This is a genomic window from Streptomyces sp. NPDC051320, from assembly GCF_040682175.1.
Classification (GTDB): domain Bacteria; phylum Actinomycetota; class Actinomycetes; order Streptomycetales; family Streptomycetaceae; genus Streptomyces.
In genome coordinates this window covers 162,570-220,240 of record NZ_JBFBAL010000002.1, presented here as the reverse complement: position 1 = coordinate 220,240, position 57,671 = coordinate 162,570, and the positions used below count along the sequence as shown (strand labels likewise).

47 protein-coding genes, 2 tRNA genes and 1 pseudogene (2 of these 50 cut by a window edge) are annotated in these 57,671 nt (G+C 69.0%); 39 read left to right on the top strand and 11 right to left on the bottom strand.

The genetic code is table 11. The annotated features are described in order from the left end of the window. From mrdA to AB0M87_RS05070, 11 genes are all read left to right on the top strand, one after another. Positions 1-1,619, top strand: partial view of a penicillin-binding protein 2 gene (mrdA, locus tag AB0M87_RS05120; protein ID WP_365850949.1) — the 3' portion only. Its footprint begins 553 nt before the window's first position; only the last 1,619 of its 2,172 coding nucleotides appear in the window; the start codon falls outside the window, past its left edge; the stop codon is at positions 1,617-1,619. 3 nt (positions 1,620-1,622) lie between these two features. Then, the gene (gene rodA, locus AB0M87_RS05115) at positions 1,623-2,816 is read left to right on the top strand and encodes a rod shape-determining protein RodA (protein WP_365850253.1); all 1,194 of its coding nucleotides are present in this window, start codon (positions 1,623-1,625) and stop codon (positions 2,814-2,816) included. Between the two features lie 97 nt (positions 2,817-2,913). Beyond that, a complete protein-coding gene (locus AB0M87_RS05110; protein WP_365850252.1) occupies positions 2,914-4,836 on the top strand; it encodes a TIGR03960 family B12-binding radical SAM protein in 1,923 nt (640 codons plus the stop codon). A 57-nt stretch (positions 4,837-4,893) separates the two neighbouring features. Then, positions 4,894-6,129 (top strand): hypothetical protein, encoded by a 1,236-nt coding sequence (locus tag AB0M87_RS05105; protein WP_365850251.1) that lies wholly within the window; start codon positions 4,894-4,896, stop codon positions 6,127-6,129. A gap of 120 nt (positions 6,130-6,249) precedes the next feature. Beyond that, positions 6,250-7,005, top strand: a complete 756-nt coding sequence (locus AB0M87_RS05100) for a TIGR03936 family radical SAM-associated protein (RefSeq protein ID WP_365850250.1) — start codon at positions 6,250-6,252, stop codon at positions 7,003-7,005. Between the two features lie 296 nt (positions 7,006-7,301). Continuing rightward, the gene (locus AB0M87_RS05095; RefSeq protein WP_365850249.1) at positions 7,302-11,606 is read left to right on the top strand and encodes an Rne/Rng family ribonuclease; all 4,305 of its coding nucleotides are present in this window, start codon (positions 7,302-7,304) and stop codon (positions 11,604-11,606) included. A gap of 400 nt (positions 11,607-12,006) precedes the next feature. Then, complete coding sequence (locus tag AB0M87_RS05090) at positions 12,007-13,125, top strand: DegT/DnrJ/EryC1/StrS family aminotransferase (RefSeq protein ID WP_365850247.1); 1,119 nt, start codon at positions 12,007-12,009, stop codon at positions 13,123-13,125. Further along, positions 13,122-14,141 (top strand): Gfo/Idh/MocA family oxidoreductase, encoded by a 1,020-nt coding sequence (locus AB0M87_RS05085; protein WP_365850246.1) that lies wholly within the window; start codon positions 13,122-13,124, stop codon positions 14,139-14,141. The genes AB0M87_RS05090 and AB0M87_RS05085 overlap by 4 nt, the downstream gene beginning before the upstream one ends. Further along, complete coding sequence (locus AB0M87_RS05080) at positions 14,131-15,708, top strand: glycosyltransferase family 4 protein (protein ID WP_365850245.1); 1,578 nt, start codon at positions 14,131-14,133, stop codon at positions 15,706-15,708. Before AB0M87_RS05085 ends, AB0M87_RS05080 begins: the two co-directional genes overlap by 11 nt. Continuing rightward, positions 15,705-17,345: a glycosyltransferase family 2 protein gene (locus AB0M87_RS05075; protein ID WP_365850244.1), complete on the top strand. Its 1,641-nt coding sequence runs from the start codon at positions 15,705-15,707 to the stop codon at positions 17,343-17,345. Before AB0M87_RS05080 ends, AB0M87_RS05075 begins: the two co-directional genes overlap by 4 nt. 4 nt (positions 17,346-17,349) lie before the next feature. Then, complete coding sequence (locus AB0M87_RS05070) at positions 17,350-18,633, top strand: nucleotide sugar dehydrogenase (RefSeq protein ID WP_365850243.1); 1,284 nt, start codon at positions 17,350-17,352, stop codon at positions 18,631-18,633. A 38-nt stretch (positions 18,634-18,671) separates the two neighbouring features. On the opposite strand, the gene AB0M87_RS05065 is transcribed toward AB0M87_RS05070, so the two are convergent. The 6 genes from AB0M87_RS05065 to AB0M87_RS05040 form a co-directional block, all read right to left on the bottom strand. Further along, positions 18,672-19,283 carry an acyltransferase gene (locus tag AB0M87_RS05065; RefSeq protein WP_365850242.1) on the bottom strand — a complete coding sequence of 204 codons (612 nt, stop codon included), beginning with the start codon at positions 19,281-19,283 and terminating at the stop codon, positions 18,672-18,674. A gap of 14 nt (positions 19,284-19,297) precedes the next feature. Beyond that, positions 19,298-19,843, bottom strand: a complete 546-nt coding sequence (locus AB0M87_RS05060) for a hypothetical protein (protein ID WP_365850241.1) — start codon at positions 19,841-19,843, stop codon at positions 19,298-19,300. Between the two features lie 656 nt (positions 19,844-20,499). Next, positions 20,500-21,759 (bottom strand): hypothetical protein, encoded by a 1,260-nt coding sequence (locus AB0M87_RS05055; protein ID WP_365850240.1) that lies wholly within the window; start codon positions 21,757-21,759, stop codon positions 20,500-20,502. A 95-nt stretch (positions 21,760-21,854) separates the two neighbouring features. After that, positions 21,855-22,907 carry an acyltransferase family protein gene (locus AB0M87_RS05050; protein WP_365850239.1) on the bottom strand — a complete coding sequence of 351 codons (1,053 nt, stop codon included), beginning with the start codon at positions 22,905-22,907 and terminating at the stop codon, positions 21,855-21,857. Positions 22,908-23,291: 384 nt separating this feature from the next. Next, a complete protein-coding gene (locus tag AB0M87_RS05045) occupies positions 23,292-23,471 on the bottom strand; it encodes a DUF397 domain-containing protein (RefSeq protein ID WP_365850238.1) in 180 nt (59 codons plus the stop codon). A 12-nt stretch (positions 23,472-23,483) separates the two neighbouring features. Further along, positions 23,484-24,335, bottom strand: coding sequence for a helix-turn-helix transcriptional regulator (locus tag AB0M87_RS05040; protein WP_365850237.1), 852 nt, complete (start codon positions 24,333-24,335; stop codon positions 23,484-23,486). A gap of 594 nt (positions 24,336-24,929) precedes the next feature. Here AB0M87_RS05040 and AB0M87_RS05035 point away from each other — a divergent pair. The 11 genes and pseudogenes from AB0M87_RS05035 to AB0M87_RS04985 form a co-directional block, all read left to right on the top strand. Beyond that, positions 24,930-25,043: pseudogene (locus AB0M87_RS05035) on the top strand (AIM24 family protein); the annotation flags it as partial. A 556-nt stretch (positions 25,044-25,599) separates the two neighbouring features. Beyond that, positions 25,600-25,920 (top strand): 50S ribosomal protein L21, encoded by a 321-nt coding sequence (gene rplU, locus AB0M87_RS05030; protein WP_365850236.1) that lies wholly within the window; start codon positions 25,600-25,602, stop codon positions 25,918-25,920. A gap of 14 nt (positions 25,921-25,934) precedes the next feature. Continuing rightward, positions 25,935-26,189, top strand: a complete 255-nt coding sequence (gene rpmA, locus AB0M87_RS05025) for a 50S ribosomal protein L27 (protein ID WP_328538764.1) — start codon at positions 25,935-25,937, stop codon at positions 26,187-26,189. A 123-nt stretch (positions 26,190-26,312) separates the two neighbouring features. Beyond that, complete coding sequence (obgE, locus tag AB0M87_RS05020) at positions 26,313-27,752, top strand: GTPase ObgE (protein WP_365850234.1); 1,440 nt, start codon at positions 26,313-26,315, stop codon at positions 27,750-27,752. A gap of 252 nt (positions 27,753-28,004) precedes the next feature. Beyond that, complete coding sequence (locus AB0M87_RS05015; RefSeq protein WP_365850233.1) at positions 28,005-30,026, top strand: glycosyltransferase family 4 protein; 2,022 nt, start codon at positions 28,005-28,007, stop codon at positions 30,024-30,026. A gap of 181 nt (positions 30,027-30,207) precedes the next feature. Continuing rightward, positions 30,208-31,713 carry a bifunctional cytidylyltransferase/SDR family oxidoreductase gene (locus tag AB0M87_RS05010; RefSeq protein WP_365850231.1) on the top strand — a complete coding sequence of 502 codons (1,506 nt, stop codon included), beginning with the start codon at positions 30,208-30,210 and terminating at the stop codon, positions 31,711-31,713. A 135-nt stretch (positions 31,714-31,848) separates the two neighbouring features. After that, entirely contained in the window at positions 31,849-33,945 is a 2,097-nt protein-coding gene (locus AB0M87_RS05005; RefSeq protein WP_365850230.1) for a hypothetical protein, read from the top strand. Between the two features lie 173 nt (positions 33,946-34,118). Beyond that, complete coding sequence (locus AB0M87_RS05000) at positions 34,119-35,186, top strand: glucose-1-phosphate thymidylyltransferase (protein ID WP_365850228.1); 1,068 nt, start codon at positions 34,119-34,121, stop codon at positions 35,184-35,186. A gap of 23 nt (positions 35,187-35,209) precedes the next feature. Next, positions 35,210-36,208 carry a dTDP-glucose 4,6-dehydratase gene (gene rfbB, locus AB0M87_RS04995; protein ID WP_365850948.1) on the top strand — a complete coding sequence of 333 codons (999 nt, stop codon included), beginning with the start codon at positions 35,210-35,212 and terminating at the stop codon, positions 36,206-36,208. Between the two features lie 33 nt (positions 36,209-36,241). Then, positions 36,242-37,129, top strand: a complete 888-nt coding sequence (gene rfbD, locus AB0M87_RS04990) for a dTDP-4-dehydrorhamnose reductase (RefSeq protein WP_365850226.1) — start codon at positions 36,242-36,244, stop codon at positions 37,127-37,129. Between the two features lie 135 nt (positions 37,130-37,264). Continuing rightward, complete coding sequence (locus AB0M87_RS04985; protein ID WP_365850225.1) at positions 37,265-38,059, top strand: class I SAM-dependent methyltransferase; 795 nt, start codon at positions 37,265-37,267, stop codon at positions 38,057-38,059. 76 nt (positions 38,060-38,135) lie between these two features. On the opposite strand, the gene rfbC is transcribed toward AB0M87_RS04985, so the two are convergent. Next, a complete protein-coding gene (gene rfbC, locus AB0M87_RS04980) occupies positions 38,136-38,729 on the bottom strand; it encodes a dTDP-4-dehydrorhamnose 3,5-epimerase (RefSeq protein ID WP_365850223.1) in 594 nt (197 codons plus the stop codon). Positions 38,730-38,778: 49 nt separating this feature from the next. After that, positions 38,779-40,797 carry a glycosyltransferase family A protein gene (locus tag AB0M87_RS04975; RefSeq protein WP_365850220.1) on the bottom strand — a complete coding sequence of 673 codons (2,019 nt, stop codon included), beginning with the start codon at positions 40,795-40,797 and terminating at the stop codon, positions 38,779-38,781. 397 nt (positions 40,798-41,194) lie between these two features. On the opposite strand from AB0M87_RS04975, the gene AB0M87_RS04970 reads away from it, so the two are divergent. The 6 genes from AB0M87_RS04970 to AB0M87_RS04945 all read left to right on the top strand — a co-directional run bounded on the left by AB0M87_RS04970 (position 41,195) and on the right by AB0M87_RS04945 (position 49,116). Then, entirely contained in the window at positions 41,195-43,912 is a 2,718-nt protein-coding gene (locus AB0M87_RS04970) for a CDP-glycerol glycerophosphotransferase family protein (RefSeq protein ID WP_365850219.1), read from the top strand. Between the two features lie 145 nt (positions 43,913-44,057). Next, positions 44,058-45,185 carry a glutamate 5-kinase gene (proB, locus tag AB0M87_RS04965; protein ID WP_365850218.1) on the top strand — a complete coding sequence of 376 codons (1,128 nt, stop codon included), beginning with the start codon at positions 44,058-44,060 and terminating at the stop codon, positions 45,183-45,185. 140 nt (positions 45,186-45,325) lie between these two features. Then, positions 45,326-45,844 (top strand): hypothetical protein, encoded by a 519-nt coding sequence (locus tag AB0M87_RS04960; protein WP_365850217.1) that lies wholly within the window; start codon positions 45,326-45,328, stop codon positions 45,842-45,844. 122 nt (positions 45,845-45,966) lie between these two features. Then, positions 45,967-47,250, top strand: coding sequence for a glutamate-5-semialdehyde dehydrogenase (locus tag AB0M87_RS04955; RefSeq protein WP_365850216.1), 1,284 nt, complete (start codon positions 45,967-45,969; stop codon positions 47,248-47,250). A 65-nt stretch (positions 47,251-47,315) separates the two neighbouring features. Continuing rightward, the gene (locus AB0M87_RS04950) at positions 47,316-47,942 is read left to right on the top strand and encodes a hypothetical protein (RefSeq protein ID WP_365850215.1); all 627 of its coding nucleotides are present in this window, start codon (positions 47,316-47,318) and stop codon (positions 47,940-47,942) included. A gap of 124 nt (positions 47,943-48,066) precedes the next feature. Further along, positions 48,067-49,116, top strand: coding sequence for a hypothetical protein (locus tag AB0M87_RS04945; RefSeq protein ID WP_365850214.1), 1,050 nt, complete (start codon positions 48,067-48,069; stop codon positions 49,114-49,116). Here AB0M87_RS04945 and AB0M87_RS04940 read toward each other — a convergent pair. Next, complete coding sequence (locus AB0M87_RS04940) at positions 49,082-50,251, bottom strand: M48 family metallopeptidase (RefSeq protein WP_365850211.1); 1,170 nt, start codon at positions 50,249-50,251, stop codon at positions 49,082-49,084. The genes AB0M87_RS04945 and AB0M87_RS04940 overlap by 35 nt on opposite strands. A 114-nt stretch (positions 50,252-50,365) precedes the next feature. Between AB0M87_RS04940 and AB0M87_RS04935 the strand changes: the two genes are divergently transcribed. The 11 genes from AB0M87_RS04935 (at position 50,366) to AB0M87_RS04885 (ending at position 55,718) form a co-directional block, all read left to right on the top strand. Continuing rightward, positions 50,366-50,509 (top strand): hypothetical protein, encoded by a 144-nt coding sequence (locus tag AB0M87_RS04935; protein WP_365850209.1) that lies wholly within the window; start codon positions 50,366-50,368, stop codon positions 50,507-50,509. Positions 50,510-50,590: 81 nt separating this feature from the next. After that, positions 50,591-50,752, top strand: a complete 162-nt coding sequence (locus AB0M87_RS04930; RefSeq protein ID WP_365850208.1) for a hypothetical protein — start codon at positions 50,591-50,593, stop codon at positions 50,750-50,752. 47 nt (positions 50,753-50,799) lie between these two features. Continuing rightward, positions 50,800-51,396, top strand: a complete 597-nt coding sequence (nadD, locus tag AB0M87_RS04925) for a nicotinate-nucleotide adenylyltransferase (RefSeq protein ID WP_365850206.1) — start codon at positions 50,800-50,802, stop codon at positions 51,394-51,396. Positions 51,397-51,415: 19 nt separating this feature from the next. Next, positions 51,416-53,092: an LCP family protein gene (locus AB0M87_RS04920; protein ID WP_365850204.1), complete on the top strand. Its 1,677-nt coding sequence runs from the start codon at positions 51,416-51,418 to the stop codon at positions 53,090-53,092. Positions 53,093-53,196: 104 nt separating this feature from the next. After that, complete coding sequence (gene rsfS, locus AB0M87_RS04915; protein WP_365850203.1) at positions 53,197-53,643, top strand: ribosome silencing factor; 447 nt, start codon at positions 53,197-53,199, stop codon at positions 53,641-53,643. Next, positions 53,640-54,293, top strand: a complete 654-nt coding sequence (locus AB0M87_RS04910; RefSeq protein WP_365850946.1) for a histidine phosphatase family protein — start codon at positions 53,640-53,642, stop codon at positions 54,291-54,293. Before rsfS ends, AB0M87_RS04910 begins: the two co-directional genes overlap by 4 nt. Before the next feature lie 114 nt (positions 54,294-54,407). Beyond that, a tRNA-Ala gene (locus AB0M87_RS04905) sits at positions 54,408-54,480 on the top strand. 217 nt (positions 54,481-54,697) lie between these two features. Continuing rightward, positions 54,698-54,832 carry a hypothetical protein gene (locus tag AB0M87_RS04900; protein WP_365850202.1) on the top strand — a complete coding sequence of 45 codons (135 nt, stop codon included), beginning with the start codon at positions 54,698-54,700 and terminating at the stop codon, positions 54,830-54,832. A 127-nt stretch (positions 54,833-54,959) separates the two neighbouring features. Further along, positions 54,960-55,139, top strand: a complete 180-nt coding sequence (locus AB0M87_RS04895; RefSeq protein ID WP_365850200.1) for a hypothetical protein — start codon at positions 54,960-54,962, stop codon at positions 55,137-55,139. A 176-nt stretch (positions 55,140-55,315) separates the two neighbouring features. Continuing rightward, positions 55,316-55,549, top strand: a complete 234-nt coding sequence (locus AB0M87_RS04890; protein ID WP_018103228.1) for a hypothetical protein — start codon at positions 55,316-55,318, stop codon at positions 55,547-55,549. A 96-nt stretch (positions 55,550-55,645) separates the two neighbouring features. Next, a tRNA-Ala gene (locus AB0M87_RS04885) sits at positions 55,646-55,718 on the top strand. A 47-nt stretch (positions 55,719-55,765) separates the two neighbouring features. On the opposite strand, the gene AB0M87_RS04880 is transcribed toward AB0M87_RS04885, so the two are convergent. Both AB0M87_RS04880 and AB0M87_RS04875 read right to left on the bottom strand, forming a co-directional pair. Further along, on the bottom strand, positions 55,766-57,346 hold the full coding sequence (locus tag AB0M87_RS04880) for an NADH-ubiquinone oxidoreductase-F iron-sulfur binding region domain-containing protein (protein WP_365850199.1): 1,581 nt from the start codon (positions 57,344-57,346) through the stop codon (positions 55,766-55,768). Beyond that, positions 57,343-57,671 carry the 3' end of a hypothetical protein gene (locus tag AB0M87_RS04875; RefSeq protein WP_365850197.1) on the bottom strand. The gene runs 820 nt beyond the window's last position, so 329 of the gene's 1,149 nt are visible here — the last part of the coding sequence; the start codon falls outside the window, past its right edge; its stop codon occupies positions 57,343-57,345. Before AB0M87_RS04875 ends, AB0M87_RS04880 begins: the two co-directional genes overlap by 4 nt.

The following is a 57,671-nucleotide window of genomic DNA, read 5'->3' as shown; positions in this document are numbered from 1 at the left end:
TGCTCGGTTACCTCGGCCCGGTCACCGACAACGAGGTGGCCAAGTCGGAGAAGACCGACAACCCGCTGCTCCGCTCCGACCAGGTCGGCCGAGCCGGCCTGGAGTCGATGTACGATCAGCAGTTGCGCGGTAAGTCGGGTGTCACCCGGTACGAGGTGGACAACCTCGGCCGGGTCATCGGCAAGGCCGGCGACACCCCCGCGGAGCCCGGAAGCTCCCTCGTCACCAGCATCGACTCGCGGATCCAGGCGATCACCGAGAAGGAACTGGTGACGGCCATGAAGAACCTCCGCAAGACGTACGACTCGGTGACCCACAGCAACTACAAGGCCGACTCCGGTGCGGCCGTGGTGATGGACGTGCACACCGGCCGGATCATCGCGATGGCCAGCGCCCCGACCTACGACCCCAACGTCTGGAGCGGCGGCATCTCCGCCAAGGACTACGCCAAGCTCACCAAGACCTCGTCCAACTATCCGCTGCTGAACCGGGCCATCCAGGGGCAGTCGGCGCCCGGTTCGACCTTCAAGGTCATCTCCACCAGCGCGGCGGTCAACGCCGGATACGCGCCCGACGGCGGCTATCCGTGCACCTCGTCGATGTCCATCGGCAACCGGGTCTTCAAGAACTTCGAGGGCGAGAGCTTCGGCGACATCAGCCTGGGCAAGGCACTCGAGGTCTCCTGCGACACGGTCTTCTACTACCTGGCCTACGACCAGTGGAAGAAGGACGGCGGCAATCACCCCAAGCACGCAAAGGACTGGTTCTTCAAGACGGCCCACCAGTTCGGGCTCGGCAAGAAGACCGGTATCGACCTGCCCGACGAGGTGACCGGCCGCGTCCCGGACCGCGCCTGGAAGCAGGCGTACTGGGAGGCCAACAAGGACCTCTGGTGCAAGCAGGGCAAGAAGCACGGCAGCTACGTCGAGCAGATCGAGTACGAGAACTGCACCGACGGCAACCAGGTGCGTGCCGGTGACTCCGTCAACTACGCGATCGGCCAGGGCGACACGCTCCTCACTCCGATCCAGGAAGCCGTGATGTACTCCGCCATCGCCAATGGCGGCACGATGTACCAGCCGAGCGTCGGCAAGGCGATCATCAGCGCCGACGGCAGGACGGTGCAGCCGATCAAGCCGACGGTCGCGGGCAAGCTGCCCGACACGAAGAAGACCGTCTCGTACATCGACAAGGCGCTGGAAGGCGTGGTCACCAGCGGCACCGCGGCCTGGCAGTTCGGCGGCTGGCCGCAGGACAAGATCGCACTGCACGCCAAGACCGGTACCGCGGAGGTCGCCGGCAAGCAGACCACGTCCTGGCTTTCGACCTACACCAAGGACTACGCGATCGTCATGACGATCTCCCAGGGCGGTACCGGATCCGGTGGTTCGGGTCCCGCGGTCCGCAAGATCTACCAGGCCATGTACGGCCTCGACGGCAAGGGCAAGCAGGACCTCAAGAAGGCGCTGCTGCCGAAGCCGCAGACCGCCCTGCCGAAGATCTCCAAGGACGGCACCATCGAGGCGCCGACGGTCACCGCGTACAAGCCCGACTCGAAGCCGACGCTGCCCGCGAACGGTTCCGAGGCGCTCGCCGCCACCACAGGCCGGAGGGACTGAACCATGGGCGGTTTCTCCGTAGCCCGGTACGCGCCCACCGAGCAGGGCCTGTGGTCCAAGCTGTCCGCCCGCGACTCGCTGGTACGCAGGCTCGACTGGCCGTTGCTGCTGTCGTCGCTGGCGCTGTCGTTCATCGGTGCCCTGCTGGTCTACTCGGCCACCCGCGGACGTGACTCGCTCACCCACGGCGATCAGTACTACTTCCTGCTGCGCCACGCCATGAACACCGGCATCGGCTTCGGCCTGATGGTCGGCACCATCTGGCTCGGCCACCGCACCCTGCGCGGAGCGGTGCCGGTGCTCTTCGGGATCTCCGTGCTGCTGATCCTCGCGGTCCTCTCGCCGCTCGGGCAGACGGTCAACGGTGCCCATGCCTGGATCGTCATCGGCGGTGGGTTCTCCCTGCAGCCCTCCGAGTTCACCAAGATCACCATCATCCTGGGGATGGCGATGATCCTCGCCTCCCGGGTCGACGCCGGGGACCAGGCACACCCCGACCACCGCACGGTGGCCAAGTCGCTGGGCGTGGCCGTCGTTCCGATACTGATCATCATGCTGATGCCGGACCTCGGCTCGGTCATGGTGATCGCGATGATCGTCCTCGGTGTGCTGCTGGCCTCCGGTGCGTCCAAACGCTGGATCCTGGGGCTGCTCGGCGCGGGTGTGGCCGGCGCCATCGGCGTCTGGCAGGCCGGGCTGCTCGACCAGTACCAGATCGCCCGGTTCGCCGCCTTCGCCAACCCCGCCCTGGATCCGGCAGGCGTCGGCTACAACACCAACCAGGCGCGGATCGCGATCGGCTCGGGCGGACTGACCGGCACCGGCCTCTTCCACGGCTCGCAGACCACCGGACAGTTCGTTCCCGAGCAGCAGACCGACTTCGTCTTCACCGTCGCGGGCGAGGAGTTGGGCTTCCTCGGCGCCGGACTGATCCTCGTCCTGCTGGGCATCGTGCTGTGGCGCGCCTGCCGGATCGCCCGGGAGACCACCGAGCTCTACGGGACCGTCGTCGCGGCCGGGATCATCGCCTGGTTCGCCTTCCAGGCCTTCGAGAACATCGGCATGACGCTGGGCATCATGCCGGTCGCCGGTCTGCCGCTGCCGTTCGTTTCGTACGGCGGATCGTCGATGTTCGCGGTCTGGATCGCGATCGGCTTGCTGCAGTCGATCCGGGTGCAGCGGCCGATAACTGCCTGACGCCCGTCCACGGGCTGCCCGGCGGGCGGCGCCGGGCAGCCGGCTGCCGGGGTAGCCTGGATGGTCACCCCTGCCAGCCCAGCGAAAGTCGCCGAACATGTCTGTCGAGTCGGTCTTCCCCCGCCTGGAAGCCCTCCTGCCGCAGGTGCAGAAGCCCATCCAGTACGTGGGCGGAGAGCTCAACTCCACCGTGAAGGACTGGGACTCCTGCGACGTCCGCTGGGCCCTGATGTACCCGGACGCGTACGAGGTCGGGCTCCCGAACCAGGGCGTCATGATCCTCTACGAGGTACTCAACGAGCGCGAGGGCGTCCTCGCCGAGCGCACCTACAGCGTCTGGCCGGACCTCGAAGAGCTGATGCGCGAGCACCAGGTGCCGCAGTTCACCGTGGACGGACACCGCCCGGTCAGGGCGTTCGACGTCTTCGGGCTGAGCTTCTCCACCGAACTCGGCTACACCAACATGCTCACCGCCCTGGACCTGGCGGGCATTCCGCTGAACTCCAAGGACCGCACCATCGACGACCCGATCGTCCTCGCCGGCGGCCACGCGGCCTTCAACCCCGAGCCGATCGCGGACTTCATCGACTGCGCGGTGATCGGTGACGGCGAGCAGGCCGTGCTGGAGATCACCGAGATCATCCGCGCCTGGAAGGCCGAGGGCCGCCCGGGCGGCCGTGACGAGGTGCTCTTCCGGCTGTCGCGGACCGGCGGCGTCTACGTCCCGCGGTTCTACGACGTCGAGTACCTGCCCGACGGCCGGATCGGCCGGGTCGTGCCGAACAGGTCCGGCGTGCCGTGGCGGGTCTCCAAGCACACCGTGATGGACCTCGACGAGTGGCCCTACCCCAAGCAGCCCCTCGTCCCGCTCGCCGAGACCGTCCACGAGCGGATGTCCGTGGAGATCTTCCGTGGCTGCACCCGCGGCTGCCGTTTCTGCCAGGCCGGCATGATCACGCGCCCCGTGCGGGAGCGAAGCATCACCGGCATCGGCGAGATGGTCGAGAAGGGGCTCAAGGCGACCGGCTTCGAAGAGGTCGGGCTGCTCTCCCTCTCCTCGGCGGACCACAGCGAGATCGGCGACATCGCCAAGGGCCTCGCCGACCGCTACACCGACGACAAGGTCGGTCTGTCCCTGCCGTCCACCCGGGTCGACGCGTTCAACGTCGACCTGGCCAACGAGCTGACCCGTAACGGCCGCAGGTCCGGTCTCACCTTCGCCCCCGAGGGGGGTTCCGAGCGGCTGCGCAAGGTCATCAACAAGATGGTCTCGGAGGAGGACCTGATCCGCACGGTCTCCACCGCGTACGGCAACGGCTGGCGCCAGGTGAAGCTGTACTTCATGTGCGGCCTCCCCACCGAGACCGACGAGGACGTGCTGCAGATCGGCGACATGGCGGTCAACGTCATCGCCGAGGGGCGCCGGGTCTCCGGCCAGAACGACATCCGCTGCACCGTCTCCATCGGCGGCTTCGTCCCCAAGCCGCACACGCCGTTCCAGTGGGCCCCGCAGCTGTCCGCCGAGGAGACCGACGCCCGGCTGGCCAAGCTCCGCGACAAGCTCCGCGGCGACAAGAAGTACGGCCGCTCGATCGGCTTCCGCTACCACGACGGCAAGCCCGGCATCGTCGAGGGCCTGCTCTCGCGCGGTGACCGCCGGGTCGGCTCGGTCATCCGCGCGGTGTACGAGGGCGGCGGCCGTTTCGACGGCTGGCGCGAGTACTTCAGCTACGACCGCTGGATGAAGGCCGCCGAGCAGACCCTGCCGGACTTCGGCGTGGACGTCGACTGGTACACCACCCGGGAGCGCACCTACGAAGAGGTGCTGCCCTGGGACCACCTGGACTCCGGCCTCGACAAGGACTGGCTCTGGGAGGACTGGCAGGACTCGCTCGACGAGACCGAGGTCGAGGACTGCCGCTGGACGCCGTGCTTCGATTGCGGGGTGTGCCCGCAGATGGACACTTCCATCCAGATCGGGCCGACCGGCAAGAAGTTGCTGCCGTTGACGGTCAAGTAGCGGACGCCTGCGCCCGGTCACGGAACCACGTGGCCGGGCAGCGTCGTCCGGGGGGACATGGTGCAACTGCAGAAGACGCCGCAGCCCGGCCCGGAACCGGAGCCGACGGGGTGTCTGACCACGGTGATCAGGATCCCGGTGCGGATCGTGGTGCTGGTGGTGGTTCTGCCGCTGCGGCTGGTGTGGGACGCCCTCACCGCCTGCGGCCGGGCCGGCCGGCGCCTCACCGCCGGGGCGGGCCGTTTGCTGTACGCGTACCTCCTCGTACCGCTCGGTTACGTGCTCCGGTTCGTCGCCATGACTCTTTTCGTCTGGCCCTGGGTCGGCCTCTACCGGTATCTGCTGACGCCGGTGGGCCACGGCATCGCCGTGCTGGCCCGGTATCTGGTCGCCGTACCAGCGGCCTGGCTGTACCGATGGGTGCTGACGCCGTTGGGTCACGGGGTCACGGCGCTGATGCGGTGGCTCGGGGCGGCTCTGGGATGGCTGGTGCGGTACGGACTCGTGGTGCCGGTGGGGGCGCTGTACCGGTGGGTGCTGACGCCGTTGGGCCACGGCGTGGGCGCACTGGGCCGCTGGTGCGGGGTCGCCCTGGGATGGCTGGGCCGGGCGCTGTTCGTGTGGCCATGGGTGGGGCTGTGGCGGTACGTGCTGGTGCCGTTGGTCCAGTACGGCGTGGTGGTGCCCGTGGTGTGGGTGTACCGGCAGCTCCTCACCCCGGCCGGCCACGGACTGGCCTGGTTCACGCGCTGGACCGCACGCGGTACCGGCCTGGTGCTCGCGGCGCTCGGGCGGTGGCTCCTCGTCGTACCGGCTGTCGCGCTGTGGCGGTTCGTTCTGACGCCCGTCGGCCGCGCCCTGCGTGTCGTGGGGCGCGAGATCCTGGACGCCTTCGGCTTCGCCTGGCGTGTCGTCGGCCACATCTCGCGGGCCGTGGGCCGCGCGCTGAAGTGGCTCGGCTGGAACCTCCTGGGGCGCCCGGTGCGCTGGATGTGGCAGGGAGTGGTGGCACCGGTGGGGCGCTGGGTGCACGGCCACATTCTGCGCCCGGCCGGACGGGCCGCGGCCGAGGCCGGTCGCAGCGCCCGCGCCGCGCTGCGCTCCGCGCGCGAAACCGTACGGCAGGTCCGGCGCGACGCCTGGCACGCGATGGCCGGCGGAGCCCGTCCGAGCGAGGTACGGGAACCTGACGGGGCCGCGGCGCGTACTCTGGGTGTGACAACGACTGTCCCCGACGCGGCACCGGGGCCCGAGATCTCCTTGCTGGGCGACAAAACCGCCGAGCCGGGGTGAGCCGGGCCCGGTACCCCGGGAACCCCGCCGTAGGGCGGCGCGCCCCCCGCGCCGGCCCCGCACCGAGGAGAAGAACCACTGGGCAAGCGACAGCCCGAAGGCCCGCCGCCCGCACCGGCGGTGCAGCGCATCCGACTGCGCTACACCAAGCGCGGCCGCCTCCGGTTCACCAGCCACCGTGACTTCCAGCGCGCGTTCGAGCGGGCACTGCGCCGGGCCGAGGTGCCCATGGCGTACTCGGCAGGTTTCACACCGCACCCGAAGGTCTCGTACGCCAATGCCGCACCTACCGGCACGGGCAGCGAGGCCGAGTTCCTGGAGATCGCCCTCGCCGAGAAGCGCGATCCCGAAGCGCTGCGACTGCTTCTCGACCAAGCACTGCCGGACGGCCTGGACATCACCGACGCCGTCGAGGCACGGACCTCCGCTCTCGCCGACCGGCTGACCGGGTCCGTATGGGAGATGCGGCTGGACGGTGTCGCGCTCGACACCGCCGAGCAGGCAGTGGCGGCGTTCCTGGCAGCCGAGGCCGTCGAGGTGCAGCGCAAGACCAAGAACGGCGTCAGAACCTTCGACGCCCGCGCCGCGGTGGCCGGCCTACAGGCTGTGCGTCCGGCGTCCGATAGGCCGGGGGGTGTGCCCTGTGCGATACTGCGGCTGGTTGTGCGGCACGTGACACCTGCCGTCCGGCCCGACGACGTCCTGTCCGGTCTCCACGCTGTGGCCGACCTGGCGCCGCCGGTCGCCGCATCGGTGACCAGGCTGGCGCAGGGGCTCTTCGACGAGGAGTCCGGAACGGTGACCGACCCGCTCGCGCCCGACCGCGAGGCAGCTCCGGCCGCTATCACTGTGGCCGCCGGGACGGCCTCCCCCTAGCTTCGCCGGGGGCCGCCGGCGGCAGCAGTCCGGACGGTCCCGCCGCGCAAGGACAGTCGCCGCGTAAGAACAGTCGTTGCGCAGCCCTGGGATCCGGGAGCCACCTGGATCGGGCGGCGCACTGACCAGAAGACTTTCGCCAGGCCGTACGTACATCGCGTAGGGAACCGGCGAGCCAGACATCAGCTCCCGTGCGGCGCCCGCGCCCCGGACGAGCGGAACCGCGCTTCAGCCGCGGACCGTGCCGGACCGGAAACAGACGCGGCGCCCGGGAGCGTGACGGGAGAACCGCCCGCATGCCCCAGTCGAACGAATCCGTTACCAACGGAGCCAACGAGAACACCGGCGAGAACGCCGGTCCCGGCGACACGCTTCCCGTGCGCCGCAGGCGCCGAGCCGCGTCGCGCCCCGCCGGGCCGCCGACCGGCGCGGAGAGCGCCGGTAAGGCACCCGAGACCGTCGCGACCACCGTGGCGGAGACAGTGGCACCGGCCATACCGCCCACCGGGAGTACCGCGCCGAGCGCCGAGGTCACCGCCGGGACGGCGCCGCCCGCCCGCCGCCGCGCCACCCGCAAGGCGACCGCACCGGCCGGCCCCGCCCAGGCCACCGAGCCCATCAGGACCGCCGAGTCCGCCGAGCCGGCCGAGGCTCGGGCCGCCGTCGAGGAAGCCGCCGCAGAGGCGGCTCCGCGTCGCACCCGCCGCCGTACGTCCGCTCCGGCCGGCGCCCCGCAGGCCGAGGCCGTGACCGAGGCCGCCGTGCCGCAGGCCGAGACCCCGGCACCCGCCCGGGCCCGCCGCCGTGCCACCCGCGGAACCACCGCCCCCGTTGCGGAGCCGCAGACCACCGAGGCCCCCGTGGCCGCTGCTGAGCCGGAGACCGTTGTGGCCGATGCACCCGCCGCCGACGAGCGTCCCGAGACGCAGGACGCCGCCCCGCCGCGTGCCCGTCGCCGCGCCACCAGGAAGGCGACCGCTCCCGCTGGTGCGCCGCAGAGCGCCGAGGCGCCGGTGGCAGACCGGCCCGAGACCGTACAGCCCGCAGCCGTCGAGCCCGAGGCCGCTTCGGCCGGTCAGGCTGGAGAGGCGCAGGACGCCGCTCCGCCGCGTGCCCGTCGCCGTGCGACCCGTAAGGCGACCGCACCGGCCGCAGAGGCACCCGCAGTCGAGGCACCGGCTGCCGAGACACAGGTCACCGAGGCGCAGACCGCCGAGGCGCCCGCCGCTGAGGCGCCGCGCGGACGTGGTCGCCGTCGTGCCACCTCGCCCGCCGCCACGCCACGCTCCGAGGCCGCCCAGCCCGAGCCCGTGCAGCCTGTTGCCGCCGCCGAGAGCCTGCCGGAGGCCGTCGCCGAGACGCTCGCCGAGGAGACCGAGGAGCGGGCCGAGGCCGCGCCGCGCGGACGTAAGCGCCGCAGGGCGGAGTCCCCGCAGTTCACCGCCGTGGGCGAGAAGCAGCCGGCGAAGCAGTCCGAGAAGCAGGCCGAGAAGCAGGCCGACAAGGAGAAGGCGCCGGAGCCCGCCGAGCCGGGGCGTTCGCGCCGCCGGTCGGCCCGCCCGGCCGTCGCCGTGTTCCAGGCGCCGGTCTTCGCCGAGCCGATGTTCCAGACGCCGGAGACCGCGGCGGCCGCTGCCGCCGCCCGGCCCACCGAGCAGGCCGAAGCCGTGGACGAGGACGAGACCACGGAGCAGACCGCCACGGCGGACCGGACCGCCGAGTCCGCTCCGCAGGGCACCCGCGGCCGTCGTCGCCGTCGCCGGGGCGAGCCCGCCGAGGCGGAGAAGGCCGAGCGGTCCGAAAGGGTGCCCGAGCCGGCCGCCGTACCCGCTGCCGAAGAGCCCGTCGAGGAAGAGCCCGAGACCGTGCAGGCGGAGGACGTGCAGTCCGAGGAGCAGGGGGGCGAGGAGTCCGACGAGTACGGCGACCGTCCGTCGCGCCGTCGCCGCCGGGGCGGCCGTCGCCGCCGCCGCGGCGAGGCCAGTGACGCGGACGACCGCGCCGACGACGAGGCCGAGGACACCGAGGAAGCCGAAGCGCCCGCCGGAGCGGCAGCCGCTCCCGCCGTCGCGGAGAGCGACGAGGAAGAGGACGACAACGGTCCGGCCGGCTCCAGCAGCAGCCGTCGCCGCCGTCGCAGGCGCCGTCGCAGCGGTGACGCGGGCACCGACGCCGACGCGGTGGCCGACGACCCGGAGCGTACGGTCGTCAAGGTCCGCGAGCCGCGCAAGAAGGAAGAGCGCGAGCCCGGTACCGGCTTCGACGAGGTGCAGTCCATCAAGGGCTCGACCCGTATGGAGGCGAAGAAGCAGCGCCGCCGCGAAGGCCGTGAGCAGGGTCGCCGCCGGGTGCCGATCATCACCGAGGCGGAGTTCCTGGCGCGCCGGGAGGCCGTCGAGCGGGTCATGGTCGTCCGCCAGTACGGCGAGCGCACCCAGATCGGCGTCCTCGAGGACAACGTGCTCGTGGAGCACTACGTCAACAAGGAACAGGCCACCAGCTACGTCGGCAACGTCTACCTGGGCAAGGTCCAGAACGTCCTGCCGTCGATGGAGGCCGCGTTCGTCGACATCGGCAAGGGCCGCAACGCCGTCCTGTACGCCGGTGAGGTGAACTTCGAGGCACTGGGCATGGCCCACGGGCCGCGCCGCATCGAGACCGCGCTCAAGTCCGGCCAGTCGGTGCTCGTCCAGGTCACCAAGGACCCGATCGGCCACAAGGGTGCCCGGCTGACCAGCCAGGTGTCGCTGCCCGGCCGTTACCTGGTCTACGTGCCCGAGGGGTCGATGACGGGCATCAGCCGCAAGCTGCCCGACACCGAGCGTTCCCGGCTGAAGACCATCCTCAAGAAGATCGTCCCGGAGGATGCCGGCGTCATCGTCCGCACCGCGGCGGAGGGTGCCAGCGAGGACGAGCTGCGCCGCGACGTCGAGCGTCTGCAGGCGCAGTGGGAGGACATCCAGAAGAAGGCGAAGGGCAGCGGCAGCACCAACGCGCCGACGCTGCTCTACGGCGAGCCGGACATGACCGTCCGGGTCGTCCGCGACATCTTCAACGAGGACTTCTCGAAGGTCATCGTCAGCGGTGACGACGCGTGGGACACCATCCACGGCTACGTCGCCCATGTCGCCCCCGACCTGACCGACCGGCTCTCCCGCTGGACCTCCGAGGTCGACGTCTTCGCGACGTACCGCATCGACGAGCAGCTGATGAAGGCGCTGGACCGGAAGGTCTATCTGCCGAGCGGTGGCTCGCTGGTGATCGACAAGACCGAGGCGATGGTCGTCGTCGACGTCAACACCGGGAAGTTCACCGGCCAGGGCGGCAACCTGGAAGAGACCGTCACCAAGAACAACCTGGAGGCGGCCGAGGAGATCGTCCGCCAGCTGCGGCTGCGCGACCTCGGCGGCATCGTGGTCGTCGACTTCATCGACATGGTGCTCGAGTCCAACCGGGATCTGGTGCTGCGGCGCCTGCTCGAATGCCTGGGCCGGGACCGTACGAAGCACCAGGTCGCCGAGGTGACCTCGCTGGGTCTGGTCCAGATGACCCGTAAGCGGGTCGGCCAGGGCCTCCTCGAGTCCTTCTCCGAGACCTGCGTCCACTGCAACGGGCGTGGCGTGATCGTGCACATGGAGCAGCCGACCTCGGCCGGTGGCGGTGGTGGCGGCAAGCGCGCCAAGAAGCGCGGCCGCGGCGCGGCGACCGACGAGCACGACCACACGACCGAGCACGACCACGTGGACGAACTCGCCGAGCACGACGAGGCGCACGGCCACGAGCCGGAGGCCGAGCCGGCCGCCGCGGTGACGCCGGACTCCGTCGATTCCTTCGCCTCCTTCGTGCCGGACGAGGAGCTGTACGGCAGCGCCGCGGAGGCGGAAGCGGCCGCGACCCGCACCCGTGGTCGCCGCCGCGCCACCCGTAAGGTGTCGGCCCCGGCCGGCGCCCCCCGGGAGGCGCGGCCCGAGCCGGCCGCCGAGGCACCGGCCGCGGCCGAGCCGGTGTCCGAGCCCGAGCCCGTTCCGGCGGAGCCCGCCCAGGAGGCCGCCCCGGCCCGTACCCGCCGCCGCGCGACCCGCAAGGCGACGGCCCCGGCCGGTGCCCCGAAGGTGTCCGACGAAGCCGCCGAGATCGTGGTCGCCGAGGCCCCGGCCCCGGTGGCCGACGAGTCGGCTGCCGAGCCCCAGGTCGAGGCCCCCACGGCCGCCGCCGAGTCCGCGCCCCCGCGGGCCCGCCGCCGCGCCACCCGCAAGGCAACCGCTCCCGCCGGGTCCCCGGCCGGGTCGACCGAAGCGGCGGTCGTCGTGGTCGAGGCCGCTTCGGACGAGACCGCTCCGGCCGAGACCCCCGCTCCGGCGGAGGCCGCGGCGGAGTCCGAGTCCGAGCCCGCGGCCCCGGCCAAGAAGACGGCCGCCCGCAAGGCCGCCAAGAAGGCACCGGCGAAGAAGGCGACCGCCAAGAAGGTAGCCGCCAAGACGACGGCGGCGAAGAAGACGACCACGGCCAAGAAGACGACGGCCAAGAAGGCCTCGAAGAAGACCGTGGCCGCCGAGCAGGCATCACCTGCGGGAACGTCCACGGACGTCCCGCAGGACTGACCCGAGCCGCAGTAGTTCACCGTGGGCCCCGTCGATTCGACGGGGCCCACGGTGCGTTCACGTCAGGGACGGCGGACCGGGCCGGATCTCTCCGCTGCGCAGTAGCAGATTCTTCCTTTAACCTGCTCGAAACATGCTATGAAAACCCTGATAATGTGACGCCCATCGTTGCCTGTTGCCCACATACTGCGCAGGCTCCGATCGCTTGTCGGTCGCTCATGTGACAAGCCGATACACATCATTGCGTAAGTCATCCTTTGGGGGAAACTGGGTGATTTGCCCGATGAAGGCAGTAATAACGTCGGCCTTGTGTCGGGGGGTCAGCAGGGCTTCGTAAGACGTCCGCACACCTCAGAACTTGTGCCGCTCAGAGCTCTTGCGGTGTTCAAGGAGGACGTCCATGTCGAGCGTGAACAGGGAGCCGATCCCTGCGGCCCGGCCGGTCATCGGCGAGGAAGAGATCGACGCCGTCGTACGCGTTCTGCGTAGTGGCCGGGTGGTGCAGGGCCCGGAGGTCGCCGCCTTCGAGGAGGGGTTCTCGGAGTTGGTGGCAGGACGGCACTGCGTCGCCGTCAACTCCGGTACCTCGGCGCTGCACCTGCTGCTGCTGGCCCTGGGCATCGGCCCCGGCGACGAGGTCATCGTCCCGTCGTTCTCCTTCGCGGCGTCCGCCAACGCGGTCCGCCTGACCGGGGCCGACGTCGTCTTCGCGGACATCGAGGCCGACAGCTTCTGCCTGGACCCGGCAGCCGTGGAAGCCGCGATCACCCCGCGTACCGCGGCGATCATGCCGGTGCACCTGTACGGACACCCGGCCGCGATGGACCGGTTGATGCCGATCGCCGAGAAGCACGGCCTCGCTGTCGTCGAGGACGCCTGCCAGGCCCACACCGCGGCTCTTCATGGCACGCCGGTGGGCGCTTTCGGCTCCGGTGGCACCTTCAGCTTCTACCCCACCAAGAACATGCACGCCCTGGAGGGCGGCATGGTCACCACCGCGGACGCGGAGATCGCACGCACTTTGCGTCTGCTGCGGAACCAGGGCATGGAGCAGCGGTACGCCAACGAGATCGTCGGCGCCAACATGCGGATGACGGACGTATCAGCGGCCGTCGGCCGCGTACAGCTCGGCAAGGTGCTCGACTGGACCGAGCAGCGCCGGGTCAACGCCGCCTACTTCGACCAGCACATCACCGCATCGAACGTCACCGGCCCGTCGGTGGCGGAAGGCGCGCGTCACGCCTACCACCAGTACACCGTCCGTATCGAGGGCGACCGTGATGCCGCGATGCGGCAGTTGACCGAGGCCGGTATCGGCAATGCCGTGTACTACCCGACCCCCATCCACCGGCTGAAGCCGTACTGGGAGCCGGACCAGAAGGCAGGCCGTCACTGGGAGCTGCCGGAGACCGAGCGGGCGGCCGCCGAGGTCGTCTCGCTGCCGGTGCACCCTTCGCTCACCGCGGAGGACCTGGACCGCATCGTCGTCGCCGTCAACGAGCTGGGGGAGAACCAGTGACCGCAGGACTCAGAGCCGGACTGATCGGGCTGGGCTCGATGGGCCGCAACCACGCGCGTGTGCTGGCCGGCCTGGACAACGTCCGCCTCGTCGGCGTCGTCGACCCGATGGGCGACACGAACGGCTGGGCGCAGGGTGCCCCCGTCCTCTCCACGGTCGAGGAACTGATCGCGCTCGGTATCGACTACGCCGTCGTCGCCTGCCCCACGGCACTGCACGAACAAGTCGGCCTGCAGCTCGCCGACGCAGGGATCTGCGCACTGATCGAGAAGCCGCTCGCCGACACCGTCGCGGGGGCCCGCCGTCTGGTCGAGGCCTTCGAAGCGCGCGGCCTGGTGGCCGGCGTGGGCCACATCGAACGCTGTAACCCGGCGCTGCGCTCGCTGCGCACGCGGCTCGAGGCCGGCGAGCTCGGTGAGGTTTTCCAGGTGGTCACCCGTCGGCAGGGCCCCTTCCCGCACCGAATAGCCGACGTGGGAGTGGTCAAGGACCTCGCCACCCACGACATCGACCTGACGGGCTGGGTGACCGGCCGTCGCTACGAATCGATCGCCGCCCACACCGTCCACAAGAGCGGCCGCGCACACGAGGACATGGTCTCGGTGGCCGGCCGGCTCACCGACGGCACCATGGTCAACCACCTGGTCAACTGGCTCAGCCCGTTGAAGGAGCGCTTCACCTCGGTGACCGGTGAGCGCGGCAGCTTCATCGCCGACACCCTCACCGCGGACCTGACCTTCCACTCGAACGCGGCGGTGGCCACCGAGTGGGAGGCGCTGCGGGCGTTCCGCGGCGTGTCCGAGGGTGACATGGTCCGGTACGCCATACCCAAGCGCGAGCCGCTGCTGGTGGAACACGAACTGTTCCGGGACGCCGTGCTGGGCACCTCCCAGGACATCTGCACACTGCGGGACGGGCTTCGTGCGGTGGAGGTGGCCGCAGCAGTGCTCGAGTCCGCCGCGAGCGGACAGACCGTCACCATCAAAACGGAGGAACTCGCGGCTCATGGGGCCTGACAACATCACGGCGCTGCGGAGCGGCAGTCGTGGCCGGATCGTGATGCTGGTCGACAACGGCGTGAACGGTGATTCCCGGGTACAGAAGGAAGCACGCTCTGCAGCCGAGGCCGGCTGGGACGTGGTGTTGCTGGGAAAATCGCCCAACAAGCGTGAGCAGAACTGGCAGATCGGTGGAGCGGAAGTCCGGCTGCTGTCCGTTCCCCAACCGATGCACCGGCGTCGGCATGAGTACCGCAGGGCAGTGTTGCGCTCCCCGCTGGCCTACCGGCCGGGCCCCCTCGCTGCCTATCGAAGGCAGAAGATGAAGGCCTGGCGCGCAGACCTGAATATCAGCCTCATCGAGGCGACAGCCACAGGCTCGGCAACCTCGAAAGCGAAGCTCGTGGTGCCACGGCTCAGTGCCAAGGTGCTCAGCCGATGGGTCGAGCTGCGGTTTCGGAAGACGAGCGCTCTGGAGCAGCGCCGTCGGCAGATGGATTCCCCGCTCGACCGCTTCACCACGGCCATGTGGCAGCGCTTGATGGGTGGGAGGGCCTGGCGGAAGCTCGACCCGTATCTGCTCGATCTTGAGTTGGCGTACGGCAAGGTGATCGACGAGCTCAAGCCCGATCTCATCCACGCCAATGACTTCCGCATGCTCGGCGTCGGAGCCCGGGCGACGCTGCGGGCGAGGGCGGGGAAGCGTGACGTCAAGCTCGTCTGGGACGCGCACGAGTACCTGCCGGGCATCAAGCCGTGGAATTCGCACCCGCGATGGCACGTCGCGCAGTGCCTCCACGAGTTGGAGTACTCGAAGTACGCCGATGCTGTGACGACTGTTTCCGCGACGCTGGCAGACATGCTGGTGGAGCGGCACGGGCTCAAAAGGACGCCGGACGTGATTCTCAATGCCCCTGACGGGGAGGTTTCGCGCGAGCATGCCGACGAGCCGGTACCTGATCTGCGTGAACTGTGCGGCATCGGCGCCGACGTCCCGCTCTCCGTATACAGCGGTGCCGCGGCCACCCAGCGCGGGCTCGACATCATGGTCGAGTCACTTCCCCGACTCCCGGGCGTGCACGTAGCGTTCGTCGTGCTGCGGCCGACATCGGCATACATGAACGGCCTTGTGGAACGCGCCGAGGAACTGGGCGTGGCCGATCGGGTGCACATCCTTCCCTACGTTCCGCACTACCAGGTCGTCCCCTTCCTGGCGGCAGCGAATGTCGGGGTTATCCCGATTCATCATTGGCCGAACCATGAAATCGCCCTTATCACGAAGTTCTTCGAGTACTCGCATGCGCGACTTCCCTTTGTGGTGAGCGATGTCAAAACGATGGGTGACATGGTTGCGAAGACAGGGCAGGGCGAGGTCTTCAAAGCCGATGACGTCGAGGACTACGTCCGCGCGGTGAAGGCAGTACTGAAGGAACCGAAGGCTTATCGCGCGGCCTACGACGTTCCCGGGTTGCTGGAGCAGTGGACATGGAAAGCACAGGCGGAGGCGCTCGACCGCGTTTACCTGGCGCTGGTTCCCGGAGGCGCGAGCGAGACCGTTGAGGACTCTGCCGAGGTGATGGCATGAGCAGCAGGTCCGATGTTCCCGATGTCACTGTCGTTGTTGCCGTCTACAACACGATGCCCTATCTCACCGAGTGCTTGAACTCGCTCGTGGGGCAGACGATCGGCCGGGGCCGGCTCGAGGTCGTGGCGGTTGATGACGGTTCGACGGACGGAAGCGGGCCCGAACTCGACCGCTTCGCCGCGGACTACCCGGACACCGTCAAGGTGATCAGGCAGCCGAATTCCGGAGGCCCCGCCGCGCCGAGCAACAGGGCGCTCGATGTGGCAACGGGCCGGTATGTGTACTTCATCGGCTCCGACGACTACCTGGGCGAGGAAGCGCTGGAGCGGATGGTGGCCTGCGCGGACGAGCACGGGTCCGACGTCGTGGTCGGGAAGATGATCGGGACCAACGGCCGTTACGTACGCCAGTCGCTCTACAAGGCCAACGACCCGGACATCAGCCTCTACGGTCCTGAACTGCCCTTCGCGCTGGCCAATACCAAGCTTTTCCGTCGCGAGCTGGTGGAGAAGTACAATCTTCGCTTCCCCGAGGATCTCCCGGTCGGCAGCGATCAGCCGTTCACCATCGAGGCGTGCGTGCGCGCCCGCAAGATATCCGTGATCGCTGACTACACCTGCTATTACGCGGTGAAGCGCGGCGACGCCAGCAACATCACCTATCGTGCGAATCATCTTGCTCGGCTCCGCTGCGTTTCCGAGATCATGAAGCGCGCCGCCGATCTGATCGGGCCGGGCCCGGATCGGGATGCTCTGTTCAAGCGCCACTTCACCTGGGAGCTCTCCAAGCTCATCCAGGACGACTTCATCCGCCTGGACGCGCGGACACAGGACGAGGTGTGCGCGGGAATAGGAAAACTGGCGGACGCTTACTTCACGGACGCTCTCAGCGACTCCATGGGTGTGAAGCGCCGGACGAGGCTGCGGCTCGCGCAGCGGGGGGCTCTTGATGAGCTCTGCCGCGCGATCAAGGAGGAGGCCGAGTACGGCGCCCCGCCCTTCTACCTTGAGGAAGGCCGTGCCTTCGCGCGCTATCCGGGCTTTCGGGACGGCGAGTCAGGACTGCCCGACCGTTGCTTCGAGATCCTTGGCGAAGTAGTGGCGGGCCGCCTTGCGGCCGATACCGAGTTGGTCTCCTCGGACTGGCAGCAGGACGGCGAGAAACTCTGGCTGGACCTGGCGATACGGATCGGGGTCGTCGGCGATACCGCTTCGGCTGTCGTCCGCCTCGCTCACGGTGCCATGCCGGAGAGCGCGGACAAGGCCCGCGCACGAAAGCTGCCGACGACGTACCAAGCACCCCCTGCCCCGGGTGAGTTCCAACGCGAAACCGCGCCTGACGGGCGCGGGACGATCCTGCGAGCCAGGATCCCCATCGAACGCACGACCGCCAAATACGGAGTCCGCGCCTATGTGGACATCGCCGGCGCGACGTACGAAATACCGGTGCATGGCAAGGACCTCCCCATGCCGTTGGCGCGCCGCTGGGGGGCCGAGAGCCCCTACAAGGTCGCCGCACACGTGAACTCGAAGGGCCGCATGGTGGTCAACACCGAACCGCTCTTTCCGCCCAAGGTCTCCCTGGGAACGCGACTGCGGTCCCGGCTGACCGGTGCCCAGCCCGCGAAGAGGAAGTAACCCCATGAACATCTGTGTAGTCGCCCTCGGCAAGATCGGGTTGCCGCTCGCGGTGCAGTTCGCGGCCAAGGGCCACCGGGTGATCGGCGCCGACGTCAACGAGAAGGTCGTGGAGCTGGTCAACGCCGGCACCGAGCCCTTCCCCGGGGAGCACGACCTGGACGTCAAGCTCAAGGAGACGGTCAGCGCCGGGCTGCTGACGGCGACGACCGACACCGCTGCCGCCGTCGCCGTCTCCGAAGCCGTTGTCGTTGTCGTACCGCTCTTCGTGGACGCCGAAGGTGTCCCGGACTTCGGCTGGATGGACTCCGCGACCCGAGCGATCGCCGCCGGCCTCAAGCCGGGCACGCTGGTCAGCTACGAGACCACGCTCCCCGTAGGCACCACCCGCACCCGCTGGGCGCCGATGCTGGAGGAGGGCTCGGGGCTGATCTCAGGCCAGGACTTCCACCTGGTGTTCTCGCCGGAACGAGTGCTCACCGGCCGTGTGTTCTCGGACCTGCGCCGCTACCCGAAGCTGGTCGGCGGCATCGACGACGCTTCCGCGAAACACGGCATCGAGTTCTACGAATCCGTCCTGGACTTCGACGAGCGCGCCGACCTGGCTCGCCCCAACGGGGTCTGGGACCTGGGCACCGCGGAGGCGTCCGAGCTTGCCAAGCTGGCGGAGACGACCTATCGCGACGTCAACATCGGCCTGGCGAACCAGTTCGCACGCTTTGCCGACCAGCAGAACATCGATGTCCTGAAGGTCATCGAGGCTTGCAACTCGCAGCCCTACAGCCACATTCATCAGCCGGGTATCGCCGTCGGCGGCCACTGCATCCCGATCTACCCACGGATGTATCTGTGGAACGACCCGTCGGCGACGGTTGTGCGCTCGGCGCGTGAGGCGAATGCCGCGATGCCGGAGTACGCGGTGGACCTGCTGGCCGCCGCATACGGTGATCTGACCGGCGTCGACGTCCTGGTGCTGGGCGCGGCCTACCGGGGAGGCGTCAAGGAGACGGCCTTCTCCGGCGTCTTCCCGACCGTAGAAGCCCTGAAGGCGCGGGGCGCCACCCCCTACGTGTCGGACCCGATGTACACGGCCGAGGAACTGGTCGCGCACGGTCTCACCCCGCACGCCGGTGAGCGCGTCACCGCGGCGATCCTGCAGGCCGACCACGCCGAGTACCGTGAGCTGGCGTCGACCGACCTTCCGGATGTCCGGGTGCTGGTCGACGGTCGCCGCACGACCGATCCCGCTCGCTGGGAAGGCGTCCGTCGCGTCGTCATAGGCGGCTGACCGAGCTGAGGTGGGCCCCCGGGGGCCCACCTCGTCGCTTATCCGACCGGACCGGCCTCGATCAGAGCGTCCGGACCGTTCTCGCGGTACCGCTCGCCGGTCTGCGGGCACTCCCACACACCGGCCTCCCCTGCACGCTCCACGAGCTTGACTCCGGCGCGGCCGACCCAACCGACCCTGCGGGCCGGGACACCGACGACCAGAGCGAAGTCCGGAACGTCCTTCGTGACCACCGCACCGGCCGCGACCATGGCCCAGCGGCCGAGTCTCACCGGGGCGACACACACGGCGCGGGCGCCCACCGATGCGCCTTCGGCGATCTTGACGCCGACCGCCTCCCAGTCCCCTCCGCGCTTCTGCTTTCCGTCGGGGTCGACGGAGCGCGGGTTGTGGTCATTGGTGAGTACCACTGCGGGACCGATGAAGACACCGTCGGCGAGCTCGGCCGGTTCGTACACCAAGGCATAGTTCTGGATCTTGACGTTGTCACCGATCCGCACTCCTGTACCGACGTACGCTCCACGGCCGACCACGCAGCCCGAGCCGAGTCGAGCCTGCTCGCGGATCTGAGCGAGCTCCCAGACGCTGCTGCCCTCACCGATCTCGGCGGTGTCATCCACCTGCGCGGAGGGCTGAACCCTGTAGTTCACTGAACAACTGCCTTTCAGAGGGTGGCTTCGACCAGCGAGCTTACGGGGTCGCCCGGGCGGAGCAGCAGGCTGTCGTAATCACCCTGCACGGCCGTCCAGTCCCATTGGGACAGCGCATATCGGGATGCGGCTCGGCCGTGCAGGGACCGGGTGGATTCGGACTCTGTGACGGCGAGAATTCTGTCTGCGGCCTGCTGCGGGCTTGTGACGACCCAGTCCTCGGGAAAAAGCGTGCGTGCACTGTGCGGTCGGCCTGCCACGAACGGCCAGTCCCGGACCACGGGCACGGCTCCGGAGGCCGCACCTTCCATCAGGCCGACGTGGCAGCCTTCCCGTACCGAACTACTGAGGATCACGCCGACGCCGGCCGGCACGCTCGGGACGTCGTCGCACGGTCCCAACCGGTGTACAGCAGCGGAACGCTCCAGTTCTGCGAGATCGTTGTCCAGCGCTGCCTGGTATGCCGCGGCGGCGGCACTCGCACCGGCGTTGAGACCCGCGCCGACCATGAGCAGGTGATAGCGCTGGTCCCGACTGCGGAGAAGACGCGGCACTTCCACGGCCCAGCGTGGATCCTTCGATCTGCCCTATCCCCACCAAGCCAATGGTGAACCGTGCCTCCTCGCGTTTGGGACGGTCGAAGCGCTGCAGGTCCAGGGCGTTGTGCAGGAAGCGGAGTTGCGGTGCGTCGGCAGCCGTCAGGCGGGGTACCGCGGCGATGGTCAACTCCCGCATGTGTTCGGCGATGAAGACGACGTCGTCCACTCTGGAGAAGTCCATGATGTGCGGCCAGTACGTGAACGACTCGTATATGTGGAGTTCGAACGATGATCGGGCACGGCCGGTGGCACTGCAACGCAGACGAGCGGTAAAGCCCGCCGGGTCGTCCGACAACGGCGAGCGGAGCCCATCAATGTGCGGTACCCGATGGAAGGCCAACTGCACGGCCGTGGCGAAGCTTTTGGCGGCCGCCTTCTTGCGACCTGCCTTGAAATGGGCGTCCGCGCAGGCCAGCTCTGCCGAGTACACCTGGACCAAGTGGCGCGGTACGACCCCTCGCGAGAGTTGAAGCTGAGCGGCCTCGCTCAGCACGTCAGCCTTGAGCCTGCTGTCCCGAATGCGGTGACTGGCGACACCCATGATCCGCTCCGTAATGCACGGCCACTTGCTGTGGGCCATGCGGGCACCAGCCGTTCGGGCAACCGAGGCCAACAACTCATCGAGGATCTGCGGTACTGACACAGCCAGGCTCCACTACTGAATCCGCATCCCGGACCGTACGGTCATTCGGGAGCAAGCGAAAATCCCTGATGGCCTGCGTGGCCAACGGGACACCGAACACGACGGGAATCCACATCAGCACGCCCAGCCGGTCGGCTTCCTGGGCCAGCGGATGTGCGACGACCTGCGAGACACCGGTCAGCGCGGCCGCCCAGACGAGCGGGCCGAGTCCACGGCCGTAGCGCAGCAAAGCCCAGAGGGCGAGCGCGGTGAGCGCCAGGAAGAGGGGCATCGCTGCCTGTTCCGCGATCCAGTGCTGCCAGTAGCGCAGGTCGAGTGCAACAAGCCGGTTCCAGGGGTTCGCGACCTCCGGGGAGCGGAAGTGCCTGGTGAAGGTGTCCTGGAGAGTGACTTCGGAATTCGGCAGCGCGAGGATTTTCATCACGAGTGCGATCGCGGCGGCTGAGCCTGCGGCTGCTCCGGGCAGCAGGAGAACTCGCCGGGAGCGCCGCACGCACCAGGACACGAGTGTCGTTGCTGCGATGAGAGCCGCCAGGAGCAGCGCAGTCGAATAGCGAGTGACGGCACACACCGCGAGTGAGCCGGCGAACAGCATCGCGCCCGGCAGGTACTTGCCTCGTATGATCACCAGGCCGCCCCACAACGTACCCAGGACGCAGACGGTGACCACCCCCTCGCTGAGCGCCTGAAGACTCCACCAGCCCAGCGGCGACACGAGAAAGGCGATGTGGCCGATCGCGGCCCGAGGCGGGGAGAGCCCGACGTGGCGCAGCAGTCCGAACACCAGGAGAGCGCCGGCGAGGGACATCACCAGGCCAAACCCACGCATGCCGTGCAGCACGCCGAAGGCTCCGATGAAGGGAGCGACGACCAACGGATAGCCGGGTCGGGATGAGAAGATCGATTGGTAGCGGGGGTCACCCGTGGTGATGTCCGGGGCATTGTTCCAGCGCTTGAGGCACGTCTTGGGGTCAGCCTTCGCTCCGTGCGCCAGTGGATCCAGCCGCCTCTTCTCCGTATCCGCCGAGGCCCGACTTGTGCAGAACGCCTCGAGCGCGGTGCGATGTGCCTCTTCCCGAGACTCACCGAGCCGCTGTTCGGCCGCACGGGCGTAGCGGTACGAGTCCGGGAAGAGAGTCCAGGACGAGCCGGCAGTGAGCTGCAGCAACACGTAGACGACGGAGATCAGCAGCGGCAATCGCCACGTGTGGTGGAGCAGGGTCGAGCGCGGCATCTGGAAGCCTCGATGTACACAGAACGTGACGAGAGCGTCAAGCTAGCACGGCGCGACTCACTCTTGTGAGTGTGTGCCTCGCCTCCAGTGGGCCGTCAAGCACGGGCTGGGCCTTCTGTGCCGTTCCGGCGGGCTGCCCAGCCCAAAGGAGGCTCCACGACGAAACGGAATACCTGGCGGACCGGCGGCGTGCACAACAGAGTGACGACTGCGATGGCGCTCAGCGTCACCGCAACTCTGCCCAGGGGAGTGCCAAGGAACTCCAGGTCGTCGTACCAGCCGAGATAGTTCGCCCCCCGGATGACGAAGCCGTGCAACAAGTAGCCGTAGAGGGTGCCTGCGCCTAGCGCGGTGATCCACAGCCGACGGCCGGGCACCCAGGCGAAAAAGCATCCGCCGAGCACCAGGGCGCAGCCGAAGAGGGCGAGCGTCATGATTCCGCCCACCCAGAAGGGCGCTCCCAAGTCCTGCGCGTTTGAGCTCCTAAAGAACCACGCGTGGTTCATGCGCGGCTCTGTCCAGTACGCCGCCAACAGTGCGACCGCGCACACGGGAATCGCCGCCAACCGCACGCGCGTGGTCCGCAACAGCTCGAAGTGGTGGGGGCGCAGCCGCATCCCCAGCACGTAGAACGGCAGGAACTGCAGCACCCGCTCCAACTGCAGGTCCCCGCCGATGCCGTGCCCCATCGCACCGACCACGGCGATCCCCAGCGACACCGGCACGGGCCAGCGCAGCGCCTGCCAGATCGGCGTCGTCAACCGCCAGAGGAAGAGCGCGGGCAGGAACCACAACAACCAGTACGGATCGGCCGGTGACAGCGGGAAGCTCGAATCTCTGAGGACCCGCTCGAAGAGCGTGTAGGCCACCTCGAAGACCGCGTACGGAACCAAGAGGGTGGTGACCAACCGCCAGGCCCGGTCGGGCCGTAGATCGAAGTTGCGCGAGAGATAGCCCGAAATCAGGATGAAAACCGGCATATGGAAGGTATAAACGAAGGCGTAGACCGCTGCGACGATTCGGCCGCTGTCGGGCAAGGGCTCCCATGAGTGGCCGGCCGCCACCAGGATGATCGCGAGGTACTTCGCGTTGTCGAAGTACGGATCACGCGCTGAAGACTTCGGCTTTGGGGGTACCGAAGCGGACACGGGGGCGACTTCTTCCCGATGGGTGGGGGTTTTGAGGGAAGTCATCCGGGGACTCTAGCCGCACATAGCTCAGGCGGACAGGTCTCACTCGTTCACCACTTGGAGATCGTCCAGTTCGCCCTCGGCCTGCTGGCCTGGATGCCAACGCGCGTGCTGACCGGCAAGCCCCGCCCCTGGGGCCCCGCAGTCTGCGGCTCCGTCTCTTCAACAAGGCCAGCGGCCGGAGTCCGCCTTCGCCTGCGAAGTGGATCCTGCAGGTCGGGCCGCCCGGGAGCCTCCGGGTTCGCTTGTCTCTTGTCAACTGCTGTGGGTTGGCCCGATCAGGAGGGAGTTTGCATCCCCATATTCGCCATATTCGCACGGGTGGTGCCTGATGGTGCCTTATCAATAACCTGACCTAATACTGAGTATGAAGGCCCGTAGGGTTTCAGGTGTAGTCGCGAAAATAGTGTTGGGTTGGTCACTCTCTCGGACTTTTATAGTTCCATCGCAAGTAGCCGAAACATTAAGGCAGTTGGATCCGTCCGGGCTGAAAGTAGACTTCTGCCAGTCGTCTTGGGACATGCCCGTCCTCTCTCAGATGCTGTGTGCGATACGGCGAATGAGATCGCGCGACTCGGCGAGACCCAGGGAGCCGGTCTCCATCCGGCCGAGGACCGTCCGGTATTTGGCCAGATGAGCTTCCGCGTCCAGGAAGGCGCAGCCGTGGTGTGTGTCGAGCTGGACGGTGTCCAGCTCGGGAACCGAGCCGGAGATGTAGTCGATCGACTGGCCGTTGCCCGGGTAGCTCGCTCGCGTGAACGGAATCACTCTGATCGAGATGTGGTCGTGTTCGCTGAGCTCGACAAGGTGGGCGAGCTGGGCGCGTGCCGTTTCCGGACCGCCGTACTGCATGTGCAGGGCGGCCTCGTGCAGGATGGCTGTGTAGCGGACTGGCCGTTCCCGGTGGAGGACGACCTGCCGCTTGATCCTATGGGTCAGCCAGTGCTCGGCCTCGTAGGGACGGAATGGCGGAACCGCTTCCCGCAGCAGAGCTCGGGTGTGATCCGCGGTCTGGAGCAGCGCCGGGATGTGGATGGCGAGTGCCACGCGCAACTCGCCGGCATGGTGCTCCAGTTCGGCGATATCCAGTAGCTCGGGCGGCAGGAAATCTCGGTACTCCTCCCACCAGCCCCGGACGCGTCGGCCTGTCATGGCGGCCAAGGCGTCCATGAGGGCAGAGTCCTGGCAGGCGTAGCTCCGGGCCATGGCTCGCACCCGGTCTGCGCCCACCGGATACCGGCCGGCTTCGATCATGCTGATGCGGGCCTGGTTGACGCCCAGCCCGCTGGCGGCCTCAGTCGAGGACAGGCCGGCCTTCTGGCGCAGTTTTCGCAGCTCCGCGCCCAGGCGGCGCTGTCGCAACGTGGGGGCACTGATGGGTGGCATCACAGCTCCTTTCCGGCCGTACACCCGGCGGCTTCGTCACCCACAGTGGTCAATCGTGCGCAGATATCACTCAGAACGTAGTAGTTCTCTTACTTTCAGTCCTAGGGTGTGAGCCAAGCCACTCGCTGAGCGGTGTCGCAAGACCGGAAGCGCACCGTCCCCACCTGGGCGGCATTGCCACCGTGTGACGTCGTCGAAAGCAAGTGAGTCGACTCCCTTTCTCCGTAGGAGGCGTTCGTGGTCACCGTATCCCCGCCCGAATCCTGGGCGTACTCCCTGCAGTTGCCACACGATCCGCGTGCGCCCCGCGTCGCCAGGATGACGCTCAGGGCGGTGCTCGGTGGGCATGGCATGCAAGAGCTGATCGATACCGCTGAGCTGCTGGCCTGCGAGGTGGTCGCCAATGCCTACCGGTACTCCGACGGGCCGGCCTCCATGCGCCTGCGGTCGACGGGGGAAGGGAGGGTGCGGGCGGGGTGCGGGATACGAATCCGGCGATCCCGGCGCCATTCGACAAGCCGCCGGGGGCGTTGCGGCCCGTACCGGCGTCGAGGGAGGCGGACGGCGGGCGTGGGCTGCTCCTGGTGCGGCTCTGCCGACTTCGGCGGCCGGATCGAGGTCGACACCGGCTGCATCGTCGCCTTCGAGGAAGGCATCGAATACGGAGTGCAGCGGATCGGCGGCCTGAACCGCCAGGGCATGATGAACGTGCGGATGGCTGGGGTGGGTACGTGGCTCGGGGAGGACCTCTTCGGGGTGAAGGGCAAGCTGCTCTGGTTCGAGGTCGGGCCGCCCTCCGGATTCGCCATCGCTGCGTGACCGGGCGAAACGGTGTGGACGTGGTGGACGTGGTCGCGACCGGTGGACGAGGGCGCCAATGAACGAGGGACAACGAGGTCGTATCGCTCGGGCGTAGCTCGTGTGTACGTGGAGTCCGATGACCTGGAGATCATCGAAAAGGCCGCCGCGCGGAAGGGGCGGAAGGGGGCCACGGCAGCCTTGATCATTCGGGAAGCGATTCATCCGGCCGCCCTGTCGCAGCGCGACTCGTTCCCGCCGCCACCAGGCCGGGCCCGGTTTGACCCCCCGGAGCCCGCCCCGTAGCCTTACCCCTCGGCGTGTTTCCTGTGCGCCAAACCTCTGAGCAACTCCCTCCCGGCTCTGTCGGGAGAGGCCGCTCGTCCAATCCGGATCGTCGCGGGGCTTCGGGCCCGTGTGAGCGGCTGGCATCAGAGGACCGACTCCGAGCGAAAGAGAGATCCGCGTGTACGCCATCGTGCGCAGCGGTGGTCGCCAGCACAAGGTTGCTGTCGACGACATCGTTGAGGTTGACAAGATTCCCACCGCCAAGGTTGGCGACACGGTCGAGCTCTCGACCCTGCTCGTGGTCGACGGCGACCTTGTGACCAGCGACCCGTGGGTGCTGGCCGGCATCAAGGTCCAGGCCGAGGTCGTGGACCACCACAAGGGCGCGAAGATCGACATCCTTCGCTACAAGAACAAGACCGGCTACCGCCGTCGCCAGGGTCACCGCCAGCAGTACACGGCGATCAAGGTCACCGGTATCCCCGCGGCTGCGAAGTAAGGGACTGACGAGACATGGCACACAAGAAGGGCGCATCGTCCACTCGGAACGGGCGCGATTCCAATGCTCAGCGGCTCGGCGTGAAGCGCTTCGGCGGTCAGGTCGTCAACGCCGGTGAGATCCTGGTCCGCCAGCGCGGTACCCACTTCCACCCGGGCACGGGCGTCGGCCGTGGCGGCGACGACACGCTGTTCGCGCTGAACCCCGGTGCGGTCGAGTTCGGCACGCACCGTGGCCGCAAGGTCGTGAACATCGTTCCGGTCGCCTGATCACTGGGCTGCCGTAGAGCGATCTGTCGAGGGCGGACCAGGTTTCCCGTTGCTTACGGGAAGCCGGTCCGCCTTTGTCGTGTTAGACGTAGAACCATCCCGTAAGTTTCTGGAGGCACACCCATGACCACCTTCGTGGACCGCGTCGAGCTGCATGCCGCCGCGGGTAACGGGGGCCACGGCTGCGCCTCCGTACACCGTGAGAAGTTCAAGCCGCTGGGCGGCCCGGACGGCGGCAACGGCGGCCGTGGCGGCGACGTCATCCTCGTGGTCGAGCAGGCCGTGACCACGCTGCTGGACTACCACCACAGCCCGCACCGCAAGGCGACCAACGGGCAGCCCGGCGCGGGTGACAACCGCTCCGGCAAGGACGGGAACGACCTCGTGCTGCCGGTGCCGGACGGCACCGTGGTGCTCGACAAGGACGGCAACGTCCTGGCCGACCTGGTCGGCCAGGGGACCACCTTCGTCGCCGGCCAGGGCGGCCGCGGCGGTCTCGGCAACCACGCGCTGGCCTCGGCGCGGCGCAAGGCACCCGGGTTCGCGCTGCTCGGGGAGCCGGGCGAGGCCCGGGACATCGTCCTTGAGCTCAAGACGGTCGCCGACGTGGCGCTCGTCGGTTACCCGAGCGCCGGCAAGTCCTCACTGATCTCGGTGCTCAGCGCGGCCAAGCCGAAGATCGCGGACTACCCGTTCACCACGCTGGTCCCCAACCTCGGTGTGGTGACGGCCGGTTCGACCGTCTACACCATCGCCGACGTCCCGGGCCTGATTCCCGGAGCCAGCCAGGGCAAGGGTCTCGGCCTGGAGTTCCTGCGCCACGTCGAGCGTTGCTCGGTGCTGGTGCACGTGCTCGACACGGCGACGCTCGAGTCCGACCGTGACCCGGTCTCCGACCTCGACATGATCGAGGAAGAGCTCAAGCTGTACGGCGGGCTGGAGAACCGGCCGCGCATCGTCGCGCTGAACAAGGTCGACATCCCGGACGGCAAGGACCTCGCCGAGATGATCAGGCCGGACCTGGAGGCACGCGGCTACCGGGTCTTCGAGGTCTCGGCCGTGGCGCACCTGGGTCTCAAGGAGCTGTCCTTCGCGCTGGCGGGCATCATCGCCGAGGCGCGGGCCGCCAAGCCGGCGGAGCAGGCGACCCGGGTCGTCATCCGCCCGAAGGCCGTGGACGACGCGGGCTTCACGGTCACCTTCGAGGAAGCGGAAGGCGTCTACCGGGTGCGCGGCGAGAAGCCGGAGCGCTGGGTGCGCCAGACCGACTTCAGCAACGACGAGGCCGTCGGCTACCTCGCCGACCGCCTCAGCCGCCTCGGGGTCGAGGACCAGCTGCTGAAGGCCGGTGCCCGTGCGGGCGACGGCGTGGCCATCGGAGCCGAGGACAACGCGGTGGTCTTCGACTGGGAACCGACCATGATGGCGGGCGCCGAGATGCTGGGCCGCCGGGGCGAGGACCATCGCCTGGAGGCGCCGCGGCCCGCAGCGCAGAAGCGCCGGGACCGTGAGGCCGAGCGCGATGACGCGCAGAAGGAGTACGACGAGTTCGACCCCTTCTAGGCCCGGGCCGAACACCACCGTCGACCTGCTGAACTGCTGAGGGAGCCGGGGTCGGACCGCCAAACCGCGGTCCGACCCCGGCTCTTTGTTCGATCAAACCGCTTTCGGGTGATTTTTTTCCGGTCGGCAGACAACCTCCCGCCGTCAATGGCTCTCTTGCTATCAGGGTGGCTGAAGAATTGCCCCGTACCCGGCACGCGACGTCATAGCGGGGGTTATGCGCCGGCCTGGATGACCGAAAGCGGAGCGTTGATGAAGATCTCCTTCCTCATTCACACGGTCTATGGGATCGGGGGCACCATCAAGACCACCCTGAACCTGGCCGAGGAACTGGCAGACCGGCACGAGGTGGAGATCGTCTCGGTCTTCCGGCACCGGGAGATCCCGCTGTTCCGCATCGATCCCCGGATCACCGTGGTGCCGCTGGTGGACACCGACCCGGGCTCGGCGGCCAACGAGCTCAAGCATCCACTGCACCTGCAGCCGGCCCAGTACTTCCCGGCCGCCGAGGCGCGTTTCAAGGAGTACAGCAAGCTCTGCGACACCCGGGTGCGTGCGCACTACGCCGCATCCGACGCGGACGTCGTCATCGGCACCCGGCCCGGACTCGTGGCGTACGTCGCCCAGTTCGCACCGGTCGGCGCCGTGCTCATCGGCCAGGAGCACATGACGCACAATCACCACAAGCAGGCGCTGCGCTCGGAACTGTACGAACATCTGGCAGCGCTCGACGCCTTCGTGACCGTATCCGAGGGCGACGCCGCGGTGTACCGGGAGAAGATGCCGCTGCCCGGGACCCGGGTGCTCTCCATCCCCAACAGCGTTCCGGAGCCGCCGGTCACACCCGCCGACGGCAGCGGCACCACGGTGGTGGCGGCCGGCCGGCTGGCGGCCGAAAAGCAGTACCACGTATTGATCGACGCCTTCGCCGGGGTCGTGGCCGAACACCCCGACTGGACGCTGCGGATCTACGGCGGGGGGAGCGAACGGCCGAAGCTCCGGGAGCGCATCGACGCCGGAGGACTGCACAACAGCGTTCACCTGATGGGCCCCCAGTCGCCCATCGAACCGGAATGGGCCAAGGGCGCCATCGCCGTGTCCACGTCCCGGCACGAGTCCTTCGGTATGACGCTGGTCGAGGCGATGCGCTGCGGACTGCCGGTGGTGTCCACCGACTGCGACTACGGGCCGCGCGAGATCATCGAGGACGGGGTCGACGGGCTGCTGGTGCCGGTCGGCGACTCCCAGGCCGTCACCGCGGCCCTCCTGACGCTCATCGAGGACGAGCCGCGGCGGCGCCGGATGAGCGCGGCCGCGGTGGAGAACAGCCGCCGTTTCGATCCCGGCCAGGTCACCAAGCAGTACGAGGATCTCTTCACCGAACTGCGCGAGCAGGCCGCGAGCCGGGCCGGCGACGCGCAGTTCCAGCCGGAGGCGGACTGCGTGGTGGGGGCGGCGGGCGAGTTGACCGTCAGCCTCGTGCCGACCCGCTCGGGCACCGCCGGGCATGAGGGGTTGCGGCTGCTCTGCTCCCGCACCGAGGACCGCGCCGACGAGCGCTCCTACCCCTTCGACGCGCAGGGCGTCGCCACGGTGCCCGCCGACGAGCGGTTCGCCGAGGGGGTCTGGGACTTCTTCGCCGTGGTGCCGCAGTCCGGCCGACGGGTCAGGATCACCGCCCGCTCCGTCGACCAGCGCGGCGCCATGCGGGTCGCGGCCCACGACGGCCGGGGAGTCCACAACCGGGTTGCCTACAAGGTCAAGGGCAAGGGCTTCCTGTCCCTGCGCTCCTGGAACAGGCCGGTGCACGCGGAGGCCGGTGACATCACCGTGGACGGCACGCGCGTCACGGTGTCCGGGGTGCTGGTGGGGAAGGCCACCCCCGTCGGCGAACCGGTCCTGGTGCTGCGCCGACGGGGCAGCACCCAGGAGGAGATGACCTTCCCCGGCAGCCGGCAGGGCACGGACGGCTTCCGTTTCACCTTCTCCTGCGCCACTCCCGTCGCGCGGCAGCTCACCAGGAACGACTACTGGGATCTCTACCTGCGGTACGCGCCGGAAGCCCCGCCGGTGAAGATCGGCCGGGTGCTCGACGACGTCATCGACAAGAAGGCCGTCTACGCCTATCCCGCCGCCGTGCTGCCCAAGAAGAGGCCTTGGGGCGTGCTGCGGAAGGCCGCCCGGAAGTTCCGCGGAAGACCCCAGCAGCGCGTCAGGGTCCGGCCGTACTACACCGTGAGCAACGACCTGGCACTCACCGTGGCGGACGTGTAGAGCCCCGAGTACCCCTGTGGTATCGGTCACTCACCGTTGCTGCCGGGGTGGAGCACGCTTTCCTGGCCGTAGGGTGAACCAGCGGTATCGCAGGGGCTGCGGACGCTTGGCGTCCACCTTGCGAGACGGTCACGGAGAGTGCGACCATCACACCGTTCCCTCATCGCAAGGTAGGTCGTCTGTGTCTGTGCAGCACAAAGCAACCAAGCCCCGGACTACAGCAGTCGTTCTCGCCGGTGGTACCGGCCAGCGCGTGGGTCTGTCGATCCCCAAGCAACTGCTGAAGATCGCCGGGAAGGCTGTGATCGAGCACACCCTGACCATCTTCCAGCAGGCCGAGTCCATCGACGACGTGATCGTGCTGATGGCGCCGGGCTATGTTTCCGACATCGAGAAGATCGTCGCCAAGTCCGGTCTGACCAAGGTCACCCGCGTCATCGAGGGCGGATCGACCCGTAACGAGACCACCGAGCGTGCCATCGCCGCCCTCGGCGAGGGCCTGGCCGAGGGCGAGGACCGCAACGTCCTCTTCCACGACGCCGTGCGCCCGCTGCTCTCGCAGCGGGTGATCAAGGACTGTGTGGACGCACTCGACCGCTACCAGGCCGTCGACGTCGCCATCCCGTCCGCGGACACCATCATCGTCACCCGTACCCACGGCGGCGACGGCGAGTTCATCACCGAGGTCCCGGACCGCTCCCGGCTGCGCCGCGGCCAGACCCCGCAGGCCTTCAAGCTCTCCACCATCCGCAAGGCCTACGACGTGGCCGCGGGAGACCCGAACTTCCAGGCCACCGACGACTGTTCGGTGGTGCTCAAGTACCTGCCGGACGTGCCGATCTACGTGGTCGCGGGCGACGAGTACAACATGAAGGTCACCCAGCCCGTCGACGTCTTCATCGCCGACAAGCTCTTCCAGCTGGCCTCCACCGCCGCCCCGCGCCAGGCCGACGAGGCCGCCTACCGTGAACTCCTCGCCGACAAGACGCTGGTGGTCTTCGGCGGGTCGTACGGCATCGGCGCCGACATCGCCACGATCGCCGAGTCGTACGGCGCGAAGGTGTACGCGCTGGGCCGTTCCACCACCGGCACGCACGTCGAGAACCCGGAGCACATCGACGACGCCCTCGCCAAGGCGTACGGGGAGACCGGCCGCATCGACTACGTCATCAACACCGCGGGCGTGCTGCGCATCGGCAAGCTGGCCGAGACCGACAACACGACCATCCAGGAAGCGCTGAACGTCAACTACCTGGCACCGGTGCAGATCGCCCGCGCGTCGTACAAGTATCTCGCGGAGACCAAGGGCCAGCTGCTGCTCTACACCTCCAGCAGCTACACCCGCGGCCGCGCCGAGTACAGCCTGTACTCCTCCACCAAGGCCGCCATGGTCAACCTCACCCAGGCACTCGCCGACGAGTGGGCGGGCGACGGGGTCCGGGTCAACTGCGTCAACCCGGAGCGCACCGCGACTCCCATGCGGACCAAGGCGTTCGGCAAGGAGCCCGAGGGCAGCCTGCTGTCCTCCGAGGCGGTGGCCCGCACCTCGCTGGACGTGCTGCTCTCCGAACTGACCGGCCACGTCATCGACGTACGGCAGCAGGACCCGACCCGCGACGCCAGCGCGGACGCCTCCGGGTTCGAGCAGGCGCTGGCCTCGGTGCTGGACCGTCAGGCGGATGTGTAATAATTCCTGAGCAAAACTGGAAGCATTTTCGGGCCTCTGCGATCGCGTTGTGCGATTCACAGAGGCCCGAATGCGTGAAGCCTCACCTTCACATTTCCCCCCGATAAAACCGGCACCCCCTGGAGCAGGTTCTTCGTGATTTCGACCGCCATCAGGCTGGCGCGCGTAGGCAGCCGGTCAGAGCTCATCGCCGCGGCCTTCATGGGTCTCGGCTACCCGTGCGTCATGATCGCAGCGCTGATCCCCAATGTCTGGCTGTTTGCCGCGGCCACCATCGCCACGTATGTGTCCGACTGGTTTCTCCATCAGCGCGGCAGCTACCTCATCAACCGCCTGGCCAAGGTCCGTGCCGGTCTGTCGATCCGATTCCTGCTGCGTGAACTGCTGCTTATCCTGCTGCTCGCTCGGCTGGAACTGGCCGAGCAGAAGGTCTACTACGCCGCCGTCGCCTGTTTCCTGCTCTTCTACGGTCTGCAGGCCTCGCACGGCACGCTGACCACGCTGATCCGGCTGCGCCGCGTCATGCCGGTGGTCACCCGCAACGTCGACCTCGGCGCGGTCCGCATCCCCGACGCCCCGCCGAAGCGGCTGCTGAGCCGCGCCGCCGAGAAGATGCTCCACCTGGACGTCTTCGCGGTGATCGGACTGCTGGCCTGGGCACAGACCGGCACGGACGCGCTCGGATACGCCGGCATACTCGCCACGCTGTTCTTCGGCTCCGGCTACATCGCCTCGCTCGTCCCGTACATCCGCAAGGGCCGCCGGATCCCCGGCGCCCCCGTCGTGCTGGACGCGCTGGACGGCTGGCTGCGGGAGTACCGGCCGACCGTCGCGCTCTACTTCTCCGGTTCCAGGGACTCGGCCTACCAGGTCAACATGTGGCTGGAGACGATGGCGAACATCGAGGGCCGCCCGCTGATCATCCTGCGCGAGCGGGCCATCGTGCCGCAGCTCGGCTCGACCTCCGTGCCGGTGGTCTGTGTGCCGGGCGGTGTGCATCTGATGAACCTGGACCTTTCCACCGTGCGGGTCGCGCTGTACGCGGCCAACGTCGGCAAGAACATCCACATGCTCCGGATCCCCACCATGAAGCACGTCTTCATCGGGCACGGCGACAGCGACAAGCTGGCCAGCGTCAACCCGTACAGCAAGGTGTACGACGAGGTGTGGACCGCCGGCCGGGCCGGCCGCGACCGCTATGCGCTGGCGGACGTCGGGGTACGTGACGAGGACATCGTCGAGGTGGGCCGCCCGCAGCTGGCCCCCATCCGGAGCCGCCCGGCCACTCCCGCGCACCCGGTGCCGACCGTGCTCTACGCGCCCACCTGGGAGGGCTGGGACGACAACCCCGGCAACACCTCGCTGCTGCTGGCCGGTGAGAACATCGTCCGGCGGCTGCTGAAGGCGGAGCCGCCGGTCCGGGTGCTCTACAAGCCGCACCCCTTCACCGGCACCCGCAGCCCGGCCGCCAAGGCCGTGCACGCGCGGATCACCGACATGGTGGAGAAGGCGGCGGCACAGCGCGCCGCCGAGCCACGCTGGGTGGAGCAGGTCTCCGCCGAGCAGGCCGACCGGGCCGCGGCCCGGGCCGAGCTGGCCCGGATCGAGGCCAGGCTGGCCGAGCTGTCGGTCTCCGGCACGGTGGGCGACGACGAGTCCGAGGAATCCCGGGCCTCACTGGCCGACCCGGCGCGCGAAAGTGAGACGGCGACGCTGCGCCGCGAGTGGAACGCCGCGTACTGGCGCACCTTCGGCTGGTGGGAGCACAAGGTCGTCACCGGCAGCGAGCCGCATCTGTACGACTGTTTCAACGAGTCGGACGGCATGGTCTCGGACATCTCCAGTGTCGTCTCGGACTTCATCGCCAGCGGCAAGCCGTACGCGGTCACCGACTCCGCCGAGCTGGGCGTCGACGAGTTCAAGCGGCAGAACACCGCGGTGCGGGCCGCGGTGATCCTCTCCAACAGCGCCCGGGAGATCGGCGAGCTGCTCGCGGCGATCTCCGGGGGAGCCGCGGACCCGCTGGCCGAGGACCGGCGCGAGCTCAAGGAGTACCTGCTCGGCCCCGACGAACCGACCTCGATGGAACAGTTCAACGCGGCCGTGCGGGCACTGGCGGCCAAGGCGGAGGCACGCAACCAGGGCGTCACTCAGAATGGCGCCGAACCGGAGGCCGCGGCAGGCCTCAATGACTCCGACATCACCGGCGTCGACACCGCGGTCGGAAACTGAGAAATTGATGAGAACCCACTGAGGTCATGTCAGGTCCCGTCATGATTACGGCCGCCCGCGCAACTGCGCGGGTGGCCGTATCGGTTTTCGCTTACCGGCTCGTGACGTCGGAGCGGATAAAATCCGCGTGACGGATCATGCTCTGCCAGACCGACTGCTCGTCAGGGACAACCGTGAAGGCTCTTGTACTCTCCGGTGGCGCCGGCACCCGCCTGCGCCCCATCACGCACACCTCCGCCAAACAGCTGGTGCCGGTGGCCAACAAGCCGGTGCTCTTCTACGGTCTGGAGGCCATCGCCGAGGCGGGGATCACCGAGGTGGGGATCGTCGTGGGCGACACCGCCGACGAGATCCGCGAGGCCGTCGGTGACGGGTCCCGGTTCGGCGTCGAGATCACCTACATCGCGCAGCACGCACCGCTCGGGCTGGCCCATGCGGTGCTCATCTCCCGGGAATTCCTCGGCGAGGACGACTTCGTGATGTACCTCGGCGACAACTTCATCGTCGGCGGCATCACCGGTCTGGTGGACGGCTTCCGCGCCAGTCGGCCGGCCGCTCAGATCCTGCTCACCCAGGTCCCCAACCCGACGGCGTTCGGGGTGGCGGAGCTGGACGACAGCGGCCGGGTGGTGGCCCTGGAGGAGAAGCCGAAGGTCCCCAAGAGCGACCTGGCGCTGGTCGGCGTCTATCTCTTCACCGCGGCAGTGCACGAGGCGGTGCGCGCCATCGAGCCGTCCTGGCGCGGTGAGCTGGAGATCACGCACGCCATTCAGTGGCTGATGGACAAGAACCACGACGTGTCCTCGACGACGATCTCCGGGTACTGGAAGGACACCGGCAATGTCACCGACATGCTGGAGGTCAACCGCGCCGTGCTGGAGAGCATCGAGCCGTGCACACAGGGCTCGGTCGACGAGGCCAGCGAGATCATCGGCCGGGTCAGGGTCGAGGAGGGCGCCCAGGTCGTTCGGAGCCGTATCGTCGGCCCGGCGATCATCGGCGCGGGGTCGGTGATCAGCGACGCCTATGTCGGCCCGTACACCTCGGTCTCCGAGGGATGCCGGATCGAGGACAGCGAGATCGAGTACTCCATCGTGCTGCGGGACTCCTCGATCACGGGGGTCCGCAGGGTGGAGGCCTCGCTCATCGGCAGGGGCGTCGAGGTGACGCCCGCTCCGCGCCACCCGGCAGCCCACCGTCTCGTACTCGGCGACCACAGCAAGGTGCAGATCTCCTCATGAACGGCACGACGGAACGGCACGGCATGACGAACGACACGACCCGGATCCTGGTGACCGGCGGCGCCGGTTTCATCGGCTCGCACTACGTCCGCACGCTGCTGGGACCGCAGGGCCCCGGCGACGTCGCGGTCACCGTGCTCGACAAGCTCACCTACGCCGGGAACCCGGCCAACCTCGACGAGGTCAGGGAGCATCCGGGGTTCGCCTTCGTCGAGGGTGACATCTGCGACCCGGAGCTGGTCGGCAAGCTGATGGCGGCCCACGACCAGGTGGTGCACTTCGCCGCCGAATCGCATGTCGACCGGTCCATCGACGGCGGCGCCGAGTTCGTCCGGACCAACGTCGTGGGCACCCACACGCTCATCGACGCGGCGCACCGGGCCGGCATCACGACCTTCGTGCACATCTCCACCGACGAGGTGTACGGCTCGATCGACGAGGGCTCGTGGCCCGAGACCCACCCGCTGGAGCCCAACTCGCCGTACTCCTCGGCCAAGGCGTCCAGCGACCTGATCGCGCTCTCGTACCACCGCACCCACGGACTGGACGTCCGGGTGACCCGCTGTTCCAACAACTACGGGCACCACCACTTCCCGGAGAAGGTCATCCCGCTCTTCATCACCAACCTGCTGGACGGCAAGTCGGTGCCGCTCTACGGGGACGGTGGCAACGTCCGTGACTGGCTGCACATCGACGACCACGTGCAGGGCATCGAGCTGGTCCGTACGAAGGGCCGGGCCGGTGAGGTCTACAACATCGGCGGCGGTACCGAGCTCTCCAACAAGGAGCTCACCGGGCTGCTCCTGGAGGCCTGCGGGGCGGACTGGGACTCCAGCGTCGAGTACGTCACCGACCGCAAGGGACACGATCGGCGGTACTCGGTGGACTGCAGCAAGATCCGTACGGAACTGGGATACGAGCCGCGCAGGAGCTTCGCGGACGGGCTGGCGGAGACCGTGCGGTGGTACCGCGACAACCGCGCCTGGTGGGAGCCGCTCAAGGAACGCGCCGCGCTCGGCTGACCGGGACCCGAGAAATCACGAGAACGGGTGAACATGAGTGACAGGTGGCTGATCACCGGAGCGGGCGGCATGCTCGGCCAGGACCTGCTGGCCGCACTGGCCCAGGACGGCACACCGGCCGCGGGACTGGACCGGAGTGCTCTGGACGTCACCGGTGAGGAAGCGGTCCGTGCGGCCCTGGCGGACCACCGTCCCGCGGTGGTCGTCAACTGCGCCGCCTGGACCGCGGTCGACGACGCCGAGGCCAAGGAGGATCAGGCTCTCGCCGTCAACGGCACCGGACCACAGGTCCTGGCCGAGGCGTGCCGTGACAGCGGTGCGGTGCTGCTGCAGGTCTCCACGGACTACGTGTTCGCCGGTGACGCCGACCGGCCCTACCCGGAGGACGCCCCGGTGGCCCCGCGCAGCGCGTACGGACGCACCAAACTGGCGGGGGAGCGGGCCGTGCTGCGCACCCTGCCGGACCGCGGCCATGTGGTCCGCACGGCGTGGCTCTACGGGGCGGGCGGGGCGAACTTCGTCCGGACCATGATCAAGCTGGAGGGGATCAAGGACACCCTGGACGTGGTCGACGACCAGCGCGGACAGCCCACCTGGACCGCCGATCTCGCCGACCGGCTGGTGCGCCTGGGGAAGGGCGCCCTCGCAGGCACCGCACCGGCCGGTGTCTACCACGCCACCAGCAGCGGGGCGACGACCTGGTTCGGCCTGACCCGTGAGATCTTCCGCCTGCTGGGCGCCGATCCGGACCGGGTGCGCCCGACGACCAGCGAGGCCTTCGTGCGGCCCGCGCCACGGCCGGCGTACAGCGTGCTGGGGCACGAACGCTGGGCGGCGGCGGGCATCGAACCGATCCGCGACTGGCGGGAGGCACTGGGTGAGGCCTTTCCGGCGCTGCTCGCAGCGGAGCGCGGCCGTTGACCGCCGACAGCGACGATTCGTCACTCGGCGCGTCAATAGTGGTTTAAATTATCGTCGCCGCTTTCACAGCCCGTCGTTCATGAGGTAACTTCGCCGAGGATCGGGCCAGTTGATTTCCGGCGAAGGGCGCTCCTTGTGAATCGTCATGAACTTCTGCGCGGCATGCATCGCGTATACCGACCTCGAAACTATCTGGAGATCGGAGTCAACGACGGTCGCAGTCTGGCCATTTCCCGGGTGCCTTCCGTGGCGATCGACCCGGCATTCAAGGTCGTGACTTCGATCAGCTGCGATGTCCATCTGGTCAAGGCGACCAGTGACGATTTCTTCGCCCGGAAGGATCCGCTGGTACACCTGCGGCGCGGGCGGAACCCCTTCAGGGCGCTTGCCCGCCGGGACCCGCTGCAGATGCTGGGCGGCGACCCCAAGCTGGAGCTGTCGTTCATCGATGGCATGCACATTTTCGAGTTCGCGCTGCGCGATTTCATGAACGTCGAGAAGCACTCGCGCTGGAACAGCGTGATCGTGCTGGACGACATGCTGCCGCGCAATGTGGACGAGGCCGCCCGCGACCGGCACACCGGGGAGTGGACGGGCGACGTCTACAAGGTCGCGGCCGTGCTGCGGCGCTTCCGCCCGGACCTGCTGGTCGTCGAGGTGGACACCACGCCGACCGGGGTCGTCGTCGTCTTCGGCGCGGACCCGGCGAACACGGTGCTGAAGCAGAAATACGACGCGATCCTCGAGGAGTACGTCACCGAGGACCCGCAGGACGTCCCCGAGGAGGTCCTCGCCCGCAAGAGCGCCGTGTCGCCGGATGCGCTGCTCGGCGCGGACTTCTGGCCCGCGCTGATCCGGGCCCGTAACCTCAACCGCTCGCGGTCGGCCTTCGCCGACGTGCGCCGGCGTATCGAGCGGGTCACCGGCTGACCGACCCACCGGTGAACCGGCACGGCCGCTGCCCCACGGGGGCGGCGGCCGTCTTCGTGAGCCACCGGGACCGGGATCAGCCCCGCAGCTCCTCGGTGAACGCGCGGCAGTCCGCGTACGAGGGCAGCAGTCCCCGCGCTTCCGCCTCGGCCAGGTTCGGGGCCGCCGCGTCCTTGTCCGAGAGCAGCGGGGTGACATCGGCAGGCCACTCGATGGCCAGCTCCGGGTCGAGCGGGTTGATGCCGTGCTCGCGGTCCGGTGCGTAGCCCGCCGAGCAGAGGTAGACGACCGTGGCGTCGTCGCTCAGCGCCAGGAAGGCGTGGCCGAGCCCCTCGGCGAGGTAGACGGAGTGGTGGTCGACGTCGTCAAGACGTACCGCTTCCCACTGCTTGTACGTCGGTGAGCCGACCCGGATGTCCACCACCACGTCGAGGATGGCGCCCCGCACGCACTTGACGTACTTGGCCTGGCTGGGCGGCACATCGGCGAAGTGGATCCCGCGCAGGGTGCCCCGGCTGGACACCGAGCAGTTGGCCTGGGCCAGCCGCAGCGGATGGCCGGCGGACTCGGCGAAGTCCGCCTCCTTGAACCACTCGTGGAAGCTGCCACGGTTGTCCGGGAAGACCTTGGGCTCATGCACCCAGGCACCCTCGATGGCGAGCTGCCGCATCCGATCACGTCCTTGTCCTGCTCGTCTGCCGAAAACCGGTCCCCGCCGGTCAGCCGAGCAGGCTGCCGACGAAGCGGCGGATCTTCTTGCGGCCACCGGGAGGCAGCCGGCGCACCAGCGGGCCGCCGACGGCCCGCAGGCCGCTGCGCACGACCGAGCGGCGCCGCTGCTTCTGCATCGTACGGAGGCTTTCCGCATCTATGAGCGGCACGGTCTCGTCGATCCGCAGCCTGCCGTCCGCACTGACCGTGGCATCGCCTATGACGAGTTCCGGTCCTTCCGCCCCGTCCAGCCGCACTCCGAGCTGCCAGCTCCCCGCAGGCACCCCCGCCGCACGGGCGGGCAGTACCAGATGGGTGCGGCCCAGCATCGGCTTGGTGGCGACCTGCACGGAGTGCTTGCTGCCACTGCCGGAGCTGAGCACGAGCTCCGCGCCGGCGGCTCCGGTGGCGGCGGTGGCGAAGGCGTCCAGCCGTATCTCGTCGGTGCGCCCCGGTATCCGCAGCACCGGGCGGTCGGTGAGCGCACCGCCCAGCTTCTTTCCGCGGCGCGACACATCGAGGGTGAGGTTGCTGTGCGGATGGGTGAAGTACGGAATCACCGGCCGGGCCGGCGCGCCGAGCAGAGCCGGATGGACCGCGGCGTCCACCCGCTCGGCACGGTCGGCGCCGAGTCGGGCCTTGCGCACCAGGCCCAGCGCGCGCACCGGCACCCACACGTCCCAGAAGCCCTTGGTGAGCGGCCCACGGTGCCCGATCGCCTCCGACGGCAGCCGGCCGGTGCCGTGCAGGACGACCTCGCAGGTCCCGTCGTCGAGATCCTCGACCACCGGGGTGAACTCCGCGGGGCACGGCCACTCGACGGCTGTCTCGCGGTTGCGCAGCGCCACCTCGAACTTGAAGTCCCGGATCTCGTCGGTGACGTCGACCAGCTCCCCTTCGGGCAGCAGGCCCTCGGTGAAATCGGGATGCAGGTACAGGCGGCCGTCCCGGCGGAGCAGGGTGAAGGGCGCTTTCCCGTCGCCCACGGCCAGCCGGGCGCTGAGGCTGATGCCGAGCCGGCCGTCGGGCTGCCAGGAGAGATCCTCCAGCCGGGCGGCGCCCTTGACGTCGGCCGCGCGGCGGGCGAGTTCCAGCAGCCCCTGCCGGTCGTCCTCGCGCAGCAGGGTGGAGCGGAGCCGGGTGATGGCGCCGAGTCCGTCGTGCACTCCGTCGTGCATGAAGCGCAACGCGAGCGGGCGGATCGCGTCGCACATGTCGTCGCGGAAATCGGGGTCGTAGCGCATGATGGCCGGCTCGCTGAGGCGGCTCAGCATTTCCACCCGGTAAAAACGGCGGAGCAGCAGGTCCCGGAATGTGCCCGGCTTGGTGTTCGCCTCCACGACTTCGAGGACTTCGCGCAGGTTGTCGTAATAGCCGGAGGGTACGATCCTGGTGGACCCGGCGTTTTTTCCGTCGTCCCGCTTGGAGTAGAAGTAGCAGGTGTAAGAACCCACTATGGAGACGTTCTTGGCCGGAAAATACGCCTGCATCATGTACAGCTGGTCCTCCAGCCGTCGCTTTCCCTCGGGGTAGGCGATCTTGTTCTCCCGGAGGAACTCCGTACGGAACATTTTGTGCGGTGTAAGGCTGTCGTAAAGTGGCGCGGTCTCCAGGGTGCACTTCTCGCGGTCCTTGCGGAAGACGCCGTGCGGAACTCCGCGGAAGTTGCTGGCCACCTTGCCGATCACGATGTCCGACGCGTTGCGCATGCCCATGTCGTACAGGCGCCGCAAGGCATCCGGGGCGAGGTGGTCGTCCTGGTCCAAGAACTGCACGTACTCGCCCCTGGCCTCCGCCACCCCGACGTTTCTCGGCTTGCCCGGCCAGCCGGAATTCGGGATGGTCCGCAGCCGGAAGTGCGGATGATCGGCGGACAGCTTTTCGAGCCGTGCGGGAGTGTCGTCCGTCGAACCGTCATTCACGAAGATGACTTCGAATTCTTCCGCAGGGAGCGTCTGCTGCAGAAGCGAGTCAATACACGGGTCGATGTACTTGCCCGGGTTGTACACCGGGATGACGACACTCACTTTGACCGGCAAGGTATGTGTCCCATGTCTGGTAGGAGTTTCCCTGGGGGGCGGCTGCGCGCGGGTCACCGTCGACTGCTCTGTGCATAACATGCCGCTCCTCATCACTCTATCGGGTGCGCCCGGGACGGGGCCGGGAGCCCTCGAGTTATGAGGAATCTATGATTCCGATTCGGCCGAGCGCGGCTGACGGCCCGTCGGGGGGCGGACGAGCCGGGCCGTCCTCACAGGGGCATGTGATATGAGACACAGCGCCATGGGGGCAACCAAATGGCGTGACCATGCATCACGTCTACGCCCCGTTCATCCGGGGTTCACCTCCGCAGTCCCCCGGAAAGGCCTTCACGCCGTGGCGTCCCGACTTGTCGAAACCATCCCCGAAGAGCTCAGCCGACTCATGAAGTACTTTCCTGAGGCGCCGGCCGAGGAGCGTGCTGCTTTCCACACCGCAGCGAAGGACTTTCTGGCGCACGCCGCCCCCAAGCTGGTCCGGAAGTTCTCGCCGCTGGCGCGGGTGAAGTGGCACCTGGCGGCCAGCGGGAGAGGGGACGAGCTGGTCGACGTGCTGCGCTACGAGCGCGAGAACCCGGGGGTCTTCACGGTCAAGGGCCTGCGGCGGGCCCGTATCGAGCTTCCCGGAGTCGAGAGCGCTTCGCTGCCGCCGACGGTGCGCAAGTTCACCCGTCGGGAACTTCCGGTGACCAGCAAGTTGACCGAGCTCGCCTGGCGGGACGGGCGGTTGGTCGCCCGAGGTTACGCGTACATCCCCAACGTGCCCTCGGCGACGGGCCGGCGTTCCCTCCGGATCGCCGTCCTGCGGCGACAGGGCAGCAGGAGCACCATCCCGCTGAGGCTGCGTACGGTCCGGGAGCCCCGGGCGACCGCGGAGGCCAAGGGCGCCCTGCACTGCTACGACTGGTCGGGCTTCGAGATCGGCATCGACCCGGCACGGTTGCGGACCCGCGGCGAATGGCGGCCGGGAACCTGGCGCCTGGGCATCGGCATACCCCGGCCCGGCGGGATGTCCGTCGGCAGCATCGCCAGGAGCAACGCGGGCTCCGGAGGACACAGCCAGGTGCGGGTGCTCGATGACGGCGTACGACTCGTCGCGGGATTCGAACGCAACCGGCTGAAGCTCACGCTGGATGTCGTCCCGGCCGAGGTCGAATCGCAGGAGGCGGACGGCGACGCTCTCGTGGTGACGCTCCGCTCCAGAGGTTCGGCCACCGAGGGCCGGACACCGACCGCGCTGCGCTTCGACCACGAGGGAACCGGCTACGAAGCCGAGTACCCGCTGGAACCGCGAGGCCACGGGGGCGACGGCTGGATCCGGTACCGGGCGCGGCTGCCCTTCGCGGAGCTGCCCGTCGAGGGAGTCGTGCCCGGCAAGGCCCGCAAGTACCGCGCGTTCATCGTGTTCGCCGACGGCAAGGCAAGGCGCGCCACCATGGGCGCGAACCAGTGCACCGGTGTCCACCGGATACCCGGCGGCCTCGAATGTGCCGTACTCACTGACGGCGCGGGCAATTTCACCCTGCAGGCACGGACCGTCCAGCCCGTGGTCGACCGGGCGGAGTGGAGCGAGGACGGCGAACTGCTGCTGTCCGGCACATACGCGGGACCGGCCGATGCGGTGAAGTTCGTCCTGCGTCACACCGGCCGCAACGAGGACAAGCCGTTTCCGGCCGAGTTCCACGAGGGACGTTTCACCGCACGAGTGACGCCGGACGTCATGCCCACCTACGACGGGACACTCCCGCTCCGGGCGGGCCGGTGGCTGCCCTTCCTGCGGGCCGCCGACGAGTGGGACCACAGGCGCGACGTCCCCGTGACCATCAGGCCGGACCTGGTCGGTAAGCTGCCGCTCTCCCACCAGGGCACCCACCGGACGTACACGGTCGAACGGACGGACTACGACCGGATCTTCCTCGAGCCGGGCCCGGTCCTGAGCCCCGATCTGCGGGGCGCTTACCGGCAACGGCTCATGCGTGACGTGTACACCCCGGAGCAGCGGAAGCTGCCCCTCCGGGAAGCGGTGCTCTACAACAGCTTCGGCGGCAAGCAGTTCTCCGACTCGCCGCGCGCCGTGTACGAGGAACTGATGCGTCGCGGCACCGACGTGGAGCACATCGCGATGGTCCACGACCAGCAGGTCGTCCTGCCGCCCGGCGTGCGCGGAGTGGAGTGGGGCAGCGAGGAGTGGTACGAGGCGCTCGCCCGCAGCCGGTACGTCGTCACCAACGGTGGCATCCGGGAGTGGTTCGTCCGGCGTGAAGGGCAGGTGGTCGTCCAGACCTGGCACGGCACTCCGCTCAAGCGGATCGGTGCCGATCTGCTCGGCACGCCCAAGGCCAACCTCGCGTATATCGACAGTCTGCCGCAGCGCTCCCGCCAGTACAGCTTCTTCATCACGCCCAACGCCTTCACGACCCCGATCATGAGCCACGCGTTCCGGCTGGAGTGCGAGGTACTGGAAGCGGGCTATCCACGCAACGATGTCTTCCACGCCCCGGACCGGGTGGCGCGGGCGGCCGCGGTGCGGGAGAAGCTGGGCATCCCCGCAGGCAAGAAAGTGGTTCTGTATGCGCCGACCTGGCGTGACGACCAGCGTTACGGCGGACGCCGGTTCAAGCTGGACAACCAGATCGACATCGCGGCCGCTGAGCGGCGACTCGGCGAGGACCACGTCCTGCTCTACCGCAAACACCACAAGGTGCTCGACAGCATCCCGGGTGCCGGCCAGGGATTCGTCTGGGACGTCACGTACCACCCGGACATAGCCGACCTCTACCTGATCGCCGATGTGCTGATCACCGACTACTCCTCCGTGCTGTTCGACTTCGCGCACTGCGGACGGCCGATGCTGTTCTTCACGTATGACCTGGAGCACTACCGGGACACCCTGCGCGGCTTCTACTTCGACTTCACCTCGCGCGCCCCCGGGCCGCTGATCAAGACGTCCGAGGATCTCGTCGACGCCATCCGGAACATCGATGCCGTGAGCGAGGAGTACAAGGAGAAGTACGCGCAGTTCAGGCTGGACTTCTGCGAACCCTCCGACGGCCTGGCCGCCGCGCGGGTCGTCGACCGGATGCTGGAGATCGGCAACGGCTGACCCGGCGGGCCGTCCGGCGGTGTCCGTGGAGCGAAATGCTCGAGTGCCGGACACCGCCGCTCGCGTACTGTGCCTGTGCCGGGGCAGGCACGAAAACGCCCGCCGGCGGTGATCCACGGTGGACCTAGTCGGAGCGAGGAAGTACGTGTCAGCTGCAAGGCAGCTCGTGGCGGAAGCCCGCAGAATCGTCGTGAAGGTCGGCTCCTCCTCCCTCACCACCGCGGGCGGGGGCCTGGACGCGGACCGGGTGGACGCCCTGGTGGACGTACTGGCCAAAGCCCGGAGCGGTGGTGAGAAGGAGATCGTGCTGGTCTCCAGCGGTGCCATCGCCGCCGGACTCGCCCCCCTCGGCCTCGCCCGCAGGCCCAAGGACCTGGCCAGGCAGCAGGCCGCCGCCAGCGTCGGCCAGGGTCTGCTCGTCGCCCGGTACACGGCGTCCTTCGCGCGTTACGGCGTACGCGTCGGCCAGGTGCTGCTGACCTCCGACGACACCAGCCGCCGGGCGCACTACCGCAACGCCTACCGGACCCTGGACCAGCTCCTCGCCATGGGCGCCCTGCCGATCGTCAACGAGAACGACACCGTGGCGACCGACGAGATCCGATTCGGCGACAACGACCGGCTCGCCGCGCTCGTCGCCCACCTGGTCCGGGCCGATCTGCTCGTCCTGCTCTCGGACGTCGACGGCCTCTACGACGGCGACCCGGCAAAGCCCGGCAGCACCAGGGTCGCCGAGGTGGCGGGCCCCGAGGACATCGCCCATGTCTCCATCGGCTCCGCGGGCAAGGCCGGCGTGGGCACCGGGGGCATGGTCACCAAGGTCGAGGCGGCCAGGATCGCCGCGGCTGCCGCCGTCCCGGTCGTCCTGACGTCGGCCTCGCGCGCCGCCGACGCGCTCGCGGGCCGCGACACCGGCACGTACTTCCACCGCACCGGCCGCCGCTCCGCCGACCGGCTGCTCTGGCTGCAGCACGCCTCCACCCCGAGGGGCGCGTTGACCCTCGACGACGGAGCGGTGCGGGCCGTGGTCGAGCGGAACTCGTCCCTGCTGCCCGCCGGAATCGCCGCGGTCGAGGGCGAGTTCGGCGCGGGCGACCCGGTGGAGCTGCGGGACACCACCGGCCGGACGGTGGCCCGTGGACTGGTCAATTTCGATTCCAAGGAGCTTCCGCAGCTGCTCGGCCGCTCCACCCGTGAGCTGGCCAAGGAACTGGGTCCCGCATACGAGCGGGAAGTCGTACACAGAGACGATCTGGTGGTCCTGCGCCCCTGAAAGGGTGGTTCCGCACGGGCGGGACAGCCGAAAGTCCAGCGTTTACGGGGGGACCTTCCGCAAAACCGTCACGCGCCGGGCGCCGGGCTGGTCAACTTTGTCGCAGGGGCATACAGGGCAACGCACACAGGAGGACGCCGGTGAGACGAGCGCGTCCGGGGGCGCCGCCCCGCGGAATCGGAGAGCGGGCCCTGACGAGCGTCAGCGCGGGGGCCGACTTCGAGCACGGCAGGAAGACGGCTCGGGAGACAGCGCGGGAGACGACCCGCGAGACAGCCGCGGATCAGCGGCCGGATCCGCGGGCGGGGGATGGGGCGCTGGCGAAACTCTGGCACATCACCTTGAGCCTCTCGGGCCCGGCCGCCCCGCTCAGCGAGGTCAGACGCGGCCTCGAACAGCTCGCGCACGACCATCCGTTCCTGCTGACCAGCCGCTATGCCCATGACCATGCGGAGGTCCGGTACTGGGAGGAGGCCAGAGACCTGCATGACGCAGCCGCGGTGGCGCTGCGGTTGTGGGGGGAGCACCGGTCGACGGCGAAACTGCCGCCGTGGGAGATCGTGGGGCTTGAGGTCATCGACCGCGAGACCTACCACTTACGTATCGCCGAGGGATTCGGCCCGCTGCCCGCGGCGCCTGTCGGGGTACACCCCTTCTGACCGCCCGGCCCCGGCTGCCGAACCTCGCCTGCCGGCGTGCGCCGGGGGCCCGGCGGGCCGGGGGCATCTCGGTGTGTGGGATACCGGATGGATACCCGCAGACGGCGCATTACGCTGCGGACATGACCTCGCTCTCGCCGCTCTCCGATCAGTCCCCGGTGATCCAGGCCGCCTACCGTTCCCGGGCCGCTGCCGCCGACCTCGCGCCGTTGCCGCGCTCCGCCAAGGACGACGCCCTGCTCGCCATCGCCGACGCGCTCGAAGTGCGTACCGGCGAGATCGTCGAGGCCAACGCCCAGGACGTCGAGAAGGCCCGCGCGGCCGGGGCGAGTGAGACGGTCGTCGACCGGCTCACCCTCACCCCCGAGCGGATTCGCGCCATCGCCAAGGACGTACGGGACGTCGCCGCGCTGCCCGACCCGGTGGGCGAGGTGGTACGCGGTTCGACCCTTCCCAACGGCATCGATCTGCGGCAGGTCCGGGTGCCGCTCGGCGTCGTCGGGATCATCTACGAGGCCAGGCCCAATGTGACGGTGGACGCCGCGGCGCTCTGCCTGAAGTCCGGCAACAGCGTCCTGCTGCGCGGTTCGGCGTCGGCGTACGCCTCCAACACCGCGCTGGTCCGGGTGGTACGCGACGCGGTCGGCGGCTCCGGGCTGCCCGCCGACGCCGTACAGCTGGTACCGGGGGAGTCCAGGGATGCGGTGCAGGAACTGATGCGCGCCCGGGGCATGGTCGATGTGCTGATCCCGCGCGGCGGCGCCTCGCTGATCCGGACGGTCGTCGAGGGCTCCAGCGTTCCGGTCATCGAGACCGGCACCGGCAACTGCCACGTCTATGTGGACGCGGAGGCCGATATCGACATGGCCGTCGACATCCTGATCAACTCGAAGGCCCAGCGACCCTCGGTCTGCAACGCGGCCGAAACCCTGCTGGTCCACCGGGACATCGCGGACGCCTTCCTGCCCCGGGCGCTGGACGCGCTGGCGGAAGCGGGGGTGACCGTGCACGGCGACGAGCGGGTGTCTGGATACGCCCAGGCGTCCAAGGCGACCGTCGTCGAGGCCACCACCGAGGACTGGGAGACCGAATACCTCTCCTACGACATCGCGGCCGCGGTGGTGGACTCGCTGGACGCCGCGGTCCAGCACATCCGGCTGTGGACGTCCGGGCACACGGAGGCGATCGTCACCACTTCCCAGGCGGCCGCCCGCCGGTTCACCCGGTTGGTGGACTCCACGACGGTCGCAGTGAACGCGTCGACCCGGTTCACCGACGGCGGGCAGTTCGGTTTCGGCGCCGAGATCGGGATCTCCACCCAGAAACTCCACGCCCGCGGGCCGATGGGCCTCCCGGAGCTCACCTCGACCAAGTACATCGTGACAGGGGACGGTCACATCCGGTGATGTTCCGGATGGTCGACTTCGGCTTCTCCCTGCCGAAAACGACGCGCCGGGTCTAGTCTGGTGGCGTGCCGGACGACGTGGGGGGCAAGCCGTTCCAGAACGGCTGGGAGCCCAACGACGACCGCGGAGGAGCGGACGAGGAATTCGCCTCCGTGGTCTTCGACGAGGACTTCGTCAGGGCCGCCACGATCAAGGAACCCACCGCGGTGGAGCGGCTGCTGGCCGCAGCCGAGGCGGAGGCCGCGAAGGCCCGGGCCGGCGGCCTCATCGGCGAGGACGACCCCTACGACGAATTCCTCCGCGAGGTGTCGGGGCCGGACGGCCGAACCGGCGGTTACGGCGATTACCGCGGACTGTACGGCCGCGGTGGCCCGGACGGGCTCCACGGCGCAGCCGACGACGGCGAGAACGGTCCTTACGGGCCGCACGGCGGCGTCCTGCGCCCGTACCGCGGCCGGGCCCGCTGGCACCGGCCGGTGGCCTGGCTGCTCGCTCTGGTGATGGGGATCGGCATGGTCGCCCTGGCCTTCGCCGCGGTCTACCGCGGAGCCGCGTCCAGTCGGCAGGACCCGGCGCCGCCACCGGCCACCAGCGGTGTCGAGGTGGTGACGGGCGGCCTTCGCGGCGCCGGACCCTCCGCATCGGCCCATGCCTCGGCGCGACCGGTCCCGGCGGCTCCGCGCACGCACTGACCAGGACCGCCGGCCGCTGACGGGCGCCGTGTGCGCCGATGCGGGCCCGGGAGTGGTGAACGCCCGTCAGAACTCGTCTCCCGCACCGCGTTTATGTTGCCCCGCGAAGACCCAACCATGAAGTATGGCGGGGCGCGAGGAGCCACCCGAAGGCCTGCCCAGCGGTGGCGAGGACGAATACCGGTCCGTCGTCTTCGACGAATCGTTCATCCGCGCTGCCCGGCTGCAGGAGTTCTCCGCGCAGGAACGGATGGGCGATCACGCACTCGCCGTGCGCAGCCGCACCTACCTGCCGTTCCGCGGGATCAAGGGGGCTCTCGTCCTCTTCGCGATGGTCCTGCTGGCCTTCGGCACAGCCATCTACCTGGGCGTCCGCCACCCCTACGACACGCCGAGCACCGCGCACTCGGAGCCGCTCTGGGAGACGGTCGTCCCGCTCGCCCCGGACCGCGCGGTGCCGGGCGGCACGCCCGCCGAACTCTTCGCGCACAGCCCCGCCGCGCACTTCCGGATCGGGGCCGAAGGGGTGAATCTGCCGGACACCGGACGGACCCGGCACTTCGCGGACGCTCAGGTGGTGAGCGCGCTGAAGACGGCCAGCAGCTACATCCTGGCGTCCTCGCTGGATCCCGATGTGCTGATGGGCCGGACCGTACGGCCGGTGCGCGACCTGCTCGCACCCGACCAGTACAGCCAGTTCGACCGGAGCCTCGCCGCACCGCTCGCCGACGGGCGCCACGCGGTCACCGGCTGGCTCGTGCGGTTCGACCCCGCACAGGTGACGCTCGCCGATCCGGGCGTACGGGTATCGGGCACCCTGCGCTACGAGGAGACGGAGCCCGGCATCCTGGAGGTGACCGCGGAACACACCTTCGTCTACGCGCTGCGGCCGGCCACCAGAGGCCCCGCCGAGGCGGACGGGGCCTCGCTGTTCTCGGTCCACCGCGAGCTGCACTTCCGCTTCAACGCCGCCGAGCTGCAGCAGCGCGAGACGCAGCTGGTGATCAGCTCGGTGCGGGCCGGCCCGCAGTCCTGCACCGCCGGCACGGCCGACCGGCTGCGGCCGCTGCTCGCCGGGAAACGCGCGGATGCGCACGCCACCGGGCAGACGGCCGCAGCACTGTGCGGGGTACTGGCGGCTAGCTCTCAGCCGGACCTGGCCCCTCGCTCGTAGCGCCGTCGTCGGGGTCGCCGGTCTTTGCGGTGTTTCCCTTGCCGCCGGAGCTTGTGCCTGTGCCGCTGCCACCGCCGGTGAACTTCCCGCGCAGCTTCCCGCCCAGGTCGCCCGCTCCGCCGGCCAGATCGCCCACCAGCTTCATCAGCGGGTCCTTACTGGCCCGCACCGTGTCCGCGTAGTGCGCGGCGGACTCCCGGAAGGAGTCGGAGACGGAGGTGTCCTTGTCCTCGTCGCGCCGCGGATAGTGCCCGTCCATGATCCGCTGGTAGTCGCGGCTCTCCGCCCACTTCTTGAGCTCGGCGGCGCGCACGGTGGTGAAGGGGTGGGACCGCGGCAGCACATTGAGGATCTTGAGCACCGAGTCGCGCAGATCGCCGCCTGCCTCGTACTCCTCGGCCTGCTCCAGGAAGGCGTCGACGTTCATCTCGTGCAGATGGTTGCCACCGGCGATCTTCATCAGCCCGCGCATCGAAGCCCGGAGGTCCTGGCCGACCAGCAGCCCCGCCCGGTCCGCGGAGAGCTCCGACTTGCGGAACCACTCGCGCAGCCCCGTCACCAGCGCCATGATCGCGACGTTGCCCAGCGGAATCCAGGCCACCTTCAGCGCGATGCCGGTGAGGAACAGCAGTATCGTCCGGTAGACCGAGTGCCCGGAGAGGGCGTGGCCCACCTCGTGGCCGACCACCGCGCGCATCTCCTCCTCGTCGAGCAGCTCGACCAGGCCGGTGGTGACCACGATGATCGGCTCGTCCAGACCGATGCACATGGCGTTGGGCTGCGGACTCTGCGTCACGTACATGGCGGGGACCTTCTCCAGGTCCAGGATGTAACAGGCGTCCCGCAGCATGACGTTGAGATGCGCGAACTGGGCATCGCTCACCCGCACCGAGTCGGAGAGGAACAGCAGCCGCAGGCTGCGCTCGGGCAGCAGCCCGCTGAGAGCCTTGAAGACGGTGTCGAACCCGCTGAGCTTACGCAGCGCCACCAGCGCCGAACGGTCGGCCGGATGTTCGTACGCCCGTGAGGAAATGCCCTGGAACCGCCTGCGCTGCCTGCTCGGCACGCCCTCGTGGCCGCCGATCGGGCCACTGCCGCCCTCGTCACCGCTGTTCCGGTTACTGCTGTCGGTCATGAATGTTCCCCCTGCCTTCTGTCTTCGAGTCCCGGCCCGTCCCCCTGACGGGCCCCAGCGTATGCGGTAGGGCTACCGTGTGGCGGGGGCCTACATCGACAAGGAGCACCCGCCATGCCGGACGTGAACACTTTGCTCGCCGCAGCGACCAACCAGCAGGGACCGGGCGATACGCTACGAGTTCTGCTTGTTGTGCTGATCGTCGGAGCTGTCCTGCTCGCCTGGTTCCTGCTGCGCGGATATCGCAACAACGACTGAGTCGGCGTAAGCGTGCCCGGGGGGCCCGCATACGATGGGCGCGAAGTCCCCGCTCCGACTCCCGGATAGGTCCTGCTGACCATGAGCCTCCACAGCACTGCTTCGTCCCTTGCCACCCTCGCCGCCGAGGGCGGCCACGGTGGCAACCACGAAAGCCTCAGTCCCTACCTCACCGGTGGCGGCGCGCTCTTCGCGCTGCTCCTGCTGCTGTGGATCACGACCCGTTTCAACCGCGACCGCTGATACCCGAACGCGAACGGGTACCGGCCGGGCCAGTAGGGTCTGCACGCATGGGAGAGCAGAAGAGGCGTCTCGGCGTGATGGGCGGGACATTCGACCCGATCCATCACGGACACCTGGTCGCCGCCAGTGAGGTCGCCTCGCAATTCCAGCTCGACGAGGTGGTTTTCGTACCGACCGGGCAGCCGTGGCAGAAGAGCCACAAGGTCGTCTCCCCGGCCGAGGACCGCTATCTGATGACGGTCATCGCGACGGCGTCCAACCCGCAGTTCTCGGTGAGCCGGATCGACATCGACCGCGGCGGGCCGACGTACACCATCGACACCCTGCGGGATCTGCGCGATCTCAACACCGACGCCGATCTCTTCTTCATCACCGGTGCCGACGCTCTCGCCCAGATCCTCACCTGGCGGAACGCGGAAGAGCTGTTCTCCCTCTCCCACTTCATCGGAGTCACCCGGCCGGGTCACATCCTGTCGGACGACGGACTGCCCGAGGGTGGTGTCTCGCTGGTGGAGGTGCCCGCGATGGCGATCTCGTCCACCGACTGCCGGGCCAGGGTCCAGCAGGGCGAACCGGTCTGGTACCTGGTCCCGGACGGTGTGGTGCGCTACATCGACAAGCGCCAGCTGTACCGCGGCGAATGAGCCACGGAGAGGGGCACCGTTGAACGACCGACAGGATCCGTACGTGCAGTACGACCAGTACGGGCAGCCGATGCAGCTCGTCGGGTACGACGAGTACGGGCAGCCGGTGTACCAGCAGGTTCAGCCGCAGCAGACGCAGCAGACGCAGGGATACGGCTACGACCCGTACGCCCAGCCGGAACCTCGTCAGCAGCCGATACCCCCTCAGCAGGGCTACCGGTCCCAGCAGGGCTACGAGTCCCAGGGTTATGAATCCCAGGGTTACGAGCCCGGGCAGGGCTACGACTACGGCACCGGGCAGCAGCCCGCCGTGGACACCACCCAGCAGTGGATCCCGCAGCAGTCACCTCCGCGCGATCAGCCGCAGCCCCCGCGACAACCGGCGCAGGAACAGCCTCAACGCCCCGTGCCGGGCCCCCGGCGCCCCGCGTCCGGCGAGGGCGAGTACCGGACCGAGCAGTTCTCGTTCATCGAGGAGCCGAACGAGGGCTCCGAAGACGTCATCGACTGGCTGAAGTTCACCGAGAGCCGCAGCGAACGACGTGAGGAGGCCCGGCGGCGCGGCCGCAACCGGGTCGTCTCGCTGGTGGTCGCGCTCGCCCTGGTGGTCGTCGGCGGTGTGGGCTACCTCTGGTACGCGGGCAAGCTGCCCGGTGTCTCCGGGCCGGACGGCGGGAGCACCGCCGCCGGCGGCGCACAGCAGCGCAACGTGATCGTGGTCCACCTGCACAACACCGGTGGCAGCGGCACCTCGACGGCGCTGCTCGTCGACAACGTCACCACCGGGAAGGGCACCACCCTGCTGCTGCCCAACTCCCTCTCGGTGTCGAATGACGACGGGACGACCACCACGCTCGGCAAATCCGTCGACGACGACGGTTCGGACGGCACCAGGCAGGCGCTCGGCACTCTGCTGGGCACCACGATCGGGGCCACCTGGCGCCTGGACACCCCTTTTCTGGAGAACCTGGTCGAGCTGGTCGGCAATATCGAGGTCGACACCGATGTCGCCGTGCCGGACACCAAGAAGGACACCGCGCCGCTGGTGAGCAAGGGCAAGGATCAGACGCTCAGTGGCCAGATGGCCGTCGCCTACGCCACCTACCGCGCGCCCGGTGAGCCCGAGACGAAGCAACTGGAGCGCTTCGGACAGGTCATGCAGGGCGTCCTGGAGAAGATCTCGGACGACCCGCAGGCCGCGACGACCACGGTGCGGAATCTCGGGCTGGTGCTAGACCCACCGCTGACGGAGAAGGATCTTGGTGCCTCGCTGGCCAAGCTGGCGGCGCACGCCAAGAAGGGCGACTACCGGACCACGGTGCTGCCGGTGCAGAGCAACGGCACGCTCAGTGCGGCTACCGCCACCGGTGCGATCAAGGATGTCCTGGGCGGCTCGGTGAAGGCGCCCGAGCAGGGCGACACGGTCCGGGTGGGTATCCGCGACGGCAGTGGCAAGAAGGGCGCGACCGAGTCCGCCCGGATCGCGCTGGTCAACGGCGGTTACTCGGTGGTGATCGGCGAGAAGCCGACCGGTACGGCATCGTCCCAGGTCACTTACGGTGAGGCGGCACAGAAGAGCAAGGCGGAAGAGGTCGCAAAGACGCTGGGCCTGCCGACCTCGGCGGTGCACCAGGGCAAGGTGGCGGACAACGCGGACGTCTCTGCGGAACTCGGCCAGGACTACAGGATCACCTGAGGTTTCAAGCCTGTCGGCGGTCCGTGAGACGCTTGGGGGCCCAGTGGGTCTCCGTGGAGCCTCCTGGACCCCCCGTTCCACCGACCGCCGACGAAAGCCTGCCTGTGACCGCCACTGACCGCTCCATCGAGCTCATCAACGCCGCCGCTCAGGCGGCCGCCGACCGGCTCGCGCACGACATCACCGCGTACGACGTCAGCGATGTGCTGTCGATCACCGACGCTTTTCTGCTCGCATCGGCGCCCAACGACCGCCAGGTCAAGGCGATCGTCGACGAGATCGAGGAGCAGCTGAACAAGAAGCTCGGCGCCAAGCCGGTGCGCCGGGAGGGCGACCGGGACGCCCGCTGGATCCTGCTCGACTACGTGGACATCGTCGTACATGTCCAGCACAGCGAGGAGCGCGTCTACTACGCGCTGGAGCGGCTCTGGAAGGACTGCCCCGAGCTGCCCCTGCCCGAGGACGCCGCCAAGACCCGCGGCAAGGCCGCGGAGCACGCCAAGCTGCACGGTGCCGAGGACGACGCGGATCTGGACGGTGAGCTGAGCTGAACGGCACCAAGGGCGGCCGGGGCCGCCGGCTGGTTCTCTGGCGGCACGGCCAGACGGCCTGGAATCTGGAGCGCCGGTTCCAGGGCAACACGGACATCGAACTGACCGATGACGGAGTCAGTCAGGCGCGCCGGGCTGCCCGGCTGCTCGCCTCGCTGAAGCCGGACGCGATCGTCGCGTCGGACCTCTCCCGGGCCGCGGCCACCGCTGCCCAGCTGACCGCCGTCACCGGCCTCGGCGTCAGCTACGACTCCGCCCTCCGCGAGACGTACGCCGGCAGCTGGCAGGGACTCACGCACGAGGAGATCGTCGAGCGGTACGGCGAGCAGTACACGGCGTGGAAGCGCGGTGAGCCGGTGCGGCGCGGGGGCGGCGAACTGGAGACCGAGGTCGCCGACCGGGCCGCCCCGGTCGTGCTGCGGCACGCCGACGCGCTGCCCGACGGCGGGACGCTGGTCGTGGTCAGCCACGGTGGCACCATCCGCACCACCATCGGTCGACTGCTCGGTCTCGAGTCGCACCACTGGGAGGGCCTCGGCGGCCTCTCCAACTGCTGTTGGTCGGTGCTGGGCGAGGGCGCGCGTGGCTGGCGCCTGCTCGAGCACAACGCCGGCACCCTTCCGGAGCCGGTGCTCGGCGACGACGACTGAACCCTCCGTCGCACGGCCGACGGGGCGGATTTCACTTTCCGGCTGGTCGCAGGCTAAAGTTCTTCTTGTTCGCAGCGCGGAACCGCAGAATATGCAGGGAACGAAGCGAACAGCGGGGCTATAGCTCAGTTGGTAGAGCGCCTGCATGGCATGCAGGAGGTCAGGAGTTCAATTCTCCTTAGCTCCACAATCGGAAATCCCGTCCCCGGTCAGGGGGCGGGATTTCCTGCTGTTCGCGCCCACTGCCGGCGCCCGGAGCCCGGGCCCGGTATCCCGCCCGCAGCCGTGCCGCGCGCCTCCGCCCGCCGAAGCATGCCGGAAGGTCTTCACCCGCGGTCCCGGTTGCGCCACATCGCCGCTATGCCGGAGCTCGGCGAAGTACGGGCCGCTTCGCGCCGACCGCTGTGGTCTTCGGACTGATCGGGCTCGCCTGCCGCAAGTGGCCGAGGTCCTGGCAACGCGCCCTGGTGTCCACCGGGTTCGGCCTGACCGCCGTCTCCGCGGCCGCCACCGGCCGGCTGCTGCCGCGACGGCGGTGATATCGGCCCGCCGTCTGTCCGGCCCTCGTCGGCGGCGGAGCCGGTCTCTCGCCGGCCGTCAGCCCGGCGCAGGCCGGCGCCCGGCCGGGTACGGCAGGAGTAGGCCGCCGATGCGAGCGGACTGCTGGTGACGGTCACCCAACTCGGCGGTCCGGTGGGCGCCTTGACCCTGGGCAGGCTCTTCCTCAACCGGATCGACGAACCGGGGGCGCGCGCCTCCGGTCATGCGCTGCCGGTCTGTTCGTCGGCGCCCGCGGACGCGGTGATTCCGGACGGTGCGACGGGTCTCGTTCTCCGACGCCGCTGACCCTCTTGCGGGGCCATGGCAGAATCGGACCGCCGGAGGGGGACGACGGCCCGAACGGGAGGGGAGCGCGCGATGCCCGCGAGCATGCTGGAGCGCGCCCATGCCCTCGCAGGCGGCGTCGGCATTCCCTCCGCGCGCACGGTATGCACGGCCCGCTGCCGCAGCTGGAGCTGACCGTGGGTGCGCACAGGAGGAAATGCGACTGGTGCGGCAGCGGTACGCCGATCGTCCGTGACATGGACCCGGTCAACGCCGACTACCAGTACTGGTGCGAGGAGTGCGCGCGGGCGCTGATCATAAAGGGCGACCCGATCGAGACCTACCGTGAGCTGGAGGGCGAGCCGATCTACGGACGGCTGCTCGAGGAACACTGCACGCTCAAGCGCTTCTACTCCTTCGCCACCGCCTGAGCGGACGGTGCGGGAATCGATTTGGCAGAGCACCGGGGAAACCGTGTAATGTTGGCGAAGCCGCAGGGGGTTCTCCCCGCAAGCGGTACACAGCACGGGGCTATAGCTCAGTTGGTAGAGCGCCTGCATGGCATGCAGGAGGTCAGGAGTTCAATTCTCCTTAGCTCCACTCCTCGGTTTGTGAAGTGGGCCACCCGGTCGGGTGGCCCACTTTTTTCAACTCCGGCCGCTGCCCAGCGCCTTGCGGTCGCCGCCGGGAAGCGCCGGCCGGGACGGTCGCTGCTCCGCCGGCGGCTGCTCGATGCGGAGTGCGAGCGCGGGACACCGGCGTACGGCTCGTTGTGCACGCCCCCTGAGATGGACCGGTACCGAAGCGTCGGCGAGCGCCGGATAACCGTCGGCGCCCAGCCGGATCAGCTCGGGAACGAGGTCCGCGCACAGACCGTGGCCCTGGCAGAGCGTCCAGTCGACGGCCAGTTTCTCGCCGGTGGCGATGGACTCCTCGGTGTAGCCGGGCATCGGCAGTGGCAGCACACCCAGCGTCTCGCGCCCGCAGCCGCCGCCCAGTACATGGGCGGCCAGGTCGTCGGTGAAGGCGGAGAGGGTGGAGGCGTAGAAGCGGGCCGAGCCGTCCGGGTGTTTGCAGGCGCCTCTGCCACGTACCGCCTGGGTCACTTCACGCAGGGCTTCCAGCGCGGCGGGGCCACCGCCGTTCAGTACGTCGGAGAGGCCGCCCGCGGCGGCCGGGAGCCCCAGTTTGCAGGGGCCGCACTGGCCCGCGGTCTCGGCGGCCAGCCAGTTCGCGACCCGCAGGGCCTCACCCAGCGGACAGGTGTCCTGGCCGATCGGCAGGATCGCACCGGCGCCCAGCGCCCCGCCGAGGGCAGCCAGCGACTCGCGGGAGACCGCGGCGTCATGGGCGGCGACCGCGTCGATCCAGTTGCCGTGATAGCCACCGGTCAGCACGCCCTGGGGGGCCGACGGGGCACCGGCCAGCTGAAGCACGTAGCGCAGCGGCACCCCGGTGGGCGCCTCGACGACCATCGGCCGGGCGACCGCACCCGAGATGGTGAGCAGGACGGTTCCCGGCTCGTTGTAGAGCCCGGTGTGGCCGTAGCGGCGGGGTCCTGTCCGGGCGGCGATGGCGAGCTGCGCGAAGGTCTCCGCGTTCGACAGCAGGGTGGGCGCGCCACCGACCCCGGAGTCGGACGCACGGCTGCGCCGGCCCATGGGCAGCGCGGGCCCGCCGTCCGCGGCCCGGATCAGCGCCGATGCCTCACCGGAGACCATGCGCTCGGGGGTGCGGACGATGCGCGCCCGCAGCCGCTGCCCGCGCCGGTCGGAGAGTCCTCGCTCGCTGAGCGCTGCGCGGATGGACGACTCGGTCGAGTTGCGGGTGAGGCCGATGATCAGGGTGCGCGCACCGAGCGCCTCCGCCGCCAACAGAGCGCCGTCCAGCACCAGGTGGGGTGCGCGGTTCAGCAGGACGGTGTCCTTGCGGCAGGCGGGTTCGCCCTCGCTGCCGTTGATGACGACGACCGGCCGCACCCCGCGCCGGATCGCGGACTTGGCCACGGCCCGCAGTTTCTGCCCGAACGGGAAGCCCGCGCCGCCGCGGCCGCGCAGCGAGATGGCGTCGGCCAGCTCGGCGAGGCGCTCACCGGTCTGCGGTTCCAGCGGGCCGTGCACTTTCAGATGCATGGCGAGATCCAGGCGCTCGACCAGGTCGAAGCCTGAGGTCAGCTGGGGAAGGCCGACCACACGGACCTCGGGGACATCGGGGAGGGGGACGTTCACTTTCGGTCTCCTGCGGGGGTGTGCCAGGGCTCGCCGGGGGAGGGCGGGTGGAACGGACCTGGCAGGGGTTCGGTGGCGTAACCGGACGGGTAGGCCGGAGTGTCCGGTGCGTCATACACGGGAGCCTCGGCGGGTGGTGGCGGTGCCGGGGCCGGCCAGCGGCCGCCGCCACCGATACCGGTGCGGGGCTGCGGTTCGTACAGCGGCCGGGGGGCGGTCAGCGGGTCCTGGAAGGGCTGCTGGGGTGGCTGCTGCGGCGGGGGCGGCCCCTGGGCGTAGGAAGGCGTGCTCGGCTCGTAGGCCCGCGGCCAGGACGGCGGCCGGT

Bases quoted from the DNA above. Each gene is read 5' to 3' on its own strand.
- rodA (WP_365850253.1), top strand. From the start codon at position 1,623: ATGGGCGGTTTCTCCGTAGCCCGGTACGCGCCCACCGAGCAGGGCCTG.
- AB0M87_RS05110 (WP_365850252.1), top strand. From the start codon at position 2,914: ATGTCTGTCGAGTCGGTCTTCCCCCGCCTGGAAGCCCTCCTGCCGCAG.
- AB0M87_RS05105 (WP_365850251.1), top strand. From the start codon at position 4,894: ATGGTGCAACTGCAGAAGACGCCGCAGCCCGGCCCGGAACCGGAGCCG.
- AB0M87_RS05095 (WP_365850249.1), top strand. From the start codon at position 7,302: ATGCCCCAGTCGAACGAATCCGTTACCAACGGAGCCAACGAGAACACC.
- AB0M87_RS05090 (WP_365850247.1), top strand. From the start codon at position 12,007: ATGTCGAGCGTGAACAGGGAGCCGATCCCTGCGGCCCGGCCGGTCATC.
- AB0M87_RS05080 (WP_365850245.1), top strand. From the start codon at position 14,131: ATGGGGCCTGACAACATCACGGCGCTGCGGAGCGGCAGTCGTGGCCGG.
- AB0M87_RS05075 (WP_365850244.1), top strand. From the start codon at position 15,705: ATGAGCAGCAGGTCCGATGTTCCCGATGTCACTGTCGTTGTTGCCGTC.
- AB0M87_RS05070 (WP_365850243.1), top strand. From the start codon at position 17,350: ATGAACATCTGTGTAGTCGCCCTCGGCAAGATCGGGTTGCCGCTCGCG.
- AB0M87_RS05055 (WP_365850240.1), bottom strand. From the start codon at position 21,759: ATGCCGCGCTCGACCCTGCTCCACCACACGTGGCGATTGCCGCTGCTG.
- AB0M87_RS05045 (WP_365850238.1), bottom strand. From the start codon at position 23,471: ATGTCCCAAGACGACTGGCAGAAGTCTACTTTCAGCCCGGACGGATCC.
- AB0M87_RS05040 (WP_365850237.1), bottom strand. From the start codon at position 24,335: ATGCCACCCATCAGTGCCCCCACGTTGCGACAGCGCCGCCTGGGCGCG.
- rpmA (WP_328538764.1), top strand. From the start codon at position 25,935: ATGGCACACAAGAAGGGCGCATCGTCCACTCGGAACGGGCGCGATTCC.
- obgE (WP_365850234.1), top strand. From the start codon at position 26,313: ATGACCACCTTCGTGGACCGCGTCGAGCTGCATGCCGCCGCGGGTAAC.
- AB0M87_RS05015 (WP_365850233.1), top strand. From the start codon at position 28,005: ATGAAGATCTCCTTCCTCATTCACACGGTCTATGGGATCGGGGGCACC.
- rfbB (WP_365850948.1), top strand. From the start codon at position 35,210: ATGACGAACGACACGACCCGGATCCTGGTGACCGGCGGCGCCGGTTTC.
- rfbD (WP_365850226.1), top strand. From the start codon at position 36,242: ATGAGTGACAGGTGGCTGATCACCGGAGCGGGCGGCATGCTCGGCCAG.
- rfbC (WP_365850223.1), bottom strand. From the start codon at position 38,729: ATGCGGCAGCTCGCCATCGAGGGTGCCTGGGTGCATGAGCCCAAGGTC.
- AB0M87_RS04970 (WP_365850219.1), top strand. From the start codon at position 41,195: ATGAAGTACTTTCCTGAGGCGCCGGCCGAGGAGCGTGCTGCTTTCCAC.
- AB0M87_RS04955 (WP_365850216.1), top strand. From the start codon at position 45,967: ATGACCTCGCTCTCGCCGCTCTCCGATCAGTCCCCGGTGATCCAGGCC.
- AB0M87_RS04945 (WP_365850214.1), top strand. From the start codon at position 48,067: ATGGCGGGGCGCGAGGAGCCACCCGAAGGCCTGCCCAGCGGTGGCGAG.
- AB0M87_RS04940 (WP_365850211.1), bottom strand. From the start codon at position 50,251: ATGACCGACAGCAGTAACCGGAACAGCGGTGACGAGGGCGGCAGTGGC.
- AB0M87_RS04935 (WP_365850209.1), top strand. From the start codon at position 50,366: ATGCCGGACGTGAACACTTTGCTCGCCGCAGCGACCAACCAGCAGGGA.
- AB0M87_RS04930 (WP_365850208.1), top strand. From the start codon at position 50,591: ATGAGCCTCCACAGCACTGCTTCGTCCCTTGCCACCCTCGCCGCCGAG.
- nadD (WP_365850206.1), top strand. From the start codon at position 50,800: ATGGGAGAGCAGAAGAGGCGTCTCGGCGTGATGGGCGGGACATTCGAC.